Here is a 57,671-nt window from a genome sequence, read left to right on the forward strand (position 1 = left end):
ATCTCTGCACTGAAAATTAATGGCCAACCCATCCCCGTCGTTGATCTCAGCTCCCTGAAAAATAAGTTCCAGGGAGACCTGTTGTTTATCGCCTCTGGCCCATCCGTTAATGAAACTGATTTTTCACAATTATCGGCAATACCTGCCATGGGAGTTAATGGTTCAATATCTATACGGGAAAATATCAATTTTTTATTTTATGTTATTATTGATATGACTTTTATTGATCAACGTCCGTTGATTATTCAAGAGATTATTTCCCGGGAAGATTTTTATTTCTTTACCACTATGCATGGCATTTTAAAAATAACAAATGAATTTGGCCATCATAAAATAAAATGCAAAATATGTCTGATTGAGGATGCGTGCTATAAAATATATCAATCTTGTCTGTCTGATAAAAATACGAAAGAACAGTATCAGCAGTCCCCTACTATTATCTTTGATAAAAACAATGAGCATATTGCTTTTAACAAAGATATCAGAACAGGGATTTTTGATTCTGGGACTGTTGCCTATTGGGCATTACAGATTATTTTCTTTTTAGGCTTCGAAAGGATTATCATGGCCGGACTTGATATGAATAACTTCAATAAACCTCGATTTTATGAAAGCACTACCGAGATATCACCATCATTTCTTGAGAGTAAGTTACATACATCAATTATTCCATCCTTCCGTCTTGCCAGCTGTATTTTTAAAGAAAATGATATATCCGTAATTAATTTATCAAAAAATAGCGCCATAGACTCCTCCATTTTTCACAAGGGTAACGTTAGTGACATTTAATAAAAGAAACGCCTTATCATCTTTAATGTTATTGATGTTTTCACTGTTCATCTTTTTTTTGCCAATCTTTGGTGGTTTGACAAGAGTTAATAATTTATTTCACCTGTCATTATTATTATTTATTGGCATGGTCGTCGTCTGTCGACGTGAAATTTATACTACCGTTATTAAAGGCAATCATTACCAGCAGGATAGAAATGGTATTATTTTCATCGCGGCTTTTCTTTTCTATTATTCAATAAGTGGCTTGTGGAGTGAACCTGCTTTAAAAATATCATCAGAGCTAACACACAGTATTTATATCCTCTGCTTCCTCGTCATTTTTAAAGTCTCGGCATTACGTTTAAACCGGATACGTGTTTACAGTATTATCGTAACAGCCATTGTCTTGTTATGTATCCTTACGCTTATTTTTGCTGATAAAAGCCACATTTTTGTATCACGCCTTAATTATAGCTTTCCATGGGCACCAAATAATGTCATTGATCTAGGTGGGTATTTTTCTGTCGGTATCTTTCTGTTATTTATGATAATCCGCGATACAGGTAAAAAATGGCTCTATCTGCCTGCGCTACTATTATTTTCTGGTCTCCTCCTGACACAAAGCCGCAACCCCATATTTTCATTGATTATCGCCAGTCTGCCATTACTGTTACTTATCAAGAAAAATAATTTTCAGCATGTTGTTGCAATCATGGCCATATTGGTTCTGGTTGGCATCATCATTTTTTTCACCAAGTATGATCATAACTTACTCGTACGGATTGGAAAAAGTTACAACGAAAGCTTTATCCGCTTTGGAATTTGGCAAAATGCCTTTGATTTATTTTTACAAAAACCAATTTTAGGGTGGGGTTTTGGCAAAGAATTAAACTTCATAAACAGTGTAAATCAACATATTCATACGACTCATAGTCTCTATTTAGCCGTATTATTAAAAGGGGGGGTTATCGGTATGATCACCTTTTTATTGATGATCGGTTACGGCATGAAAATAGCCTTTCATGCTTTCTGCAAAGGCTACGGAATTGAGAGCTGTTTGTTTATATTTTCACTGCTGTTTTATGCAACTCAGGGAATGTTTGTCATTGAAAATCCGAATACATCATGGATTTTGTTCTGGTTACCAATGGCTGTACTCTACAGTACAACAGGGAAACTCAGTAAGTTAGAGTGACTGTAAATTCATTGGCCAAGAGTAAAACGGGGAGAGGGTTGCATTAACCCTCCCCCCGTTTTATCTTTTCCGCGAAGCGGTAAATAGCCATTAGCCTGCCTGAACAGACCCTTTTTTCATTTGGTAATATTCCGCCAGCGTCATACCTGTAACTCTGGGTTGTAACCAGGAAAATAACATTTCAAGATCCTGATACAACTGCTCAATATCCTGCTCAGTCTTGAACGTTGGGCTACCGCCTGGCATATATTCTGATGAATGCAGCATGTATTCAACATAATCGCTCCCCTCTGCCAGCGTTTTTTCAACAACCTGCTGCATGGTCTCTACATTCCCGTTCATAGGACGTAACCAGTTCACGGAGGGTGAACGCACTTTGCCCCTCAATTTATCGTAACCCGTTTTAATCGAGTTCAAAAAAGCTGAGTGCTTATACTGAATACTCATAGGAACTTCCAGTAGGGAGGAATTTCCTTCCTGAGCGATATTATTCGTATCCATAAAATAGGCGTGAGTGGGAAAACGGCTATAGTCTGTACCCCCGTTACCGCCAGGATTACCCTTCGCACCACACCAGTTGACTTTGGGTGTCACCGAGCAGTCCACCAGGTAGCCATGCTCGATAAGCAATGCCGCGTAGCGCTCGTCAAAGGCCCAACGACCAGCACGGTGACTGACCATTTTTATCTGAAAAGTATCTTCTAATAGTTTGGTTATAAAACTGACTTTCTGTTTCATAACATCATCAGAATACTCGATAAGGTAGGGCTTATAACGCCAGTCATCATCAGTTAATGCTGTTAATGGCGGGCTATTCCATGCATGCAAATGCATGCCAATTTCAGCAGTATTACGTGCGATAACATCCCGGGCAAATTCGATATAAAATGGGTCAATAGCCATTTCATAATTGGTCAGATAAACAGGCTTAAAGCCATACTTTTCACATAATGCCTGAAATCTGGGAAGGTAACGCGCATTTTCCGTTGTCAGATCACTGGTCTTTTGCCAAAGGTTATCACCTTCGGTATCGATGGTTATCAAAAATGCAGGCTTTGCCATCAGAAATTATCCCTGTCCTTATATCTCATGCCATATTAGAGCAAGACAATGCTTCTCTCAATGCATCCCATCACCTAAAATCAGTGGTTAACTCTCCAGTGGTAAATAGACTATGACCTCAACCATGCCCTCTCTGACACCGGTGAAACCGTCCCGTATTTTGGTGATAAAATTACGCCATCATGGAGATATGTTATTGATAAGTCCTGTTATTTCAGCATTAAAGCTGTATTCGCCACAGGCAGAAATCGATGTCCTACTCTACGAAGAAACACGAGATATGCTGGCTGCAAACTCAGAAATCTCACAGATTCATGGCATCGATCGCCACTGGAAAAAACAGGGAAAGCGCCACCAATTACAGCAAGAATGGCAATTATTGCGGACGTTACGCCACCGCCATTATGACATAGTGATAAATCTTGCCGATCAGTGGCGCAGTGCGCTTATCACCGCCTTCACGGGGGCTCCCGTACGTATTGGTTTCGATTTTCCGAAACGACGTCATCCATTCTGGCGATGGTGCCATACCCAACTGGCCTCCACAGCGACTCACCAAAAACAGCATACCGTTGAACAGAATCTTTCAATCCTGGCGCCACTGGGAGTGAATACACAGGATATCCCGGTGACCATGGGTTACACGCAGGAAGACTGGCAAGCCTGCCAGCAGTTACTGCCTGCTGAGGTTCTGGGAAACTATGTGGTAATTCAGCCTACTTCACGCTGGTTTTTCAAATGCTGGCGTGAAGAAAACATGAGTCAGGTGGTGAATCAACTCTCCCAAATGGGCAAACATGTCATTCTCACCTCTGGCCCGGAGGCAAAAGAGATTAAAATGACAGAGAATATTCTCGCGGGCTGCCCCACAGCCCAGGTGACCTCTTTAGCAGGGAAAATAACGCTCAGACAACTTGCCGCTTTAATTGACCATGCACAACTCTTTATCGGTGTCGACTCCGTCCCTATGCACATGGCTGCAGCACTAAAAACACCACTGATTGCCTTATTTGGCCCATCAAAACTGGTATTCTGGCGGCCCTGGCAAGCACAAGGAGAAGTATTATGGGCTGGAGATTACGGCTCGTTACCTGACCCGGATGATATCGATACCCATACCCAGGAACGTTACCTGGATTTAATTCCTGTTGAAAACGTCATTGCCGCAGCGAAAAGGCTACTTCCATGAAAAAATACCGTTTAGCGCTTGTCAGGCAAAAATATCGCCCTGATGGCGGTGCCGAACGCTTTGTCTCACGCGCTCTCGAAGCCCTGGATGAACATGATATTGAATTGAATGTCATTACACGGGAATGGCAGGGGGCTTCCAAACCAGAATGGCATATCCATATCTGTGACCCTTTCAAATGGGGCAGGATTAGCCGCGAACGAGGCTTCGCCGACGCAGCCAGAGCCTTATGGCAAGCGCAAAAATTTGATTTAGTCCAAAGCCATGAGCGTATCGCCGGATGCGATATTTACCGTGCAGGGGATGGTGTTCATCAGTGCTGGTTAGAACAACGTCAGCGTATCTTGCCCTCCTGGAAAGGGAGCCTATTATTTAAAGACCCTTATCATCGTTATGTTATGGGTGCCGAGCGGGAGATGTACACATCCCCCGCATTAAAAGGGGTTATCTGTAATGCCGAAATGGTCAAACAGGAGATAATCGACACGTTTTCCTATCCTGCCGACAAAATAACGGTTATCTATAATGCAGTAGATCAACAGCGTTTTACTCCCCCTTCTGATCAGGAACTGGCGGCTCTGCGCCAAAAATGGCAGCTTCCCCTGCATGCAACCTGCCTTGTTTTTGTAGGTTCAGGCTTTGAGCGCAAAGGCCTGGCTCAGGCTATTCGGGCAATAGCCCCCACAGACCGTCACTTAATCGTGGTAGGTAAAGATAAAGAGAGCTCCCGTTATCAATCGCTTGCCAGGAGTCTGGGCTGTGAAGATCGTGTCCATCTTTTCGGCATGCAACACGAAACACTGCCTTTTTATCAAATGGCAGATGGTTTACTGTTGCCGACACTTTATGACCCTTTCCCTAATGTCATCCTTGAAGCTATGGCCTGTGGGTTGCCCGTGATCACGTCCACCCGCTGTGGCGGTGCAGAGTTTATTACTCAAGGCCAAAATGGTTACGTTTGCGATGCGCTGGATATCACTTCATTGCAAGAAGCCGTGATGGCGCTCCCTGCTCGTGCCCTGGGATCTCAGCAAGGCTCTCTCGCCCGGGAAAGGATCCTGCCTTGCACTTCAAAACATTTGTCATCTCAACTCATTGAGCTTTATCAAAAAGTGATGGGGACAGTATGAATATTCTCTTTATTATCGATGGACTCCCAGGCGGAGGCGCGGAGAAGGTGGTATTAACCCTCGCCGAAAATTTCATCCATGAAGGGGATAAGGTTTCGTTATTCTCACTGCGGGATGTTTGTGAGTACCCTATTCCCGAAGGGGTGAATTACAGGGTAATCAAGGATACGGACAGGTCTCCCTGGCGCAAACTGACTGAACTGTCACGGCGAGCACGCTTGCTGGACAATGCGCTGGCACAAGCCGAAAACCGGGGGAAATTCGATCTGGTTATCTCTAACTTACATAAAACCGATCGCATTACATCCCGCAGTAAAATTCTGAAATCTCGATCACTTTGGTTTTGCCTGCACGGTGTCTTTTCAACATCATATTTAGGGCACCGTACCGGTTTTAGCCGCTGGCTAAAAAAACAAAAAATCAAACAGGTTTATCAGAACCGCTGCGTCATTACCGTCTCAAATGCAGTCGGTAAGGATTTAACAGAAAATTGCGGAGTCACTCCGGCACAACTACGCACAATTTATAACCCTTTTGATATCGAAGCCATCAGAACACTCGCACAGCAACCCTGCCTCATTCCAGAACAGGATTATGTGATTCATGTTGGACGCTTCCACCCAGGAAAACGTCATGATCGCCTGCTGGAAGCCTACGCCCAAAGCCAGATTGCCGCGCCTCTGGTACTCCTGGGCCAAGGTAATACAGAACAAGAGGCCCGAATTAAAGGGCTTGCTCAAACACTGGGAATTAGCGACAGGGTTATTTTTAAAGGTTTTCAGGCTAATCCCTTGCCCTGGATTAAGTCCGCCAGGCTATTAGTGTGCAGCTCTGACAGCGAGGGATTTGGCAATGTTTTAGTCGAAGCCCTAATTCTGGACACCCCCGTTGTCAGTACCCGTTGCCCCGGTGGGCCAGCTGAAATACTGACCGGTGAGCTATCTCGTGGGCTGAGTGAGCTAAATAGCGCTTCACTGGCAAGAACAATGAAAGATATTTACGACAATCCCCCCGCGGCAGGACACAGCACGCTACAGCGCTTCAGCGTGCAAACTATCTGTGAAGAGTATCGCAATCTTGTACGATAAGTGACGAACAACGTTAATGACTCTCGGGAAACCACCCCAGGGCTCGACAGGGTCCTGGCTCGGCAAAACAACCGTTCTCACTTCTCATGCAAGCTTACCTGCCGAGGTTATCACTGTTGTTTCAGCCGGCTGCAGGTACTGAGAGCGGAGCCGGGTATGTCCAGATATTAAACGACATATATCGTGGTATCTGTACAATCCCCGCATGATAGTTGAAGACCTCAACATAACAGCTTATCCTGCTAATCAACTCAACCTACTCTCTGAGTTTGGCGTCGAGAGAGCAAAATAATAGATTTACAGAAGATGAATGCTTAGAATTCGTGCGCCGATAATAAAAAACGGATAACTCGCTTGGAATTACTGTATACCACCCTACTTTACCTTATTCAGCCTTTTGTCTGGATACGGTTGCTATTGCGTAGCCGTAAAGCACCCGCTTATCGTAAGCGTTGGTTAGAACGTTATGGCTTCTGTCGCGGTAAAGTCGCGCCGGATGGCATCCTGCTGCATTCAGTATCAGTCGGAGAAACACTGACGGCGATACCTTTAGTACGAGCCCTGAGACATCGTTATCCCAATCTACCAATCACCGTCACAACAATGACACCTACGGGGTCGGAACGGGCACAATCCGCGTTCGGAAAAAATGTACATCATGTCTATTTACCCTATGATTTACCCGGGGCAATGAACCGCTTTTTCGATACCACTCGTCCTAAGCTGGTGATTGTCATGGAGACTGAATTATGGCCAAACATGATAACCATTCTCCATAAAAGAAAGATCCCCCTGGTCATTGCTAATGCACGGCTTTCTGAACGTTCAGCCAGAGGTTATAAAAAACTCGGTCATTTTATCCAGCGTCTGATGAGTCGCATCACGCTAATCGCGGTTCAAAATGAAGAAGATGGGCAACGATTTGCCAACTTAGGAGTGAAACGTAATCAGCTAACGGTTACAGGAAGCCTGAAATTTGATATTTCCGTCACACCAGAGCTGGCAGCAAGGGCAATCACCCTCAGAAGCCAGTGGGCTCCACATCGTAAAGTGTGGATTGCCGCCAGTACTCATGACGGAGAAGAACGAATTATCCTTGACGCTCATCGCAAGCTGCTAGAATCCTTTCCTGATTTATTGTTGATTCTTGTACCACGACACCCGGAGCGCTTTGCTGATGCTCAAACACTGATAAGAAAAGCAGGTTTTAACTATATCCTGCGCAGTAGTAATGAGATCCCTTCCAGCAGCACGCAAGTTGTGATTGGCGATAGCATGGGTGAACTGATGTTACTCTATGGTATTGCCGATATCGCTTTCGTTGGTGGCAGTCTGGTTGAACGAGGTGGCCATAACCCACTGGAGCCAGCCGCACATGCGATCCCCGTACTGATGGGAGCACATACGTTCAACTTCAAAGATATTTGCGCAAAGTTGAAACAAGCTGGCGGTTTAATTACGGTGACAGACGCGGAGTCGATTGTTAAAGAGGTTTCCACCTTACTGACTGATGAAGACTACCGCTTGTATACCGGCCGTCATGCTGTCGAGTTTCTCCATCAGAATCAGGGAGCTCTCCAGCGACTGTTGCAAATACTCCAGCCTTATCTGCCACAACGGAGCCACTAGTGACTTGCCGCCTTTCCGTTGTAATGATCGCTAAAAACGCCGCAGACTTGCTTCCGGACTGTCTTGCTTCAGTGGCCTTTGCAGACGAAATAATCTTGCTCGACTCCGGTAGCCATGATGCTACCGTTAAAATTGCACAAGCAGCAGGGGCAAAGGTATTTGTGAACCCGCAATGGCAAGGCTACGGCTATCAACGACAGCTTGCCCAGGGTTATGCCAGCGGTGATTATATTTTAATGATAGATACTGATGAACGAGTCACACCTGAGCTGGAACAGGAGATTAAGGACGTTCTTGCCCACCCTCAGAAACAGACCGTTTACAGTCTGGCTCGCCGTAACCTGTTTCTGGGGCGTTTTATGCGCCACAGTGGCTGGTACCCGGATCGGGTCACCCGTCTGTATCCACGCACAGAATATCAATATAACGCTAATCAAGTTCATGAATCACTGGACAGTGCAGGGGCAACGAAAGTTCTGCTGAAAGGCGACCTGCTACACCTGACTTGCCGTGATTTTTCTGCTTTTCAGCGTAAACAGCTCAATTACGCCACAACCTGGGCACATGAGCGTCATCAGCAAGGTAAAAAGGTCTCTCTCGCCGCTATTTTTAGCCACACCGTTGGTGCATTCTGTAAGACACTGATACTCAGAGCCGGTTTTCTCGACGGCAAACAAGGCCTGTTGCTTGCTGTCGTCAACGCACAATATACCTTTAATAAATACACTGAGCTCTGGGCATTAAATCACCAACACACAGAAAAAGGGCCTCTATGAATACCCGAGCTATCTACCCAGGTACCTTTGATCCGATAACTCACGGCCACTTGGATATTGTACAGCGTGCTGCTTTGATGTTTGATACGGTGATCCTCTCCGTCGCCAATAGTCCGCATAAAAAAACACTCTTTAGTCTGGACGAACGCGTAGCATTTGCCAAAGCGGTTACGGCACATATTCCAAACGTAGAAGTCGTGGGTTTTAGTGACCTTATGGCCAATTTTGCGCGAACCAGGCAGGCGAATATTTTAATTCGCGGTTTACGTACTGCCGGTGACTTTGAATACGAAATGCAGCTGGCCTCAATGAATCGCCATCTGATGCCTGATCTGGAAAGTGTGTTTTTGATGCCATCAAAAGAGTGGTCATTTGTCTCGTCAACCCTGGTCAAGGAAGTCGCTCGCCACCAGGGTGATGTTTCACACTTCTTACCACCATTGGTCCATCAGGCACTGCTTGAGCGCCTGCGGTAATTAACGCTGGCAACGGCGGCAGTAATAAGTACTACGCTGCCCGTGCTTGCTGGCACTGATTGCTGTGCCACACAGACGGCAGGCCTCGCCCTCCCTGCCATACACTTGTAGTTCCTGTGCAAAGTATCCCGGTTTCCCATCCGACTGCAAAAAATCTTTCAGAGTAGTTCCACCTTGTTCAATAGAACGCGTCAGCACTGTTTTAATCGCCTGCACCAGGCATCTGTACTCGGCCTCTGATAATGAGTTTGCCAGCCTGTCTGGGTGAATCCCCGCAGCAAACAGAGACTCACTGGCGTAAATATTACCCACACCGACGACCAGCTTGTTATCCATCAGCCAGGGTTTAATAGCGATTTTCTTACGTGCTGACTTCTGTTGCAGATAGTCGGCATTAAATTCATCATGCAGAGGTTCAGGCCCGAGATGGGACAACACACTGCTCTCTTCCAGGGACCGCGTCCAAAGCCATGCGCCAAAGCGGCGAGGATCGGTGTAACGCAAGACTTTACCGTTATCCATCACTAAGTCTACATGGTCATGTTTTTCGGGTGGCTGCTCTTCCGGCAGAATACGCAAGCTTCCCGACATCCCCAGATGAATAATGACCCAGCCTTCCATCAGCTCCAGTAACAGATACTTTGCACGTCGCTGGACACTGATCACACGTTTATCACTGAGGGCATGAATTTCATCGGACACAGGCCATCGCAAGCGGCCGTTACGTACTACCGCATGCAAAATTGTGGCCCCCACTAAATGGGGTTCAATACCACGGCGACTGGTTTCTACCTCAGGTAATTCCGGCATGGCTCCTCCAACGAACAGATTGAGTTACAGGGTACAAAAAGATGGCGTGACAGTAACGTTATCCTGGACCGCAATACAGAACAACGTAACAAATTCAGGGTGGCAACAAGATGGGTAACCAGAATTCAGGATATAAAAAAACCCGGCAAAGCCGGGTTTTTCAACAAAGTGACTAAAATTACTTAATTTTAGCTTCTTTGTAGAGAACGTGCTGACGTACTACTGGATCAAACTTTTTCAGTTCCAGTTTTTCCGGTTTAGTACGCTTGTTCTTCGTAGTGGTATAGAAGTGACCAGTACCAGCAGAAGAAACCAGCTTGATTTTCTCACGAATACCTTTAGCCATGATTTATTTCCTCTAAGTACTTAGTACTTTTCGCCACGGGCACGCAGTTCGGAAAGAACTGTATCAATGCCTTTTTTATCGATTACACGCATACCTTTAGCAGATACACGCAGTGTGACAAAACGCTTCTCGCTCTCAACCCAAAAACGGTGAGAGTGCAGGTTAGGCAGGAAACGGCGCTTGGTCGCGTTCATTGCGTGGGAACGGTTATTACCGGTCACCGGACGCTTGCCAGTTACTTGGCAGACTCGGGACATGTCTATTCTCCAAAAATCAAATTAGCTCGAGCTTCGTATAGGGTTATGGCGCCTCGTCAGGCCGCAAGCCTGGTCCCTGGCGGTTCAATGCGAACCACAGTGCCAGGCGCATAATGCCAAAACCCGAGATTCTCAAAGGTGGCGTAGTATACGCTGAGTCAGGCACGTGCTCAAGTCCCGAACAGACAAAGATCCCTATGGATCGTGTGAATTGTTCTAAATCCACCCTCTTTCGGCAAAAGAAACGTACTCTCCTTGACCAATTACCAGATGATCAAGCACCCGAATATCCATAAACAAGCAAGCTTTGACAATACGGGACGTTATCATACGGTCAGCTTTACTCGGCTCAGCAATACCCGAAGGGTGATTGTGTGCCAGTATAACCGCCGCCGCGTTAGATTTCATCGCTTCTCGAATAATTTCTCTTGGATGAACTTCAACATGCCCCAGTGTGCCTGTAAACATCCGCTCGCATTTAATGACATGATTCTTATTATTGAGAAATAAAACTAAAAAAATTTCCCTCTCTTCGGAAATCAGTTGGCTCTGGATATATTCTCTGACCTGATGTGGGCTATTAAATGATAATGCCTGAACACCACGAGAGCGATAGTACCGCCTCGCCAGTTCAGCAATCGCATGAAGCTGCGCATATTTTGCTTTTCCAATACCACGTACTGCTTTGAAGCTGGCATAGTCAGCGGACAGTAATCGATGCAGTGAACCAAACTCATGTAGCAAGCTCTGTGCAAACGCCAGCACATGCATATCTTTGTAGCCAGTATGCAGAAACAGCGCAAGCAACTCAGCATCACTTAACGAACCAACACCATGGTGTAAAAGCTTCTCACGTGGTAACAATGGGGGATCTTGCTCCATATTTATTTTATTCCCTTAATCACCTGACAGCATCCTGGCGCATTATTCATTGTGACGCGATGACCTGCTTCCCGTCTTGAGCAGTAGCTCGACAATGGAAAAAAGGCGCGTTAGCAGGATTGTGATAAAATGGCTCATTAACTAAATTCTTCAACGGAAAAAAACATGACTGGGCTTTCCGGTAAGAAAATTGTCCTCGGTATCAGCGGCGGTATCGCAGCTTATAAAACGCCAGAACTTGTACGACGCCTGCGTGATCGCGGTGCGGATGTACGTGTAGTTGTTACTGAGGCCGCTAAAGCTTTTGTAACACCACTGAGTTTACAAGCGGTATCCGGTTACCCGGTTTCAGACAGCCTGCTTGACCCAGCCGCTGAAGCGGCAATGGGCCATATCGAGCTTGGTAAATGGGCCGACTTAGTGCTCCTTGCCCCTGCAACAGCGGATCTTATCGCTCGTGTTACCGCAGGCATAGCGAACGATTTGCTAAGTACTATTTGTCTCGCTACACCAGCACCGATTGCCGTCGCCCCAGCGATGAATCAGCAAATGTATCGCGCGACGGTGACCCAACAGAATCTTGCGACTCTTGCCGCACGCGGGGCCCTTATTTGGGGGCCTGACAGTGGGAGTCAGGCTTGTGGAGATATTGGCCCCGGTCGCATGCCTGACCCGTTAACACTGGTTGATATGGCGCTGGAACATTTTTCCGCTATAGATGATCTGCAACACCTGAACATAATGGTTACGGCTGGCCCGACCCGCGAACGCCTTGATCCTGTTCGTTACATCACTAACGACAGCTCAGGTAAGATGGGCTACGCCATCGCGGCGGCGGCGGCGGCACGTGGGGCCAATGTCACCCTGGTTTCAGGGCCAGTAACGTTATCCACCCCACCGGGTGTAAAACGGCTGAATGTCACGACAGCGCAAGAAATGCATGATACTGTCCAGGCAAATGTCACCGGACAGCATATATTTATTGGTTGTGCCGCTGTTGCTGATTATCGTGCAGCCACGATTGCTGACACGAAAATCAAAAAACAAGGTGATGAAATTACAATAAAAATGGTTAAAAACCCGGATATCGTGGCCAGTGTTGCAACACGTTCCACGCATCGTCCTTATGTTGTAGGGTTTGCCGCCGAAACAAATAATGTGGAAGAATACGCCAGACAAAAACGGGCGAGTAAACAGCTCGACTTAATTTGTGCCAATGATGTCTCTCATCCCGAGAGTGGCTTTAACAGCGACAATAACTCATTGCACCTTTTCTGGGAGGAAGGCGATAAAGTCTTGCCTTTCGCGCCTAAGGCGCGCCTTGGACACCTTTTATTGGACGAGATCGTTATCCGCTATGATGAAAAAAATCGACGTTAAAATTTTAGACCCACGTGTCGGCCGCGAATTTCCGCTGCCGGCTTATGCGACCAGTGGATCTGCAGGTTTGGATCTGCGCGCTTGTTTAGACAGTGCTGTCGAACTACCCGCTGGTGCGACGACTCTGCTGCCAACTGGGCTAGCCGTTCATATTGCCGACGCGTCACTTGCCGCAGTGATTCTGCCCCGCTCAGGTCTGGGTCATAAACATGGGGTCGTACTGGGTAATCTGGTAGGCCTGATTGATTCTGACTATCAAGGACAGTTAATGGTTTCGGTCTGGAACCGCGGCCATGAAAGTTTCACCATCCAGCCTGGTGAACGTATTGCCCAGATGGTTTTTGTACCCGTGGTACAGGCCGAGTTTAATCTGGTTGAAGAATTTGATGCCAGCATCCGCGGTGAAGGTGGCTTTGGGCATTCCGGCCGCCAGTAATGTGACTGACTCATAATACTATAACCCGTAATTAACGCTAAAACAGTCTGCATACAACCCAGTAAGCTAAGGGGTTGTATGCCTGTCCTGACAAGATGATTTTCAGGGGTATTCTAGAACATGGCAGAAAAACAGGCAGCGAGAAGGAATCGTCGCGAAGAAATACTTCAGTCTTTAGCACAAATGCTCGAGTCCAGTGATGGCAGCCAGCGGATTACTACCGCTAAACTTGCTGCGTCGGTAGGTGTTTCAGAAGCCGCATTATATCGACATTTTCCCAGCAAGATGAAAATGTTCGATAGCCTGATCGAGTTTATCGAAGACAGTCTGATTACCCGTATTAATTTGATACTTAAAGACGAAAAAGACACTCAGAACCGTCTGAGATTGATTGTTCTTTTAGTTCTTGGCTTTGGTGAAAAGAATCCCGGACTGACACGTATTTTGACCGGGCATGCACTTATGTTTGAACAGGACCGATTACAGGATCGTATTAATCAACTGTTTGAACGTATTGAAGCTCAACTGCGCCAGGTACTGCGCGAGAAAAAAATGCGCGACGGTGAAGGGTTCGTTAATGATGAATCATTACTGGCCAGTCAGCTACTGGCCTACTGTGAAGGCATGCTCTCGCGCTTTGTTCGTAGCCATTTCCGTTATCTGCCAACAAATGACTTTGAAAATCGCTGGCCACTGATTGCTGCCCAGCTTTATTAATAACAGGGCATTGGTTGCCCCCGGAGAAGGCGATATTTTTCGCTTTCTCCGGGGTAAACAGAAAGACTAAACGCCGTACTCTTCTCTGTACTGGCGAACCTTCGCCAGACTATCGGCCATCTCCGGTTTTTCTTCCAGATAACTGATTAAATCTTTCAGCGTAATGATAGACGTGACTTTACATTGATAGTCGCGCTCAACTTCCTGAATAGCCGAAATATCTGCACGACCACGCTCCTGACGATCAAGAGAAATAAGTACCCCCGCCAGACTCGCCCCCTGAGCCGAGATAATTTCCATTGACTCACGGATTGCGGTTCCCGCAGTAATCACATCATCAACCAGCATAACGCGTCCCTGAAGTGGACTTCCGACTAAACTTCCACCTTCCCCATGATCTTTAGCTTCTTTACGGTTAAAGCAGTAAGGAACATCCCGATCATGGTGTTCAGCCAGTGCTACCGCGGTGGTGGTGGCAATAGGAATACCTTTATAGGCGGGGCCAAACAGTAGATCAAACTCAATCCCGGAATCCATGAGCGCCGCCGCATAAAATCGCCCCAACAGAGCCAGACAACTGCCCGTGTTAAAGAGCCCGGCATTAAAGAAATAGGGGCTGGTACGTCCTGACTTCAGCGTAAACTCGCCAAACTTGAGTACCTGTTTATTAAGCGCAAATTCAATAAACTGACGCTGATACGGTTTCATCGACTGACTCCTAATATGATTACACGGACATAAAAAAAGCGACTATTCAGTCGCCTTTCTTTAAAAATTACTCTGCTAATGCTGCTTTTTGGGTGGCAATAATTGAGTCAATTCCCCCCCTGGCCAATGCCAGTAGAGTCAGCAACTCTTCATGGGAGAACGGTTCACCCTCAGCGGTGCCTTGCACCTCAATCATGCGACCATCTTCCATCATCACAACATTCATATCAGTTTCTGCAGCAGAGTCCTCAACATACTCCAAATCGCAAAGGGCTTCACCGTTTACAATACCGACAGAAACAGCAGCAACCATACCTTTCATTGGGTTGCTCTTTAATTTTCCACTGGCAACCAGTGCATTCAACGCATCAGCCAGGGCAACACAAGCCCCCGTAATAGAAGCCGTTCGAGTGCCGCCATCTGCCTGTAAAACGTCACAGTCGAGAGTAATGGTAAATTCTCCCAGGGCTTTTAAATCCACAGCAGCGCGCAGCGAACGTGCAATAAGGCGCTGAATCTCCAGAGTCCTTCCCCCCTGCTTGCCTTTTGCTGCTTCACGCGCATTACGGCTATGGGTAGCCCGTGGCAACATACCGTACTCGGCAGTTATCCACCCTTTTCCCTGACCTTTAAGGAACCGGGGTACGCCCTCTTCCAGGGTTGCGGTGCAAAGCACTTTGGTATCGCCAAACTCAACCAATACAGAGCCTTCGGCATGCTTAGTGTAATGGCGGGTTAAGGTAACAGGGCGCACTTGCTCGGCGCGACGGTCTGATGGACGCATGGGGTCATCTCCGGCTAAAACGAATGTGGCTGCGCATTATACGGCCTTAAGATGCTTATTCCTATCCTGACAGGCTTAGCACCGCTATAATCAAAAGATACATTAGGTTAAAACGGGTACGTACTATGATTCGCAGCATGACAGCCTACGCACGGCGTGAAATAAAAGGGGAATGGGGCTCTGCTTCCTGGGAGTTACGTTCGGTAAACCAGCGTTATCTCGAAACGTATATTCGCATGCCGGAACAATTCCGTAGCCTTGAACCCGTCGCGCGTGAACGCATCCGCACCCGTCTGACACGTGGTAAAATTGAATGTAATTTGCGTTTCGATCCCGACAACAGTGCCCAAACCTCTTTACTTCTCAATGAAAAACTAGCAAAACAGCTGGTAGAGGCAGCCCAGTGGGTCAAAGTCCAGAGCGATGAAGGGGAAATCAATCCCGTTGATATTCTACGCTGGCCTGGCGTTATGTCTGCCCAGGAGCAGGACCTCGACACCATTGCAGCCGAAATCATCATGGCGCTGGACGGTGCACTGGACGACTTTATAGTGGCCCGTGAAACCGAAGGTCAGGCCTTAAAAACGCTTATTGAGCAACGCCTGGAAGGCGTTAGCGCAGAAGTCACCAAAGTTCGGTCACACATGCCAGAAGTACTGAATTGGCAACGTGAACGCCTGGTCAGCAAACTTGAAGACGCAGATATTCAGCTGGAAAATTCACGTCTGGAGCAAGAGCTGTTACTAATGGCACAACGCATTGATGTTGCCGAAGAATTGGATCGCCTTGAAGCCCATATTAAAGAAACCTATAACATCCTGAAGAAGAAAGAGGCCGTTGGTCGACGTCTCGACTTTATGATGCAAGAGTTTAATCGGGAATCAAATACACTGGCCTCTAAGTCTATCAACTCGGAAATCACTAACTCCGCGATTGAGCTAAAAGTACTGATTGAACAAATGCGTGAGCAAATCCAGAATATTGAGTAACCTGTCAAAGTCGTTTACTCAGATGCAAAAATCACGTTAAGCCCGCCTATGGCGGGCTTCCATTATTGAAATCTATCATCACAGTACAACCCATTGCAGGGTCGCTCTTGCAATATATCTACAGGGCCCTATTCAATGTTCCTGTATATACAAATAGCACATGTTACTGGCTGGCAGATCTGCATCTGGATAAAGCAAGGGACAAAAAAATATATTTAAGATGAGAATAAAGCTATCGCCCCGATAAACGGATAGCATTAATCATATAAAGCGGGGGTAATAATAAACGGGCGAATTTAATAGCCAACCCACCCGTTTAATATAATAAAAATCATTCTAATGATGATGGATGATTTTCAAATAACTTTTCAGCCTCTTTGAAATCATCTTTAGCTTCTTTCAAGTCTTTTACAACTTCATCTTTGATTTGTTTAACTTCTTCTTTTATAGATACTTTTTCTTCTTTAGCGTTACCCATATACACCTCGACTCTATACGTGATTTATTATTTATAGCTGAAATAACCTAATAGTAAAAGGAAGTTCATCACTTTTTATCACTACAGACAGGCTAAAAATCCACTGTTCCCGGATAAATAATCCGTTCAGTGATGATTTTTCTGGTTTTATCTCCTGAATTACATCAACCATGACAGAAGAAAATCTTTACCACATTATTATTTTTTTGAATTGCTTCTCCAGTGATATTCTGTGGCGACAGGTATACCGGGCGATCATCGGGGTAAAGAGCACACATACAGATACTGCTGCGCATGGTGCATATTATGCTAAACACTGCTAAGTGCATCATCAGCCAACTGACATTACTAACTTACTGTTATATTAGAAAAAAACATATAGAATTAACTTTTTTAGTGATCATAAATTTAAGGGGTGGGTTGTTATGAATTTGAAGTCAATGGTTGTTCTGTCTGTACTGATGCTGAATGGGTGTGCCTACTATGCACATCAGCTTGGAATCGATGACCATTCAAAGTTTTGCTCTAATCTGGAAAGTAACGAACTTAAAGACAATAAATTTTATATTAGTGATACTAAGTTTTTCTATCTCACTAAAGAAGGAGATTACTATTCTGAGGTTGAGTTTAATCAGTTAACATCAACATCAATAGTTAACGTCAACTATGGTGGAACAACCGCCAAAGAGTTAAAAGATACCTCTAAAAAAGTATTTATAACCAAATTTACCAGCGTCGATACTAATAAAAATCTATGCTCACCGACACTAGTGAGTTCAGACTCATATCAGAAAAACTATGCCGATGCTATTTTGGGAAGAAAATTACTTATCTCGACTGAAAAGAACAGTGGTTCATCCGGTAAAGAACTCTATAATAATGAGAAAAGAAGTGGTTTAAATGTTACGTTCATATAAAAAACCAGTTTAAAAACTGAACATAACCAGGATAATCGCTACAATAACAGAACACAGGCCATTAATGAACCTGTGTTCTGTAAAAGGTTAGAAACTATACGTTATACCAACCATAAAATCATTAGATGCTGATTTTGATTCTGTATGATATTCAGTAAATTCCCCATCCTCAGTACCTGAAAATGATGCTTTAGCCTTGCCTGCATTGATGTATTTATAACTGGCATCTACTGAAATATTACTTGTTAATAAATACTTAGCACCCAGACCTACACCCCAGGCAAAATTATTTGAAGAGCCAGAAACAACATCCTCACCATTGAGGTTATTTTGCAGTTTTAGGTGGGCAATACCCATACCTACACTAACATAGGGTACAAAATCAGTACTGTTATGAAAATCATAATAGCCATTGATCATATACGTCGTAGTACGGACTTTATTTTTAACATCAATGTCAAAAGGCATATTTTCTATAGTAACGTTTTGGTTACCACTGGCTTCGCCTTGGCCTCGGAATGTTAAATCTAACTCAACACGCACAGGTAATTGATATTGTTCATTGAAATCATAACCTAAAGCTGCACCACCACCAAACACACCTTTGGTATGACTTGAGATCTTAGAGTTACCATTAGTGATATCATCACCATTAAGATCTGATTTATTACCATAATTATTAAGAACAGATGTACCTAATTTTCCGGTAATATATATACCATCCTTCGCGGATGCTATTGATGTATAAGAAAGCAAGACGGATAATGTTGATAATAATATGATTTTTTTCATTTTTTACCCTTTGATTAAATGCAGGCTAACCAAAACTTATTGTAGCAAATGCATACGCTATCATAATATCTAAAAAACGAAAATATTTTTTTGATATAACTCTATGGATTCAAATACCTGAAAGAATTAGCATCATCAACATTATAATTAAATACTTCATAAACGATTATATTCATCTAATGACAGCTTAAGACCGAATGCATAAGCCACTATATAATAAATAAAAATGGGCTTTCCCCTGAAAGCTACTTAGTGAAAAATACCTCCATAACTATCTGAAAAAAAGAAAGTTATGGAGTGTACGGAGTGATAATTTACTAAATTAGTATTTTTCCCACAGGGACAGGGTTACACCATCTCTGTTTATACTCACCAGACATCATGCCAAATGAGTAGACTGATGGAGCGTGATGATCAGCCGAAAGAGACTCCACTATTTGCAAGTTTCGCCACATGATCAGCGTACCTAAGGAATGTTTTTTGATTTTTGTGTCATAACCTATATTAATAAAATCAACAAACAGCCCATAATTAGACAATGATTTTATATTTAGCTGAAAGGCAACTGGCTCATCATTTATTAAAGCTATATCGCCAACAATTTGGCTTTTAAATTCAGAAATAAAATCTTTACCAACTGGGGATAAAGCCGCCGCACCTGAACGTCGGTCAGAATATAAATGGCTGTAGATATCATATAACTCATTTTCTGAATATTCTGCTGCACTTTTAAAACTACCACCATCAGAAATGAATTTTCTAATTTCTCTGTTTCTTGTAGAAACAGTTTTAGCCGAGAAATCAGTTGATGCTTTTGCGATCGCGACCTTTCTTTTAGAGAAAAATTTATATGATGCATTCAGTATATGCGCGGATTCCAATGCAAAGCATTTAGACTTGAATGGCATTAAACAACGAATATTTTTAAGGAATGGCGGCATTATTGAATATTTAGGCAATGGGAGATCGTTCGTCTGACTCTTTGGATTTTTTATATCATTACAAAGCCAGCCGTTATCAACGCAACATGCCCCAACATCAACCCCATTCTTCCTTAAAATAAAGAAATCGAATACGGCTCCATTATTCATAGCGAACTCTATAAAAAATGGAGAGGTTTCATTATTAAAACCATATTTTATGGCCAGTTTTTTGTAATCTGAGAAATCACACTTATCCCAGCCAGAATATTTAATTATTATCACTTGAACACTTCTTCATTGTTGTCTTTATGCGTTACAAATCCTGAAAGCCTCAGAAACCTCTATAATATCCAATGCCATCCCATTGATTTCAATGCATAATATGTATTTCCTGTTAAAAATCGTTACACCGGAAATCTTTATCTTAACGTACTGAAATTCAGACAGACCCAATACCCTGACACTTCAGCTGAACGTATGTGCATGAAAAAACACGGGTCCAACTGACTGTAACTTCACTCAGTTGGCTCAAAATTGGGAACCAGCCCTTTTTAAACCTAACCTGAACCAGCAAAACAATCCAGCCATCCGCGAACGGACTCCCTACACGTTTGCAATACACTCACGCTGCGTCTATCACATCTAACAAAAAAAGCATGGAAACACTTTGAAAAAGTGTAAATCTCTTTTACCGGATACGAATGATGCATCATATATATCACAAAAAAATACAATTAACCAGATGATTAATATGAGGTTTATATATTTATGTGGATGTAACAAAAAAACAACAACTTAAATATATCCACATCAGTATGTGTTGTGATTATCCGTACTATTTGCTCTCATTTTTTAAAAACAATGATAATAGTAAGGGTGGGGATCTAATTTATATGAAATACAACAGGAGAAGACAGGAGATACAACAAAGAGGACTGTTATTATATTCTGAAAAGAAAATCAGCATGTCGCTTTACATATCATATGCATAGCAGGCCTGCCCCCTATCAGGCACAGGCCTGCCACTCATTCAACGATATGCAGGGGAAGCAACAGAAAATCTACCAGAACCGAGCAGCATAATAGCGAGACAACCAATGACATAGAAGGCGTCTGTTTCGAGAGCCCAGGCTCCGACCTTAGTCACTTCCATAGCATGGCCGAAAGCATTAACCATTAACATCGCAACAATCATATTGATAAGAATAACCAAAGCAGCAGGGGCCGTTAAAATTCCCAGAATAACCATTGCTGGTGCAAGAATTTCACCAATAAAGACCCCATAGGCTACAAAAGTAGGAAGCCCTTTTGCTGCCAAGTCTGTTGCTATCCAGTCAATACCATGGCTTACCTTGGCAACGCCGTGAAAAAGCATCAACCCTGCAACAAGAATACGTAACAACAGCCGACCTGCGTCAGGATGATAAGTTAAAGAAGAAAATACACTGTTCAGTTTTGCGATCATCTTAACTTCCTCGTCAAAATAGCTAGCTGATAAGCGAGACAGAGCCCGGGTAAGGTACCAAAATAGTCAACCTAATCTGACAGAACCATGACTTAGCGCATCTATTTCATTAATAAGAAAAAAATGACATATCTACCAGAAAAAACTAACCGACTGTTAATTAATTGAATTTTCTTAGTGGAGATACTTACATGTAGAAAAAAACAATTACATTTATCGGAACCAGGATATCCCAAAAAGCCATTATCCGCTACTGAAGTATTTACGTTATTTCATATGATTAGCATGTTTGTTCCGATAGTTTCTGCTATCGTAGCACGCCTGTGTTTTGGTGTTATGCCTGGCAAGCTGGCAACAAAAAACCATTAATAGAATATGTATAATAACATTTGTTGAGATAACCGTAATGAAATTGTTAATTCGGTCAAGAGTACATAGAGTTTATTCAGCACTTAAAAAAAGCCCCAAATGTTGGGTATACTGCTTAATACTTACCCTGGCAGCATTAATTATTGTCTCAGGGAACTCCCCACGAGAGATCTATCCCGTGATTGCTGCCTTTAGTGTTTATTTATTCAGTATTGGCGCGATTGTTTTTTTGACCGGGAGAGTTATTTTAGCATTATCAATAAGTAGTCTCTTAGTTATTTTGCTACAATTAACTAATCAGCTTAAAATACATTTTTATAAAGATGTATTAATGTTTCCTGATATTTTTCTAATGGTTGATCCAGCTAATGCCGAAACTCTATTACATTATCCTCTTGCCGGATTAGCCGCTTTAGGCATGCTACTGCTGCTTGCCATCACCGTCGTAGCATCCTGGCGTGCTCAACCTCGAACTCAGGGATATCGCCCATTCATCTATGGTATCGCTGTGATGCTGCTTTCTGCAGTAAGTCTGGTTTCATGTTTCAGCATTTACCAAAAGCCCTGGGCTTCGATGTTACCAAAAGGTACAGGAGTACTATCAAACTTGGTGATGTCATCAACCCAGATTGAATACCAGTCACCACAATTTAGTAAAGAATCAGCTGCCTACTTCAAAGAAAAGGCTACAGCACTCAATCAGCAATCATCTAAAGCAGGTGGTACAACAACTCACCCGGATATCATTGTGCTATTGCAAGAATCGACTGTTGACCCCCACCTGTATCACCTAACGGGAAGCCAAAAATTACCTGACCTCAAGATGTTTGAACAAACGGGTAATGTAAAGGCACACACGCCAATGCGAGTACAAACTTTTGGCGGCGGCACTTGGCTTTCTGAGTTTGCACTGCTAACAGGCTTACGCAGTGATGACTTTGGAGCAATGAAAAACTCAGTTTTCTACTCTGCGGTCGATCATCTCAATGACAGTCTGTTTAAACAGATGAAGGCGAATGGTTACTACACTGTCGTGCTAACACCTTTTAATAAATCTGCTTATAACGCCGGACATGCTTATAAACAAATGGGAGTTGATAAAATTATTCAGCCTCAGGAGTTAGGTTACCCTGGCGATCTTTCGGAGAACCTTTGGCATATAAAAACTGCCGATATCCTTGATGATGTGAAGAAAATCCTTTCCACTGAAACAGATAAACCACTATTTATTTATGCGCTTACCATGTATGAGCATGGTCCTTATGATTCAGATCACCATGATGATTATGCACCATCATCAGGTGCATTCAGCCATTACGTTGAGAAAATCAGTACTTCGGACCCAGCGATGGAAGATTTCTTTAACTTTGTTGATACCAGAAAAAAACCAACCATTTTCCTCCATTTCGGTGATCATCAGCCCGGGATTAACTGGAATAAAGGCTATAGTACTGAGCTACCAGACCCTATGTATTTAACCCAATTCAGCTTGCGTGATAATTCAGGTTCTGGCCCTGTAAGCGATTTAGGCAGACTGACAGATATTGCATTTTTAGGGGGTATGATACTGGAACAAGCTGGATTAGATAGGTCTGCTTTTTACCAGGCAAATATTGATATGCGTCATTTGTGTAAAGGCGAACTCAATGATTGTGAAGATAAAAAATTAGTAGAGAGCTACAAAAATTATATTTATGATAATTTGAACATCGCCTCGAAGCCCTAATCACAGGTGAAACTCGCTCATGTTTTAATCTCATACTGATTTTCGTAACGCTTTAATCAGTATGAGATATCATGATAATAACGCGTTTACCGCATCGCACTATAAAATGACAGCCGATGGCTGTCATTTTATATACATAGGGTGAATTTTTCAGAAACGATAAGAAATGCCAAACAGCATATCACGGGTTCTGGTCTTAATTTTTGGCACAGGTAACACCACCCGGTCATTATCCTGTACAAATGAGGCACCTGCATTTAGGTATTGATATCCAGAAAAATATTTTCATTTACAGCATATTACCCGCCACCCCCCAGGCTCCATACTAAATTATTGCCGATCTTTGACGTTGATTTTGAACTGTAGCCAGAATCTCGATAATGATCGGAACGACGCATTTCTCGGCGTTCACTGGTAGACTTATGTTTAATGTTTGCCACGCCAAAACCAAAACTTATATAAGGTGTAAAGACAGAGGTGCGCCTGAATCCATAATAGCTATTGATCATAAAAATATTAATTACCACTTCATCTCTAATACTTTCCATCGCTATAGAACCATGGGAGCCAGATAGTCTAAGTTGAGATTGCCTCATATTATAATGGGGTTCCACTCTTTCCCTCGTTATAATTTCAAACTCAGACCTTAATGAGTAATAATAGTCATGATAAAAATCATAACCTATTACAACACCTCCGTTAAAAGCATTTCTTGAGCTTGAGCCACCACAATATATAGCTCGCCTTTCACTAAGTAAATCAGTGTCATCAATAGTCTGTTTGGAAATACTTACAAATGATGCCCCTAACTTGCCCGGTACGTAAAGTGAGTTTTTAGATGCACTCGCATATTGACTCAATGTAATAGAGTAAATGACAATACTGAATATTAATTTAACGTATGGCTTCATTTTCTTCCCTAATAATGCAACCTGGCTCACTTAATAATTTCATAAGTTTTGCTATCAAGAGAAAGTCTAACGTAGAGTTTTTTTAATAAAGCATTAAAAAACGACAACCGTAGTTATAAAATGGCAGGCCTTTTTTATTTGTATTTAATTATTAAGCTTTAATTGAACTAATAATAATTATTCAAATATACCTCACTCTCTATCGGTACTGTGTTAGTACAATTACATATCCCCTACTGACTGCATTTCTCTTCCATATTGCGCATACTGATCCATACCTGCAGGGCAGATAAAGAACACACGACAACCTCATTTTTCGCCCAACAAGTGGATTAGATTTTTTAATGCATAAGAATGGGGTGAAGAACTCTAAGTCTATTGTATATGAAGAATAATTCTAAACTTCAATAAGAAAAAATAACTCATTAGGTTTCAACTAAGAAAATCTCAATCGTGATGATTTTCAAAAAATAGTACTCTGACATCTCTTCTGGAGAGGTGCTGTTTTATGTTACTTCATATTCTTTATATTGTCGGTATCACGGCAGAAGCAATGACAGGCGCGCTGGCAGCGGGTCGACGTCGTATGGATACCTTCGGCGTAATTATCATTGCAACCGCAACGGCTCTCGGCGGTGGCTCAGTACGAGATATTTTACTTGGCCACTACCCGCTGACTTGGGTAAAACATCCTGAATATGTTGTTATTGTTGCTGTGGCTGCGGTAATCACAACCATGATGGCACCGCTTATGCCTCATTTACGCAAACTCTTCTTAGTACTGGATGCTTTGGGCTTAGTTGTCTTTTCCATTATTGGTACCCAGGTCGCTCTGGATATGGGGGAAGGCCCAATCGTGGCTGTTATTTCCGCAGTGATTACCGGTGTTTTCGGTGGCGTACTTCGGGATATGTTCTGTAAAAGAATTCCCCTGGTGTTCCAAAAAGAGCTCTATGCCGGTATCGCTTTTGCTGCCGCAGTGCTTTACCTCATACTCCAGCACTATGTCACCAATCAGGATGTCGTCGTGATTGCCACGTTGTTATTTGGTTTCACTGCACGTTTACTGGCACTACGCCTACGCCTGGGGTTACCGATTTTTTATTATAAACATACTGAACATTGAGCTGCTGCACATTAAACGGCCAGTAGCGTAAAAGCCGTATGGTAACTGCAGATACTGATGACCCAGTAAATAAAATCAGGATCTGCCGTTAACGAAAAACGATGCCATAACAAAGCTGGGGGCTTCCCACTACTGAAGCTTACCCCACTGATAAAGTGGCTTTCTGCTGTTTTCTCAGCCCATGGGCCGGGTTTTAGTCGGGTTGCTGTGGCATATTGCGGCAACTGATTATCGCTGGTTTGCTTTACTCCCTGAGAGTTAAGAATAACAACAGAGCCAGCATTATTTGGCGCAGAGACAAGCCCCGTGCTCAATAATATTGCTGCAATAAAATACTGAACGCACTCTTTCATGCTTCCTCCCTGAATACTATTCATACTGGTATATCCAAAGAGCCGGGGTGGTTCGAGTAACAGATTTTGTTAATTCGGGGTTGCCCCCTAAAAATCACGGTTGTTGCAGTGCATACGACATAGAATCAAGGGATAACGTACAATCCACAACAAAAAATAGCGTAATTGATGACAAAACCTACGCCCATGGTCAGGGTGTGTGTATACTACGAGAATAGAAGTACTTCCTTTTAAGCATACCAATTAAGTTTAAATCCATGGTTCAAGGCACGCTTTATATTGTTTCGGCTCCAAGTGGGGCAGGAAAATCCAGCCTTATTCAGGCTTTGTTAAAGACACAACCGTTGTATGACACCCAGGTTTCTATTTCTCACACAACTCGAGATAAACGTCCTGGAGAAAATCACGGGGAACATTACTACTTCGTCGGTAAACCCGAATTTGAGCAAATGATTGCCGAACAGGCATTTCTGGAACACGCAGAAGTGTTTGGTAATTATTACGGCACCTCTCGTCATGCGATTGAGCAGGTTCTGGCTACAGGCGTCGATGTTTTCCTGGATATCGACTGGCAAGGCGCTAAACAAATTCGGCAGAGAATGCCTCATGCCCGAAGTATTTTTATTCTGCCGCCTTCGCAAGAAGAGTTAGATCGTCGACTTCGTGGTCGGGGTCAGGATAGCGAACAGGTTATCAAAAAGCGCATGGCACAGGCTGTCGCAGAAATGAGCCACTATGCGGAGTATGATTATCTTATTGTGAATGATAATTTTGACTCTGCCCTGTCTGATCTCAAAATAATCATCCGTGCTGAGCGTTTACGCATGAGTCGCCAAAAAATGCGACATGACGCTTTAATCAGCAAACTATTGGCAGACTGACATCAGTTTCAGTATCATGCCCAGTCATTTCTTCATCTGTGGAGCATTTTAATTATGGCACGCGTAACCGTTCAGGACGCTGTAGAGAAAATTGGTAACCGTTTTGACTTGGTACTGGTCGCCGCACGTCGCGCTCGTCAGATGCAGACCGGCGGTAAAGATCCGCTCGTACCGGAAGAAAACGATAAGACAACCGTGATTGCCTTGCGTGAAATCGAAGAAGGATTGATCAATAATAAAATCCTTGATGTTCGTGATCGCCAGGAACAGCAAGAGCAGGAAGCGGCTGAATTGCAAGCTGTTACTGCCATTGCTGAAGGCCGTCGTTAATTAAATCTGCGGGTAACCCTTGTATCTGTTTGAAAGCCTGAATCAGCTAATCCAACATTACTTGCCAGAGGAGCAAATCAAGCGACTCCGGCAGGCATATTTAGTTGCACGTGACGCTCACGAGGGACAAACACGCTCAAGCGGTGAGCCCTATATCACGCACCCTGTCGCCGTTGCCTGTATTCTGGCCGAAATGAAACTCGACCATGAAACATTAATGGCGGCATTGCTGCATGATGTGATTGAAGATACCCCGGCTACCTACCAGGATATGGAACAGCTTTTTGGTAAAAGCGTTGCAGAACTGGTTGAAGGCGTATCGAAACTCGACAAGCTTAAATTTCGCGACAAGAAAGAAGCGCAAGCTGAAAACTTTCGTAAGATGATCATGGCAATGGTGCAGGATATTCGGGTAGTTTTAATCAAGCTAGCCGACCGCACACACAATATGCGTACTCTTGGCTCTCTACGCCCGGATAAGCGCCGCCGTATCGCTCGTGAAACGCTTGAAATATACAGCCCTCTTGCCCATCGGCTGGGTATTCACCATTTAAAAACAGAACTCGAAGAGCTCGGCTTTGAAGCTCTGTATCCGAACCGCTACCGTGTCATTAAAGAAGTGGTGAAAGCCGCTCGTGGTAACCGTAAAGAGATGATTCAAAAAATCCTTGCGGAAATAGACGGGCGACTTCAGGAGGCAGGCATTTCATGTCGTGTGAGTGGGCGTGAAAAACACCTCTACTCTATTTACTGCAAGATGACCCTCAAAGAGCAGCGGTTCCATTCCATCATGGATATTTACGCTTTTCGCGTTATCGTTCGTGACGTTGATACCTGTTACCGCGTACTTGGTCAAATGCACAGTCTGTATAAACCTCGTCCCGGCAGAGTCAAAGACTATATCGCTATCCCGAAAGCTAACGGCTACCAGTCACTGCATACGTCAATGATTGGCCCACATGGTGTGCCGGTCGAAGTGCAGATTCGTACTGAAGATATGGATCAAATGGCTGAAATGGGGGTTGCTGCACACTGGACCTATAAAGAACAAGGTGAAAGCAGTACCACAGCCCAAATCCGTGCCCGCCGTTGGATGCAAAGCTTGCTTGAATTGCAGCAAAGCGCCGGTAGCTCTTTTGAATTTATCGAAAGCGTAAAATCTGATCTATTCCCTGATGAAATTTATGTTTTCACACCAGAAGGCCGTATTGTTGAACTTCCTGCGGGTTCAACACCTGTAGATTTTGCCTACGCAGTACATACTGACATAGGCCACGCTTGCGTGGGGGCACGCGTAGACAGACAGCCTTATCCGCTGTCACAGTCGTTAGCCAGCGGACAGACCATTGAAATCATCACCGCTCCAGGAGCCCGTCCTAATGCTGCCTGGCTTAATTTTGTCGTCAGCTCAAAAGCACGTGCCAAAATTCGTCAGATGCTTAAAAATCTGAAACGTGATGATTCTGTCAGCCTGGGGCGTCGTTTATTAAATCATGCCTTGGGCGGCAGCCGTAAACTGGCAGAGATCCCACCAGAAAATATTCAGCGTGAGCTGGATCGCATGAAGCTGACATCTCTGGATGACCTGCTCGCAGAAATTGGTCTCGGCAATACCATGAGTGTTGTTATCGCCAAGCATCTGCAAGGTGAAGTCACCGCGACATTACCCAGCACAACCGCAGTACAAAGCACGCATACTCATCTGCCAATTAAAGGCGCTGATGGTGTTCTGATTACCTTTGCAAAATGCTGTCGACCTATCCCGGGAGATCCGATTATTGCTCATATCAGCCCAGGTAAAGGACTGGTTATTCACCATGAATCCTGTCGTAATATTCGAGGCTACCAAAAAGAGCTCGAGAAGTTTATGGCCGTGGAATGGGATAAAGAAATAGAGCAAGAATTTATCACTGAGATTAAGGTTGATATGTTCAATCATCAGGGTGCTCTGGCGAACTTAACTGCGGCGATCAACACAGCTGCTTCGAATATTCAAAGCCTGAATACCGAAGAAAAAGATGGCAGAGTCTATAGTGCATTTATTCGACTGACTGCCCGGGATCGTATCCAGCTGGCCAATATCATGCGTAAAATCCGTGTGATGCCTGACGTGATCAAAGTAACCCGTAACCGAAACTAGTGCTATGAATCCGCAACGTTATGCCCGTATTTGCGAAATGCTCGCAAGACGTCAACCTGACCTGACTGTATGTATGGAGCAGGTACATAAGCCCCATAACGTTTCTGCGATTATTCGTACTGCAGACGCTGTTGGCGTGCACGAAGTCCATGCTGTGTGGCCAGGAAGCCGCATGCGTACCATGGCTTCTGCTGCTGCCGGCAGTAATTCATGGGTAGAAGTAAAAACACACCAAACCATCAGTGAAGCCATCAGCAAGTTGAAAGGCTCCGGTATGCAGATCCTGGCAACCCATCTTTCAGGAAAGGCTGTTGATTTTCGTGAAATTGATTATACCCGTCCAACTTGTATCTTAATGGGGCAGGAAAAAACCGGTATCACTCAGGAAGCACTGGCACTTGCAGACCAGGATATTATTATTCCCATGATTGGTATGGTGCAGTCACTTAATGTCTCAGTTGCTTCTGCCCTGATCCTCTACGAAGCACAGCGTCAGCGACAGAATGCAGGAATGTATCAGCGTGAAAACAGTATGTTACCAGACGCTGAACAGCAACGATTACTCTTTGAAGGTGGTTATCCCGTACTGGCCAATGTCTCTCGCCGTAAGGGGCTTCCTTACCCCTATGTGAATCAGCAAGGTGAAATAGACGCTGATGCCGCATGGTGGGCCGCTATGCAGTCTGCAGGATAAGCCGTGAAAGGCCAGCTCCTTGACGCGATCCCATTAAGTGCCCTTGCTGGTGTGGGTGCCAGTCAGAGCAGTAAGCTTGCTAAAATAGGTCTATATACTCTTCAGGATCTCCTGTTACATCTCCCTTCACGCTATGAAGATCGTACTCAGCTTTGTGCCATTGGCCAGCTGCTGCCCGCCATTCATACAACGGTAGAAGGCGAGGTGATGAATACTAATATCTCCTTTAGCGGTCGTCGTATGATGACCTGCCAAATAAGTGATGGCACCGGTATTCTGACGTTGCGTTTCTTTAATTTTAATGCAGCGATGAAAAATAGCCTCTCTACGGGAAAGCGGGTGCTGGCTTATGGTGAAGTAAAACGTGGTAAATATGGGGCGGAAATGATCCACCCAGAATACCGTATTCAGAGTGATTTAAGCACACCTGACCTGCAGGACACACTCACTCCCGTTTATCCAACGACGGAGGGTATTCGCCAGGCGACGTTGCGTAAACTCACGGATCAAGCTCTGGAGCTACTGGATACCTGTGCCATCACGGAGCTACTCCCTCCTGAACTTAGCCAGGGCATGATGAGCCTGCCAGAGGCGCTGCATATACTTCATCGTCCGCCACCCGACGTGCAGCTGAGTGAACTGGAATTGGGTAAACATCCCGCACAACGCCGGCTAATTCTTGAAGAGTTACTGGCACATAACCTCAGTATGCTGGCATTACGGGCTGGAGCCCAACGCTACCACGCTTTGTCCCTCGGCCATGATGATGTGTTAAAGCAGAACTTCCTTGCTGCTTTACCTTTCCGACCAACGCTTGCACAACAACGCGTAGTGGCTGAAATCGAACAGGACATGACCAAAGATGTACCAATGATGCGTCTGGTTCAGGGTGATGTAGGTTCAGGAAAGACTCTGGTTGCAGCCCTGGCTGCGTTGCGTGCAATTGCTCACGGCTATCAGGTGGCTCTGATGGCACCCACGGAACTACTTGCAGAGCAACATGCCAATAATTTTCGTCACTGGTTTGCCCCACTGGGTATCGAAGTGGGCTGGCTCGCGGGCAAGCAGAAAGGGAAGGCACGTATTGCACAACAGGAAGCCATCGCCAATGGTCAAGTCTCAATGGTGGTGGGTACCCATGCTATTTTCCAGGAGCAGATACAGTTTGCCAGGCTGGCTCTGGTTATCATTGATGAACAACACCGGTTTGGTGTCCACCAGCGTCTGGCCTTATGGGAAAAAGGACAAGCTCAGGGCTTTCATCCTCACCAGCTGATTATGACGGCAACACCGATCCCGCGCACACTGGCTATGACGGCATATGCTGACCTTGATACCTCTGTTATTGATGAATTACCTCCCGGAAGAACACCGGTGACAACAGTCGCCATTGCGGATACCCGTCGTAACGAAATTATCGAGCGGGTACGCCATGCCTGTGAGGATGAAGGGCGCCAGGCCTATTGGGTTTGTACCTTGATTGAAGAGTCAGAATTACTTGAAGCACAGGCTGCAGAGGTCACTTGGGAAGAGCTCAAAGGTCAGCTCTCTGCATTAAATGTCGGGCTGGTGCATGGTCGCATGAAGTCACAAGAAAAACAGGCGGTCATGCAAGCCTTTAAACAAGGGGAGTTACAGCTGCTGGTTGCTACCACCGTGATTGAAGTTGGCGTTGATGTGCCGAATGCTAGCTTAATGATCATTGAAAACCCCGAGCGGCTTGGCCTGGCACAACTGCATCAGTTACGTGGGCGTGTGGGGCGTGGCGCGGTGGCATCACATTGCGTCCTGCTGTATAAGTCACCATTATCAAAAACAGCCCAACGCCGTTTACAGGTACTGCGTGACAGTAACGACGGGTTCGTTATTGCCCAGCAAGATTTAGAAATTCGTGGTCCTGGTGAATTGCTGGGGACACGTCAAACAGGAACGGCTGAATTTAAAGTCGCAGACTTACTCCGGGACCAGGGAATGATCCCTGAGGTTCAACGATTAGCTCGCCATATTCATGAACGCTATCCGATACAAGCCGGGGCATTAATTGAACGCTGGATGCCAGAGACTGAACGTTACTCAAATGCTTAAAAAGGAAGTGATTCGGTATCATTTCTCCGTGGTATGACTCCCCCCTGGCACAATCAAAAAACCAGCATTAACTGCTCAGTCAGGCTCATATTAAAGCCACCGCCCCTTCCTGGGGCAGTTTTTCAGTATCCACAAGGCGATGGCGACAAAATTTAATTCGATAACGTTAATCGGCCATTAATATGATCATTTTCATACCGTTTTATGATGTGTATGATTTACTGGCAAACGTTTGCTTTTGAGCCCTGGTCAGTTAAAATTGCCTACTTTCCCACAATGAGATAACCCTGAATGTCCGCGAATGCTGCAGATCAAGATAAAACGCAATCGATTACACCCAGTTATTCTGACGAATTGATCTATCGTCTTGACGATCGTCCCCCGCTGCCGCAAACGCTTTTTGCCGCTTGCCAGCACTTGCTGGCGATGTTCGTTGCGGTTATTACACCTGCGTTACTGATTTGCCAGGCTTTAGGTTTGCCTGCATCGGACACGCAGCACATTATCAGCATGTCTCTTTTCGCGTCAGGCGTCGCCTCGGTTATTCAAATTAAAGCCTGGGGGCCGGTAGGCTCAGGGTTGCTGTCTATTCAGGGCACCAGTTTTAACTTTGTTTCACCTCTGATTATGGGGGGGATGGCACTAAAAAATGGCGGTGTTGATATCCAGGGAATGATGGCAGCTCTCTTTGGTACCCTGATGCTGGCCAGTTGTACCGAAATGATCATTTCCCGTTTCTTACACCTGACGCGTCGAATCATCACTCCGCTGGTGTCAGGAACAGTGGTGATGATCATTGGATTATCACTGATTCAGGTTGGGCTGACTTCCGCTGGAGGAGGGTACGGGGCTCTCGCGAATAATACCTTTGGCGCACCTAAGAATTTACTGCTTGCCGCTTCAGTCTTGGTGGTCATTATTCTGCTTAACCGCCAGCGCAACCCGTACCTGCGTGTGGCTTCATTAGTCATTGCAATGGCTGTGGGCTATATACTGGCCTGGATGATGGGGATGCTGCCAGAGAGTACAGCACCCACAAATACCGATTTAATCACTATCCCAACCCCGCTCTATTATGGGTTAGGTATCGACTGGGGCTTACTGATCCCATTGATGCTGGTATTTATGGTAACTTCACTGGAAACCATTGGTGATATTACTGCAACTTCTGATGTTTCCGAGCAACCGGTCTCCGGGCCACTCTACATGAAACGCCTGAAGGGTGGTGTATTAGCGAATGGCCTCAACTCCTGTGTTTCCGCTATTTTCAATACCTTCCCTAACTCCTGCTTTGGGCAAAACAACGGGGTTATCCAGCTCACCGGTGTCGCCAGCCGCTATGTTGGCTTCGTGGTCGCACTGATGCTTATTGTCTTGGGTCTGTTCCCTGCCGTGAGTGGTTTTGTGCAACACATTCCAGAACCTGTTCTGGGGGGCGCGACGTTGGTGATGTTTGGTACTATTGCGGCGTCAGGGATCCGTATTGTTTCTCGTGAGTCACTCAATCGACGGGCGATTATGATTATCGGCCTGTCGCTCGCTGTAGGGCTAGGTGTTTCACAACAGCCGTTAATTTTACAGTTTGCACCTGAGTGGATTAAAACACTGTTATCTTCTGGTATTGCTGCTGGCGGCATTACTGCCATCATCCTGAATTTAATTTTTCCACCTGAAAAAGCCTAACATTCTGGCGTATCGCGAGTTTTAAACTCGTGATGCGCCTTTACCATTGCTTATCCTCCCCTTGAGCTATAACAACAAATGGTGCATAAATTCCTTATCGGAATGTCACAGGATGGAAGACAATGAAATTGATAGGAAGGCTGATAGTTATCGTGTCAGGCATTGTAGTGCTTATGCTTGTTGCCCTCTATATAGTGCTACAAACACAATGGGGTGCCCGGCAACTCAGCCAATGGATCAGTAATAATACCAACTATCGTTTAACCCTGAGTCATATAAGCCATCACTGGTCCACGCCAGACCACTTGATTTTTCAAGATATTACCCTGGGTTATGCTGACCAGCCGACAGTCATTGCTGTGAAGCATCTCGATATTGGCTTAAGTCTGCGGCAATTTTCAGACCCGCTGGATGTTGATACGATCTTGCTCCAGCAAGGCTCAGTGACGCTTCACAATAATACCCTTCCTTTACCACTGAAGGCCTCTCGTCTCCTGCTACAGGATATTACTATTGATAACAGTGATGGAGCATGGCCATTGCACGCTGAACGGGCAAATGGAGGTGTTATTCCCTGGTATCCTACGTCGGATAGCCTCTTCGGCAAAACCGCAAGTATTGAATTCAGCGCTGACTCGCTGACCTTAAAAGGGATTCCTGCCAGACATGTTCTGGCTCAGGGTTCGCTCAACAATGGCAACCTTGAGTTATCGACCCTTGGTGCGGATATCGAGCGTGGAACATTAACCGGTAATGTGAGCCGTACCAGCGATGGTGCATGGAAAATAGGCAACTTGCGACTGAATGATATCCGTTTCCAGACGGAACAATCCCTCACCGACTTTCTTGCCCCGTTGACTGATGCACCCTCATTACAAATTGATCGCCTCGATATTACGGGTGCCCGGCTGGAAGGCCCGGCCTGGGCAATCAGTGATTTAGATCTTAGCCTACGAGGTATCACCTTCAGCAAAGGTGACTGGCACAGCGATGAAGGCACGCTCTCCGCTAATGCACGAGAATTTATCTGGCATTCCATCCACTTCCAGGAACCGATAATCAATGCTGATTTAATCCCGCAGGGAATACTATTACGTCAGTTTAGCTCACGTTGGGAAGGTGGTTTAGTCCGTGCTAATGGGCAGTGGCTCCGGGACGGCGACAGTGCCCTGATGAACGAAGTCGTATTCACCGGACTGGAGTATACTCTGCCCGAAGACTGGAAAGCACTCTGGGCACAGCCGTTACCCCACTGGCTGGCAGAGATGACAATCAAGAAACTTTCCGCAAGCCGTAACCTGATTATTGATATTAATCCTGACTGGCCTTTCCAGTTTACCGCTCTGGATGCCAGCGCGAGTAATCTGGTGATTGCCCGGGACCATCAGTGGGGGCTATGGGATGGGCGGCTCTCATTAAACGCAGCCAATGCCACCTTTAACCGGGTTGATGTTCGTCGCCCATCACTCCTGTTAAGTGCAAACCCACAGCAGATAACCTTATCTGATCTCAGTGCATTTACTGAAAAAGGGCTACTGGAAGCGACGGCCACCATTAGCCAGATGCCACAGCGAGTCACACAGGTAGAATTAAAAGGTCAGAATGTTCCCACGAATATTCTCCACCCCTGGGGATGGCCGGTTAATCAACTGGAAGGAGATGCAAACCTCACCCTTTCAGCCTCTGGGCAACTGGCGGCTCAGACACCGTTGCGACCAACGGTAAATGGAACGTTACATATCACCGATAGTCATGGACAACAAATTCAGCAAGTGGTGAAACAAGGTGAACTGTTAGCGCCCTGACGTCACGTTCTGTCGGTTATTCTTCTTCATTTCCCCCTTCTTCAAGGGGGCCAAAAGGTTTCGCTGGCAGGACCATATAAACCCCCTCAAACATTGCCCCTTGAGTATTGTCACTATAAAGACTCACTTGTAATGTCACTCGCGCCTTGCGTCCCCGCGCAAGGCGATCTAAATCCCCGCTTAAGGAACCCATATCCGCAGATGCCATCGGCTTACCGACAATTGGGCTACTGTAGCGAATATGGGCATCAACCAGAATAATAGTGCCCCCCAAATGGCGTTCACGCAGCATTAACCAAATCAGCCCCCATCCAGTCAGCGTCGCCAGGGAAAACAGGCTACCTGCAAATAAGGTATGGTGTGGGTTTTGATTACCGGTTTCTGGCATGGTGGTAATAAATTTATGCCCTGTATATTGCTGAATACGCACCCCCATCTTTTCACTGAGAGGGATATGCTGATGCCAGGCCTGCTGCAACTGCCCACACCAGTCAGGACGGTGCAGAATATCATCCAGCGAAGCGATGGGTTTAATCATCATAAAATGACGGATAGGTGTCGTTTGTGGTGCGGTAATCTCACCCTGATTAACAAAATCAAGTTTGGCAAAAAACTCTACCGCATCTTCACGAGCACTACAGGTCACACGCTTGACCCCTTCCTGACGCGCGACAGACTCCAGTGCCATCGCGATTAACGTCCCTAAACCTTTGCCTTGCACCGCTGGGGCAACGGCCATAAAACGGATAGCAGCCTCATTATCAGCATTAATATATAAGCGCCCCACTGCAACAATCTTACCTTGTTCGTCCACAACCATTTGGTGATGAGCCGTCGCATCCCAGGCATCTCGCTCGGAACCTTGGGGCTGATGTAATGGCTTGCGCAACATTTCCCAGCGAAAATGGAAGTAATGTTCAAGTTCCTCTGGTGTTTCCGGGACAAGAAGATGATACATAAGCTGCTCTCTTATTTAATGCCATCGCAGATAAGACGCTATTCTACGGGTAGAACCTAAGACGGGGATACGTTAGACCTGTAGCCAGAAGGTCACAGGGCCATCATTAACTAGCGAAACTTCCATATCAGCTGCAAATCGTCCTGTCCGGGTAACCGTACCTTGTTGCTGACATTTTGCGACAAAATAGTCGTACAGTGCCTCAGCATGTTCCGGTGCCGCCCCACCAGAAAACCCTGGCCGCATTCCTTTCTCGGTATCCGCGGCGAGGGTAAATTGCGATACCACCAGAACACTCCCCCCCGCCTGCTGTACACTCAGGTTCATTTTTCCATTTTCGTCACCAAAAATACGATACCCCAGCACGCGCTGACATAAGCGATCGGCTTTCTGTCGGGTGTCTTCTTTTTCTACCCCCAAAAATACCAAAAGCCCGGGGCCAATTTCACCTGTGACGTCATTGCCAACTTTGACACTGGCACGGGTTACACGCTGAATTAATGCAATCATCATTGTTCCGGTTTGTTTTCTTCTGCTGGCTGCTTGAGCCGACGATAGTCTCCGAAGGTAGCGGTAATTTCAGCACCCAGCAAGACAATACACCAAGTCCAGTAAATCCAAATAAACAGCAAGGGGATCACAGCTAAAACACCATAAACCAGCTGGTAAGATGGAAACATCGTAATGTAGAGGGTGAAAATTTTCTTACCCAGCTCAAATAATGCGGCCGCAATTATCGCCCCAACTGCAGCGTCTTTTACCGGTACACGAATAGTCGGCACCAAGTTATACAGTAGCCAGAATGAGAGCCACGAGAGTAACAGGGGAAAGATCCGCAAAATGTCGTCCATCACACTATGCAGCTCTGATGCCCAGCGTAAGGAGAGTAAATATGAGCTGATAGCCACACTCCCCCCCACCAGCAAAGGCCCAAGGGTCAAAATCATCCAGTAGACTGCAAATGAGTAAAGCCGAGGGCGAACCCGGGTGCTGCGCCATATAGTATTCAGAGCACTGTCAATGGCATACATCAGTAACAAAGATGTAACCACCAGCCCAGCTGCGCCCACTGCCGTCATCCGACTGGCATTGGCAATAAATTGATCGATATAACGTTCAATAACATCACCCGTTGCGGGCATGAAGTTAGTAAAAATAAACTGCCGTAGCTGAACACTAATATCAGCAAATATCGGAAAAACAGCAAAAAGTGCAAAGATAACGGCCACCAGTGGCACCAGGGAAAGTAATGAAACATAAGCCAGGTTACCGGCCAGCGTCATCATATTGTCCTGGTCAATTCTCTGGTATAGCAATTTCCCCCAGGTTATTGCCGATCTCACCGTGTATTTTGTCTTATGCCCGATATTGTTTAGCATCTGTTTTTTGCAAACCACTCAGGGATAGTTTGTTTCCCGGTCACCATAATTGCCTCGATCCCGAGTTGTTGAGCACTCTTAATATTATCTTCGTTATCATCAAAAAAGAGCGCGTCATCTGCACTGAATCCCTCCTCTTCGAGGAGTTTAAGATAAATTTCCGTATCCGGTTTCCTCATGCCCATCTGCTGAGAAAGATAGATTTTATCCGTTGACTGCGCCACTTCCGGGTAAGCTTCTGGCCAGAATTCGCAATGCAGTTGATTCGTGTTGGAAAGCACCACTACTCGGTGCCCTTGTTGACGCAATGCCTGCATCACATCGATGGTTTCTTTACGCAAACCAACGAATATGGCTTGCCAGCCATCAGCAAACTGCTCGTAGCTCAAGGCCATATCCAGTTGATGCCCCATCCGTTGGGCAAACGCCTGATCACTGATATGCCCCCGTTCATGCAAGTGGAATGCTTCACCTATAGTAAAATTCTTTTGCAAACTGGCTAGCGGTACTCGGCTGTGATCACTCCAGACACCAAGCACTCGATTAAAATCGATATCAACGATGACATTGCCTAAATCAAAGATATACAGCATGGGTATCTCCTTGTTGATCTGGGAAATCCACTTTAGCGGTAAATGAAAGTTTTGACTATGAAGAAAAACAGGGCAAACGAGCATCGTGATCATTTTTTGGTGAGTAACAAAAAATATTGATATATCTCAACTACTAACCACTGTGAAAAACAGTTCTGAAAATCCACGTGACGTATTAAATAAATTAACAGCTTATAATATATTACGTCATTCATGGCCATTATCATTACGTCATTGATATTATCAATACCGGATTCACTTTATTTAACATACCGAATGATAACGCTCATAATTAATTTTTAACGTTGAACCCGGTTTATTTAAAAAATAAAAACCAGCCTTATGGAAAGATCACCACCAGAAATAAAACCACCTTTGACGCTTCATACCATTTGAAATTCCCCGGTATAATTAAAAAGCAAACAGTAAATCACGAAATATTAATCAGTCACTGCGATCCGGCTAACATATTAAAAAAACAATAGTTTATTTAAGGTATTTCTTATATTGCATCATGCTCAAGACCTGTACACTTAGCCGCAGAACATGCAAACATAAATATGTTTTATGTTCATTAGTAACCACGAAAAAAAGTGGGAATTCAAGTCTTGCATACCGCCGAATCATACAGAAAAAATTTCGATAATTAAGCAAGAGATGAGAATACAGGCACGACCTGTATCCAGTATCGCCCATTTACATCGCTTCAATGTCAACCCAACACTTACGTGGCGATACCAGTATCAGAAGGCCATGGCTGTTGCAACCATCGGAAAAATGTTGCTCCTCGCTTCAGGCGATGAAGCACTGCATCAAAAAGTATGGATGGAAACGATGAAACTAATAAAAAAATCATGACGTATAACTATATGAAAAGGATAATAATTACCCCGCTGTCCCAGCAAACCATTGACACAGCGATTTAAAGCTATCTCAAACAGCCGTCAATTAATTGATATATATAAAACAAAGGTGTTTTTTAATGATCATAGTCTGTGACAAGTCCGGTAACCACATCAAATGACATACATCGTTATGAATAAAATACATCGGTATTGTGTCAGCATCCTTCCGGACCCTATATCTATATGAAGAACACCCTCTGGTGCTCTCGTAAAATACCGTAAAAGTTTTAACACGATCATTCTATAAAACGTAAATATACCGATTGCGACGAAAGTATTAACACGACTGGCTAAACAGAGCATCAACTTAACTCAGAGAATATGGATAACAAGATAATCCGTATATTAATTTTATGTCAAAAACAAAAAACATCCCCCTTCAGGGGTCTTCTTATCAGGCGCCTCAGCTATCCAATACGTTATTGCTTCTGTTTGCTATTTCACTGTCGTGCATTATCATTGCCACCTCTTTTTTTTACATTTACTACTACGTAAACAATACCATTTCGGATTATCGCCGTCAGATGAATGCTGCAGCCTATAATGCACAAGATTTTTTTGATGATCGTGAAGCTGGGCTGAAAGCGCTGACTGATGCAATCATAAGTCTGCCCATGAATGTTGATATATTCACACCATTGATTCCTGATGTAGCGCCGGATGTGTCTGTCTATCCGCTCGGTGAAGATAAATACGAGCCAAAGTACGGCATTATCATGACCCAAAAAGACAGAGCTGAAATCACTCGAAATAAACTACAACTTGTCTATACATCCAGTGAAACGGGAAAAACAACCATCCTGACACCTGATCCTGAAAAAGCTTCACAGCTATCTGCTGAAAGTGAAAATCAAATAGCGACATTTTTGTCTAATCAGAAATGGCCAGAAAAGGAAGAGGGTTCTTTATTTATCTCATGGTTTAATACTATTGAAGATAAAGAAAAGCGGCTTTACCTTTATACTCCGGTCGATATCAATAACCCGGCTTCAGGCTGGTTAGGTATCAAGATTAATAATGTGGCACTCAATATCGCGCTCTCTACTCTCAACATGGGAAATTACGATCTTGTCGACCCTCAAGGTCGCTCAGTATTACACAGTGATATCTCAGCGTCTCATGACTATTGGGTTGGTCGTTTCATTACCGATACTTTCGGTCTCACCGGAGATACATTCCTTCCGGAGTATCTGGTATTGCGTAAATCTGTCGGTCGCGGTGACTGGAGCCTTGTGTACTCTTTGCCTGTTCCGCAATTGATTAAAAAACACTTATTATTCTTTCTTGTCGTAACAGTTATAACAGTGACTCTTATTATATTTGTTGTGCTAAGTATTCTATATCTGTCCCGTAGAGTACTCAAACCGGCAATTATCCAGTATTCAGCACTAACCGACAGTGAAGCACTGAATCGTAAACTCGTCGAGACAGTCTCTGTAGGGCTGGTGCTGGTACGCATAAAAGACGCAAAGTTACTGTTTTGCAATGAACTGGCCCAGAGCTGGGTACAGAGTGACACGGAGTGGTATTCGCGTATTTCAGTCGTCAACTATCCCCCCGTCTCGCATGAACTCACATTGCACGATGGCAGAACAATACAGCTCAGTTACACAGCAACATCCTGGGGTGGAGATATCGCCATACTCTGCGTGCTCAATGATATTTCCAGGTTAAAAGATATTGAGCACTCTCTTGTAGAAGCCAAAAGTATGGCTGAGTCCGCAAACCAAGCGAAGACACTATTCCTCACAACAATGAGCCATGAAATTCGTACCCCACTCTATGGCATTCTCGGGACGCTTGAGCTCTTCGCACTCAGTCAATTAAGCAGACAACAGAAAGAGTACTTGAAGACATTATTACAATCCTCCTCGAGTTTACTACGCATCGTTGACGATAGCCTTGACCTGTCGAGTATTGAAGCGGGTCAACTCAGGCTGACAATAGCCCCATTTTCCCCTATGGAGCTCGCTGAACTGGTGGTGTCAACTTATGCCGCTAAGGCAGAAAACAAAGGCCTGCAACTCTATGCTATCTCTGATGTTAACCTCCCGCATTTATTACTGGGGGATACAATGCGGATACGTCAGATACTGGATAATCTGGTTAATAACGCGATCAAATTCACACACTATGGCCATGTGGTATTGAGACTTAGTGTTGAACAACAAGATGATGATACCGTCAGGCTTATCATTAAGATTGTTGATACCGGTATGGGGATAAACTCTGAGCATCTGCTCCATCTCTTCGAGCCTTACTTTCGCTCAACAAATAATCTTACAGAATCGATTCCAGGCTCCGGGCTTGGGTTATCCATTTGTTCCCGCCTGACACAGGCAATGGGAGGGGCGCTGCACGTCGTCAGTCAGCAAGGACTCGGTAGCCAGTTTACTTTCGAAGCGAATCTGCCCATTGCCAGAGATGCCCATGCAACACCCCAGCCCTATCTCCTGCCGGAACCTATCTACGTTGATGGCGCAATCCCTGAGATAGTCAATAATACATGTGAATGGTTACGTCATTGGGGCGCACAGGCTTTCCCTCTGCGCCATAAAGCACAAGGGGATAAAACACGGGGAATCATGATTCAGACCTGGCCACCGTCACAGAATACAATAAACTGGCCAGGCAGGCTGATTATTGCCTTGCCCCCCTCGTTATGCCATGAACAAAACAGTCAGCATAATGCTGTCATAACCGGTGCCTATAGCATTGTTGAGATAGGGCATAGCGTGCAAGCGATGCAACAACAGAGAGCATCCGTACCCTCAGAGACATCCGCTTTTACTGTCATCACAGAGCGCTTTGATTTGTGTGTATTGATCATTGATGACAGCCCAGTGAGTCGGACTATTTTATGTGAGCAGCTGGAGCTATTTGGATGTAATGTGGTACAGGCGACGAACGGCCTTGAGGCAATGAAAATCTTTTCTCTTTATGCTTTTGATGCCGTAATGACAGACTTATATATGCCTGATATGAATGGGCTCGAGGTCACTACTGCACTCCGTGAACAAGGATATAAAGGAAGAATTATCGGCCTTACGGGTAACGCTTATCAGAAAGAGAGAAACCTGGGGCTTAAGGCGGGCATGGATAGTATGCTGCATAAACCTTTGTCGTTAATTCAGTTGCGATCTGTTTTACGAAAGATCCTTAAAAGCAAGAGCTGATACTTGGCGATCGTCCCATTAGACGGGACGTTTTTTTTCTTACCGACGTGTTTACATGAAGAGATGGAAACAAGCTATGCCGTTAATTTTCCAGGCCGGCTCGCACCCAAATTGTTAATATGCTCCCCACTATCAATACACGTCCATTATACTCAGCAGATTCATCCACGAAATAGGTGTCTACTGTTCATGACAAAAACGCCATTTACTACAATTACTTACAGCACACGCTGGCAACATTGGATGTTTTTCATATTAATACCAGTCGGCATCCTGTTATCAGTGGGGATGTACTGGGGGATCCATCGTGCGATTGAACAGGAACAACGTCGATTCACACTGGATTTTTTAACACTCGTTGACTACATCGATGAACAGGAAAGTTTCCTGAAGCAATTGAGGGATAAAAACGAAAAACTGGTGAAATTGCCTTTTCAGCGCACAGAAATTTTTCATAAGGTTACCGCGCCACTGAGTGGAGAAAATCAGCTGTTCGAGGCACAAGAATCGACGGTAACGCTCCCATTTTCGCTGATTTGCGAAACACAAACTCAGTGTTTTGGCCCACAAAATACGCTGTCTATGCTCGGTAGCTACCTGTCTGATTTTTACTCTTCATTCTGGGCCTCCTCCACTTATCCGGCTTCAACTGTTTTCTTTTTTAATAAAGAAGATGACGTCAGTATCAGCATACCCGCCGTGAATACAAACACGGGTATTGACCCGATCACCATGCCTGCCTACCAAGGCATTATTGGGGAATTGCGTAAAAGAATACCAGAAAAGTCTCCCAAAGATTGCCAGCTTTCTGAGGGAGGTGATGATGTCGTCTGGTTCAGCACAACAACGCTACCCAAACGACTTGTTGGCTTTATTCCCGCTGGCTTATCCCCTCGAATTCTGGACAGTTCTTCCCGCCAGCACAGCTGTATTTACGCGGCAACGTTAATGAATCGTTCACAACCGGATACCCTGACGGAGGATATACATCCCGCCCCTAAATACCTATTCTGGTTACAGTATCGAGAAAGCTCCTGGCTAACACATCAAAAACACGGATTGTTAATTGGAGAAGGGGAGCTGCCGGAAGAAGAACCAGGGCTGCATTACACCCTGGATGGGTTAGTACTGAAAGTTACTGATAAAACAGGGAACTGGACTGGTGTTTATCGGATAAGTTACTCCAGCTTTTTTATCGATAATATCTGGTTATTATCAACCACCATCTTTCTATTACTGTTCAGTATTGCTGCCTGTCTTCTTTATATGCGCTGGTATAACCTCCGGGTGCTTTTACCGGCACAGAAGGCGCAGCATGAAATACTCGAAAGCGATGCATTTAACCGGACGCTGCTGCAGACCGCACCTATCGCACTCTGTCTCATCGCTCGCGATGATGGTCGTGTCATCTTTGCCAATGATCTCGCACTTGAGTGGCTGGGTGCAGATATCGAACAGCAGCTACCAGACTCTGATGCAATGAGACAACTGCTGAGTAAGGTGCAATATGCTGTAGAAGACGGCACGATTGAACAGCTTGAGATTAATGATCAGCGCACACTCTATGTTGCTTACGCCCCGACACGTTACCTGCAACAAAATATTACCCTGTGTGCTTTTACTGATGTCAGCTCTTATGCCGAAATAGAACGCAATCTGACCAATGCAAGAGAAGCCGCAGATGAAGCTAACGAAGCAAAATCCACGTTTCTGGCAACCATGAGTCATGAGATCCGCACGCCATTATATGGAGTGCTGGGTACTATGGAGCTACTTTCTTTAACGGCACTGGATGACCAGCAGCGTCAATACTTTAATCGCATTGAAGATGCTTCCCTGATGCTGCAAAAAATCATCAGTGATATTCTGGATTTCAGTAAAATTGAAGCCGGTCAGCTTCAGCTGGATATGACGCCATTCAGCCTGATGGAGTTAGTTCAAAATGTAACTGGAACCTATGCCGGCATGGCGAATAACAAAGGGTTATTGTTATTTTCTCTTGTGTCTACCGATATACCGAAAAGGGTAGTGGGCGACCCGGCGAGAATACGTCAGATTCTGAGTAATCTCATCAGTAATGCTATTAAGTTTACTGATTCTGGTCACGTGATTATACGTCTTAGCCAGATAACGCGATCATCCGCAAAAACCCGTCTACGGATAGAAATATGTGATAGCGGTATTGGTATCAGCCTTGCCAAACAGGCTAAACTTTTTACACCCTTTTATATTACTAACACTGAACGTAATACCGCCGGCGGTACCGGATTGGGGTTATCAATATGCGCACATCTCGCTGAGTTAATGAACACAAAAATTCAGATCCAGAGTGAATCAATGATGGGGAGCATATTCTTTTTTGAACTGGATCTTGATATCGCTCCCGATACACCAGAACCGGCCTTAGACCTCACCAACGCGACCATTTTGGTACGAACACCACATCCTGAACTGACCACCAATATTTGTGACTGGCTGAAATTCTGGGGTGCACAAGCTTACCCCGTTGGCGAAGCGTCAGTACCAATGGATAATTCTGCTATTTTTGTGGAAATAACACGAGGCCCGTCAAATGCACCGGCTGACTGGCATGGGCAATATATAGGGCTTTCACTTTCAGGAGAGACCAGTACATCCAGTATTGATGCTTATCGTATTAACAGTATTGGATTTGGAATTAACCAACTAATACACAACATATCAATCGTTCCTTCTAACGAAACGTTACTGCCACGCTTTAAGTTACGAATCCTGATAGCCGAGGATAATCCGCTTAATCAGATTACGCTACGGGAGCAACTCAAACAGTTAGAATGTGAAGTGGACGTTGCGGATAATGGTGAAGAAGCACTGGCACTGTGGGACATCAGTCCATATGACATTATATTGACCGATGTAAATATGCCCTACCTTAATGGTTATGAACTGTCCCGTAAACTCAGATCTGAGGGGGTTACTCAACCTATTATTGGCGTAACAGCAAACGCTATGCGTGATGAAGAGCAACGTTGCTTTGAAGCCGGGATGAACGCATGGCTGGTGAAACCGATAAAATTGCGTAAACTGGCAGAGCTATTAAGCCAGCACGCTTCTCCGGACCAAATTAACGTTCAGGGTAACGTAGAATATCATTCTCATTTAGAGCCTGATGTCCTTCACAGACACCGCGATATATTTTTGCAAACCATGTGGGAAGACTGGCATAAATTACATGATGGAATCATGCAGAAAAATGCCGATATGATAGACATGACCCTGCATCGCATGCGCGGCGCCTTAGTGTTGGCGAAACAGATCGATCTATCATCACGAATCGAAATGGTTGAACACAACATGCGTCTTTTGGGATTAGATGAGATTATTTTGGCTGATGTTGTTGAGATAGAGCACGAAATTCACCTGTTGTTAACAAACATTGAAACAGAATCGATATCAGGAACAACACTATGAAAATGCTACGTATAGTTCTTCTGGATGATCACCAAGTTGTCTTGGCCGGAATGAAAGATTTTCTGGATCAAATACCCAATGTTCGTGTCGAAAAAACGTTTTCTATATCAACAGACTTGATCTCTTACCTGCGTGAGAATAAGCCTGATATTGTTATAACAGATTATAATATGCCAAGGGATGATACTTATCAGGATGGTCTTAAGTTCGTCGACTTTTTATTGCGTTCTTTTCCTGGTATGAAACTGTTGGTATTGACGATGATCTCAAACCCAATGATTGTTTCTGCTTTGTATGATGCAGGTGTCGCGGGTGTTATCTTTAAGCAAGATCCACTCAGTGAAGTACAAGCAGCACTGCGTATCGTAAGTAATAATAATAAATACTATCCGCCTTCATTTACAAAAAACACACGTCGAGATAAAAATGAAATGTCCTTACAGGACAGAGTTAATAAATTATCGCCTCGTGAATATGAAGTCCTGCGTTATTTTATTGCAGGAGAGTCAATCACCCAGATAGCCGAAAAACTTAACCGCAGCACAAAAACGGTAAGTTTACAGAAGAACTCTGCAATGAATAAATTAAATGTGGAGTCAAACCAGGATCTAATACGATTCTGTGTTGATAACAATATATTTGATTAACCCGTTATTAATATATTTTTCTGGTAATTGAAGGGATGTGAGTAAATACCATAGCGTATTACTCACATCACAAACCATGCCTTACTCTGCTTCCTGGCCTGGCTCCAGTAAAATCCCGGTATTGCATTATAATTACCAAAGAAAAACACCCTGTCAGCGTGACGCTCACAGGGTGGGAATAACCATCGAATAACGGCACCCGACTACGTTAGAATCTAACGGTTAAGGTGCAGTTTCACAACAGGACGAATTATACGTCTTTGCTGCCGCGTGAAGCGCGTTTACGATCGTTTTCGGTCAGGTGACGTTTACGAATACGAACAGAAATCGGTGTCACTTCTACCAGTTCGTCATCATCGATGAATTCCAGAGCCTGCTCCAGAGACATTTTGATGGCCGGAACCAGGGTAGTCGCTTCATCCGTACCTGATGCACGCATGTTAGTCAGTTTTTTACCCGTCAGGCAGTTTACTGTCAGGTCATTAGAACGACTATGGATACCAATAATTTGCCCTTCATAAACTTCAGCACCATGACCGAGGAACAATTTACCACGATCTTGTAAGCTAAACAGTGCGAAGGCAACGGCTTTACCCTGACCATTAGAGATCAACACGCCATTCTGACGCTGACCAATATCACCAGGACGAACATCATCGTAGTGACTGAAAGTAGAATAAAGCAAACCGGTACCTGATGTCATCGTCATGAACTCAGTACGGAAGCCAATCAAACCACGTGCAGGGATCAGGTAATCAAGACGAATACGACCTTTGCCGTCAGGGATCATATCCTTAACGTCGCCTTTACGCTCACCCATGGCTTGCATGATAGAGCCCTGATGCTGTTCTTCGATATCCAGCGTCACGTTTTCGAACGGCTCTTGCATACGGCCGTCAATCATACGGTTGATAACTTTCGGGCGGGATACTGCCAGCTCGAAGCCTTCACGACGCATGTTTTCGATAAGAACAGACAAGTGCAGCTCACCACGACCAGAAACACGGAACGCATCAGCATCTTCAGTCTCTTCAACGCGCAGAGCTACGTTGTGTACCAACTCTTTGTTCAGGCGATCAAGGATCTGACGAGAGGTAACATATTTACCCTCTTTACCGCAGAACGGAGAGGTATTGACGTTAAAGAACATGCTGACCGTCGGTTCATCAACTGACAGTGCAGGCAGAGCTTCAACATTCTGCGTATCACACAGTGTGTCAGAGATGTTCAGTTCGCCCAGACCGGTAATTGCGATAATATCGCCCGCTTCAGCTTCGGTGGCCTCAATACGCTCCAGACCAAGGTGGCCCAGTACTTTACCCACTTTACCGTTACGTGTTTTACCTTCGCTATCAATAATGGTGATCTGCTGGTTAGGTTTAACCTTACCGCGCTTGATACGACCAATACCGATAACACCTACGTAGTTGTTGTAATCCAGCTGAGAGATCTGCATCTGGAATGGACCATCAACATCAACACTGGGTGCTGGAACATGGTCGATAATCGCCTGATACAGCGGGGTCATATCAGCCGCCATATCACTATGGTCGTTACCAGCGATCCCATTCAGTGCTGATGCATAAATGATTGGGAAATCAAGCTGGTCGTCTGTGGCGTCAAGGTTAACGAACAGATCAAATACTTGGTCAACTACCCAGTCAGGACGAGCGCCTGGACGGTCAACTTTATTGATAACAACGATAGGTTTTAAACCATGGTCAAACGCTTTCTTGGTGACGAAACGCGTTTGTGGCATAGGACCATCCATTGCATCAACAACCAGCAATACAGAGTCAACCATAGACATTACGCGTTCAACTTCACCACCGAAATCGGCGTGTCCTGGGGTATCAACGATATTGATACGATAGCCATTCCAGTTGATAGCAGTATTTTTAGCGAGGATGGTAATCCCACGCTCTTTCTCCAGGTCATTGGAGTCCATCACACGTTCGGCGGCTTCAGCACGTTCGCTGAAAGTACCGGATTGTTGTAACAACTTGTCAACCAAAGTAGTTTTACCATGGTCAACGTGCGCGATGATGGCGATATTACGCAAATTTTCGATCACAGATTTGCCTCAGGCATTAGAAATAGCGCGTTATTGTACACGTATTAATCGAAGGACAGAACAGGATCACAAAGAACCTTTACAAACAACATGAGAAGTAAGGGTTTGTGATCGTTTTCACGAAGCTGAAAAAGGACGCTACAACGTAATTTGCACCAATATAGTGCCTCTGTTTCACAGCAAAGCACTATACTGGTGCAAATTATCGATTCTGATACGGCCCTTTGCACGTTGGTCTGCATAATAGCGCCTTTTTAGGGAAATTTAAAAGTTGGCACAGATTTCGCTTTAAAAAAGAGTGTAGGCTAAACGCCATATGAAAAGTGTTTGATTACCTCGTTACCAAACGAAATGAACCAATCCTGGAGAGTTTAAGTATGTCCGCTGAACACGTATTGACTATGCTGGATGAGCATGAAGTGAAATTTGTTGATTTGCGTTTTACCGATACCAAAGGTAAAGAGCAGCACATCACTATTCCGGCTCACCAAGTAAATGCAGACTTCTTTGAAGAAGGCAAAATGTTTGACGGCTCCTCGATTGGTGGCTGGAAAGGCATCAACGAATCAGACATGGTATTGATGCCAGATGCGTCCACTGCTGTTATCGACCCGTTCTTCGAAGATTCTACACTGATTATCCGTTGCGATATCCTGGAACCAGGTACCCTGCAAGGCTACGATCGTGACCCTCGTTCGATCTCCAAACGTGCTGAAGATTATCTGCGTGCCAGTGGTATTGCAGACACCGTACTGTTTGGACCAGAACCAGAGTTCTTCCTGTTTGACGACATCCGTTTTGGTAGCTCTATTTCCGGCTCTCATGTTGCTATCGACGATATCGAAGGCGCATGGAATACCGGAACTAAATACGAAGGTGGTAACAAAGGTCACCGTCCAGCAGTTAAAGGGGGATACTTCCCTGTCCCACCAGTAGACTCATCTCAGGATCTGCGTTCTGCAATGTGTCTGACCATGGAACAAATGGGGCTGGTCGTTGAAGCTCACCACCATGAAGTGGCAACGGCGGGTCAAAACGAAGTAGCAACACGTTTCAACTCCATGACCAAGAAAGCAGACGAAATTCAGATCTACAAATATGTGGTTCATAACGTCGCTCACGCTTTTGGTAAAACCGCTACCTTTATGCCAAAACCTATGTTTGGTGATAACGGCTCTGGTATGCACTGCCATATGTCCCTGTCTAAAAATGGTGTTAACCTGTTTGCGGGTGACAAGTATGCGGGTCTGTCAGAGCAAGCCTTATACTACATCGGCGGTATCATCAAACATGCTAAGGCACTGAATGCGCTGACTAACCCGACGACTAACTCCTATAAACGTCTGGTTCCAGGATACGAAGCTCCGGTTATGCTGGCTTATTCTGCCCGTAACCGTTCAGCATCTATTCGTATCCCTGTAGTAACGTCACCGAAAGCTCGTCGTATCGAAGTGCGTTTCCCTGACCCAGCAGCAAACCCATACCTGTGTTTTGCCGCCTTGTTGATGGCTGGCCTTGACGGTATTAAGAATAAAATCCATCCGGGTGAAGCGATGGACAAAAACCTCTATGACTTACCGCCAGAAGAAGCAAAAGAGATCCCACAGGTTGCAGGTTCATTAGAAGAAGCACTGAATGCACTGAACGAAGATCGTGAGTTCCTGACTGCAGGTGGTGTATTCACCAATGATGCTATCGATGCTTATATCGCCCTGCGTATTTCAGAAAATGATCGCGTGCGTATGACGCCGCACCCGGTAGAGTTTGAATTGTACTACAGCGTTTAATTGTTGTTTTTTTGCCGTGGAATATTTGGCCCATCTCCGGATGGGCTTTTTTCTCCACAAATATATTGTTACAGCGATGCTTTTTCGCCTCAGACCACTATAATGCACTAAAATAGTGCAAGGAGACGGCTGTATGGCAACTGGCACCCTGCCCGATGCTGGGCAGATCCTGAATTACTTGATCAACAGCGTACTGTTGGTTGACGACGACCTGGCAGTACATTATGCCAATCCCGCGGCCCAGCAGTTGCTGGCCCAGAGTGCCCGTAAACTCTACGACGGAACACCACTACCTAACTTGCTGGGCTATTTTTCACTGAATACAGACGTCATGAAAGAAAGCTTACAGGATGGCCAGGGCTTCACCGATAACGAAGTCACACTGGTTATCGATGGGCGCTCTCACGTTTTGTCGTTGACAGCTCAAAGGATCATGGAAGGCTACATTCTGATAGAAATGGCCCCGATGGATAATCAGCGTCGTTTAAGTCAGGAACAAATTCAGCATGCCCAACAGCTTGCTGCGCGTGATTTAGTTCGTGGGCTGGCGCATGAGATTAAAAACCCGCTGGGCGGGTTACGGGGTGCAGCTCAATTACTGAGCAAAGCACTGCCAGACCCTTCGCTCCATGAATACACTAACGTCATTATTGAACAAGCTGACAGACTAAGAAATCTGGTTGATCGCCTGTTAGGCCCACAGTTACCCGGGACGCATGTTAACGAGAGCATTCATAAAGTAGCTGAACGTGTTGTAAAGCTGGTATCACTAGAATTGCCGTCTAATGTGCAGCTGATTCGTGATTATGACCCCAGCCTGCCTGAGTTTATTCACGATCCTGACCAAATGGAGCAAATCTTACTGAATATTGTGAGAAATGCGCTACAGGCTCTGGGAACTGAAGGGGGAGAAATTATTCTCCGTACCCGTACAGCATTCCAGTTAACCCTTCATGGTGTACGTTATCGCTTACTCGCGAGAATAGATATTGAAGATAACGGGCCAGGCATCGCCGCCCACCTGCAAGACACACTGTTCTACCCGATGGTGAGTGGAAGAGAAGGGGGAAGCGGGCTAGGTCTGTCGATTGCCCGTAATCTTATCGATCAACATTCAGGGAAAATTGAATTCAACAGCTGGCCAGGTCATACCGAGTTTTCGGTTTACCTGCCTATTCGGAAGTAGAGGTCTATATGCAACGAGGCATAGTGTGGGTTGTTGACGACGATAGCTCCATCCGCTGGGTACTTGAACGTGCATTAACCGGTAGTGGGTTAAGTTGTATCGCCTTTGAAAATGGCAATGAAGTATTAGAAGCCCTTGCCACCAAAACCCCGGATGTTTTGATCTCTGATATCCGTATGCCCGGCATTGATGGTTTGGCCTTGTTGCAACAGATTAAGCAACGCCACCCAATGCTCCCGGTTATCATCATGACGGCACACTCAGATTTGGATGCGGCAGTCAGTGCCTATCAACAAGGGGCTTTTGACTATCTCCCGAAACCTTTTGATATTGATGAAGCAGTGGCACTGGTTGAACGCGCGATCAGCCACTACCAGGAACAACAGCAACCTCGTCATATTCAGGTAAATGGCCCGACAACCGATATCATTGGTGAGGCACCCGCGATGCAGGATGTGTTCCGCATTATTGGTCGCCTGTCACGCTCTTCAATCAGTGTCTTGATTAATGGTGAGTCCGGAACCGGTAAGGAGCTGGTTGCCCATGCCCTGCATCGTCATAGCCCACGGGTAAAATCCCCGTTTATTGCTCTGAATATGGCGGCAATCCCTAAAGACTTGATTGAGTCCGAGCTATTTGGGCACGAAAAAGGGGCTTTTACTGGTGCGAATCAGATTCGTCAGGGGCGTTTTGAACAAGCGGATGGTGGGACACTATTTCTTGATGAAATCGGTGACATGCCACTGGATGTTCAGACCAGGCTGCTGCGTGTACTGGCTGACGGGCAATTCTATCGGGTTGGTGGCTATGCCCCGGTGAAAGTGGATGTCCGTATTATTGCCGCCACGCACCAGAATCTCGAATTACGGGTACAGGAGGGGAAGTTCCGTGAGGATTTATTCCACCGTCTTAACGTCATTCGCATTCACTTACCCCCCCTGCGCGAACGTCGGGAGGATATACCTCGTCTGACACGACATTTCTTGCAAGTTGCGGCACGTGAATTAGGTGTGGAGGCAAAACAGCTGCACCCTGAGACGGATAACGCATTAACACGCCTGGCATGGCCTGGAAACGTACGTCAGCTGGAAAATATCTGTCGCTGGCTGACCGTAATGGCAGCCGGGCAAGAAGTATTAATTCAGGATCTGCCAACGGAATTATTTGAAACCACCATTACCGAAAATGGTACGTCGCAGATTGATCCTGATAACTGGGCGCTGCTCCTAAGCCAGTGGGCGGACAAAGCCTTACGATCCGGTCATCAGAATCTGTTAGCAGATGCACTTCCTGAAATGGAACGCGTGCTGCTCACAACAGCATTACGACATACCCAGGGCCACAAGCAGGAAGCTGCGCGCCTGTTAGGCTGGGGAAGAAACACACTGACTCGTAAGCTGAAAGAGTTGGGAATGGAATAACTGAGTTAGCCATACCATCGAATAGCCTGTAAACCTCTCTGCCCCCCGGTAACCACTAATCGCTGGTTAACCGGGGGATTGCTCAGATAACCCGGGAAAATTGCTGTAAGCGTGCTTTACGGCGCAAATAGATATCAAAGCACATACAGATATTACGGATCAGCAAACGACCTTTCCCCGTCACTGTAATCCCTTTCTCATTCAGAGTAACCAGCCCATCATTAACCAGCGGGGCCAGTAGCTGTAAATCTTCAGCAAAATAGTCCATCACGTTGATGGACCACTCGCGTTCAATATCAGCAAAATTTAGCTGAAAGTTACAAATCAGGGCTTTAATCACGTCCCGACGAATACAATCATCTGGGGTTAAAGCCAAACCGCGCCAGAGAGCACTACCCTGCTCATCGATCTGCTGGTAATAAAGTTTTAACACTTTCTGGTTCTGGGCATAGCAATCCCCAATCATACTGATGGCGGAAACCCCCATTCCCAACAAATCGCTATCTCCCTGAGTCGTGTAGCCCTGGAAATTACGGTGCAGCTGGCCTTTGCGTTGAGCTACAGCCAGTTCATTGTCCGGGCGTGCAAAGTGATCCATACCAATAAACTGATAACCCGCCCCGGTCAGCGAGCTGATGGTTTCCTGCAGAATATCCAGCCGTTGTTGAGCCGTGGGCAGATCGGTCTCTTTAATTTTGCGCTGGGCTGCAAACAATTCCGGTAAATGTGCATAATTGAAAACACTCAAACGATGTGGGTTCAGCTCCACGACTCGCTTTAGCGTGAAGGCAAAACTCTCTGGCGTCTGTTTTGGTAAACCGTAGATAAGGTCAATATTGGTTGAAGTGAATCCCAGATCCCGGGCTCGTTTGATAAGTGCAAAAATAAATGCTTCATCTTGCTCACGATTAACCAGTCGCTGAACTTCTTTATTGAAGTCCTGAACCCCCATACTCAGACGATTGAACCCTTCCTGACGCAGATGATCAAGCACATCAAGTTCAATTTCACGCGGATCAACCTCAATAGACAACTCGGCATCATCATTGAACTGAAAATGCTGCTTTAATAACCCCACCAGCCGGCTAATTTGAGCTTTATTAAGGTAGGTCGGTGTCCCGCCGCCCCAGTGCATTTGGCTGACATGACGCCCGGCAAATAATGGTGCTCGATGGATAATTTCCTGCTCCAGAGCATCGAGATACTGATCCGCTTTATGCTGCTGACGAGTAACAATTTTATTGCAACCGCAGAAGTAACAAAGCTTATGACAAAATGGAATATGAATGTAGAGAGAAAGCGGCCGCTCCGGGTAACGGGCAACGGCTTTTAGAAAATTCGCCTCACCAAAAGCTTGAGAAAACTCAAGCGCGGTAGGATAAGAGGTATAGCGTGGCCCTGAATAATTGTATTTCTGGATCAGAGCCAAATCCCAGTCAATTAACTGCTCAGACATAATCACTCCTTCCGATGATGTCGCTTAAACGCGGGTGTGGTTCTGCCACATCGCAACCAGGATTTACGCTGCAATGCGCGTTTCAAGCGTGACAACCGCCGTAGTTTAACGAATAACCCTGCCAGATAACACAGCAGGGGAATGATGATGATAAGAACAAATAATGTGGCGGGGTTAATCGTCAGTTACCCTTCAAAAGACGCATTAAATCGTCACTTTTTTCTTCTTCTTCCTCGTCATCTTCATATGTGATGCCCAGCTGTTCCATCAGGGTATCAATACGATCCAGAGTGGCATCAACCCAATCCTGTTCAGACTTGCTCAGTGTTTCGCCCTCTTCCAGACGCTCCAGTAATGCATCCAGACGGTCATCGTTTTCCAGCAACATCAGTTCAGCTTCAGGGGTCAGAGGGGCTTGCTTCTCCACTTTAACTTTGGCGGGGCGTGAAACTGGCTCACTCACCACGCCGAGCTGAATGGGTGTTTTACTCCCGATACGTGGATCGTTATTGGTATTGCCACCCTGTGAACCTTGCCCCACACCTTTATTAGCCGTACGGCTTCCTGCCGCATTACCACGGTGTTTTTTCTGACGTTTACGGTCACGAGCTTCGTTTTCTAACTCTTCGCGAGACTTACGACGGATTTTCGCGGGTTTCTTGCCTTGTGGTGCTGAATTTTTCTGCTTCATAATGAGTTTTCTTACATGGTTTCATTCAGTATAGAATTGCGGCGGAATCTAGCAGAAAGCAAGCAAAGAAAAAAGGCGACAGTATAATCTGTCGCCTTTTTTCTTTACTCAGGGCCATAAGAGCACCACAATCCATGTACATTTATGACAAACCCTGTCTAATCCTTTACTAACAACGTCAATGTCGTCTTCCGTTTCCATTTAATTCTTAAAGCCATGCCTCCTGGCGTATGAAGTTCGCCGTCTCCATGACGCTCCTGAACCGATGCTTTAAGTGATAATCCATTTTGGCTACCGTGCCAGTGCCGTTTACTCTATCAGTATTCTTTTTATAAACAATGACCTAAGAATGACATGAAAAGTCAAAAAAATTATGATTATGTATAACATTATGAAATTAATAATAAACATTTCATAATGATTACTTATTTCACCTCAATATCTCTCACCAACAATGGCAAATATCTCACAAATCCAATCCACTTTTTAGAAGTTTTATTGTATTGATGAGAAACGCCGTGTTTTCTGCTCATTCAGGTATAATCACAACAATTGCTTATCCTGACCAAGAGACAACCGTTTTGAAAAATTGGAATTATCAACAGACTACGTTCGTACTCAGTGCGCCGGATATTCGCCATCTTCCTTCTGATACGGGTATTGAAGTTGCTTTCGCGGGTCGTTCTAATGCCGGAAAATCAAGTGCGCTCAATACACTGACGAATCAAAAAAGTCTGGCTCGCACCAGTAAAACGCCTGGCCGTACCCAGCTGATTAACTTATTTGAAGTCGTTGAAGGTAAACGCCTGGTTGATCTACCTGGCTATGGTTACGCTGAAGTACCAGAAGAGATGAAGCTCAAATGGCAGCGCGCTTTGGGGGAATACTTGCAGAAACGGCAATGCCTCCAGGGTTTAGTCATCCTCATGGATATCCGCCATCCACTGAAAGACCTCGATCAGCAAATGATTAACTGGGCAGTGCAGAGTAATCTTTCCGTGATGGTATTACTGACTAAAGCCGACAAACTGGCCTCTGGGGCACGTAAAGCCCAGCTCAATAAAGTTCGTGAAGAAGTTCTGGCATTTAATGGTGATATTCAGGTTGAAGCCTTCTCTTCACTGAAAAAACTCGGTGTTGATAAGCTACGCCACAAGCTGGATACCTGGTATAACGATATCGAACCGATCGTTGAAGCTGCAGAAGCCGATACTGAATAATTTGTGCCACATGCGAGTAAAAAAATATCGCCCCGGGAACCGCTACAATGGCGGTTTTCAGGCAACGAAAATAAATATAACACGCTAATTTATAAGATATATTCAACCCGACATGCGCTGGAATTATTTTCTTTAACGCATAAAAAACGCCCCAGCCATTTCTGACTGGGGCGGCTAAACTATTCAGCCAAATCCGATTACGTGAAGTAAAAGGTCTGAAAGATAGAACATCTTACCTCTGTACCCTACGCCAATAACTCTACTCTTTTTTTTTCGCCTGAAAAAGCATTTTTTGTGGTTTTTTTACAGTTTTTGCATTTCGTTATTTTACTGCCATCACAAAATACGATTACTGGTGTTGATTAGTTGCAAAAAAAGAGAGTCAAAATTGAAGCTTAGTGGGCTTCATCCCAGTTTTTGCCACTACCGATTTCCACCAGCAAAGGTACATCAAGCTTCATGCTGTTTTCCATCAGCTCGTGAATTTTCTGCGAAACCACTGCAATATCATCCTGGTGAACTTCAAATACCAGTTCATCATGAACTTGCATGATCATTTTAACCCGTGGTTTTTCCTGCACAAGCCAGGCATCTACCGCAATCATGGCACGTTTAATAATATCCGCAGCCGTTCCCTGCATCGGAGCATTGATGGCTGCACGCTCTGCACCCGCACGTCTGGCCCCATTACTGGCATTAATTTCTGGCAGATACAAACGACGCCCGTCGAGAGTTTCTACATAACCCTGATCTTTGGCCTGGGCCCGAGTACGTTGCATATATTCAAGCACGCCAGGATAGCGTTCAAAGTAGAGATCCATGTATTTTTGCGATTCATGACGGGGAATATTGAGCTGACGTGACAAACCAAAAGCGCTCATCCCATAAATCAGGCCAAAGTTAATCGCTTTAGCACTGCGCCGTTGTTCAGACGTCACACTGTCCAGTGGAACACCAAATACCTCTGCTGCTGTAGCGCGGTGAATATCTTTACCCTCAGCAAAAGCACTTAACAACCCTTTATCTTGAGAAAGATGCGCCATGATGCGTAACTCAATCTGTGAGTAGTCCGCAGAGACTATCAGGCAATCCTCAGGCGCAATAAACGCTTGCCTGATACGCCGCCCTTCTTCATTACGTACCGGAATATTTTGCAAGTTCGGGTCGCTGGATGACAAACGACCAGTCGCGGTTACAGCCTGATGGTAAGACGTATGAACGCGCCCTGTTTTCGTGTTAATCATCAGTGGCAGCTTGTCAGTATAGGTCGACTTAAGCTTCGCCAGACCACGGTACTCAAGGATGACCTTCGGTAAAGGGTAATCCAGAGCAAGCTCTTCCAGAACTTCTTCCGAAGTGGATGGCGCACCACCAGGTGTCTTTTTAAGTGGTTTAATGCCCTGTTTTTCAAACAAAATCGTCTGT

At 45.1% G+C, this 57,671-nt stretch carries 50 protein-coding genes (2 of these 50 cut by a window edge); 29 read left to right on the forward strand and 21 right to left on the reverse strand.

Annotated elements, in window-relative coordinates:
* Both JK154_RS15370 and JK154_RS17850 read left to right on the forward strand, forming a co-directional pair.
* Positions 1-789, forward strand: partial view of a sugar glycosyltransferase gene (locus tag JK154_RS15370; RefSeq protein WP_211993441.1) — the 3' portion only. The gene continues 108 nt to the left of window position 1, outside the view; 789 of the gene's 897 nt are visible here — the last part of the coding sequence; its start codon lies off the left edge, out of view; the stop codon is at positions 787-789.
* Entirely contained in the window at positions 779-1,966 is a 1,188-nt protein-coding gene (locus JK154_RS17850) for an O-antigen ligase family protein (protein WP_211993442.1), read from the forward strand. Before JK154_RS15370 ends, JK154_RS17850 begins: the two co-directional genes overlap by 11 nt.
* Before the next feature lie 90 nt (positions 1,967-2,056).
* Here the strand turns inward: JK154_RS17850 and JK154_RS15380 are convergent, their stop codons facing one another.
* Positions 2,057-3,028, reverse strand: coding sequence for a polysaccharide deacetylase family protein (locus tag JK154_RS15380; protein WP_211993443.1), 972 nt, complete (start codon positions 3,026-3,028; stop codon positions 2,057-2,059).
* Positions 3,029-3,140: 112 nt separating this feature from the next.
* Here JK154_RS15380 and rfaQ point away from each other — a divergent pair, with 112 nt between their 5' ends.
* The 6 genes from rfaQ (at position 3,141) to coaD (ending at position 9,316) form a co-directional block, all read left to right on the forward strand.
* Positions 3,141-4,217 (forward strand): putative lipopolysaccharide heptosyltransferase III, encoded by a 1,077-nt coding sequence (gene rfaQ / locus JK154_RS15385; protein ID WP_211993444.1) that lies wholly within the window; start codon positions 3,141-3,143, stop codon positions 4,215-4,217.
* A complete protein-coding gene (locus tag JK154_RS15390; protein WP_211993445.1) occupies positions 4,214-5,347 on the forward strand; it encodes a glycosyltransferase family 4 protein in 1,134 nt (377 codons plus the stop codon). Before rfaQ ends, JK154_RS15390 begins: the two co-directional genes overlap by 4 nt.
* Positions 5,344-6,435, forward strand: a complete 1,092-nt coding sequence (locus tag JK154_RS15395; RefSeq protein WP_211993446.1) for a glycosyltransferase — start codon at positions 5,344-5,346, stop codon at positions 6,433-6,435. Before JK154_RS15390 ends, JK154_RS15395 begins: the two co-directional genes overlap by 4 nt.
* Before the next feature lie 354 nt (positions 6,436-6,789).
* Entirely contained in the window at positions 6,790-8,064 is a 1,275-nt protein-coding gene (waaA, locus tag JK154_RS15400; RefSeq protein ID WP_211993447.1) for a lipid IV(A) 3-deoxy-D-manno-octulosonic acid transferase, read from the forward strand.
* Positions 8,064-8,840 (forward strand): glycosyltransferase family 2 protein, encoded by a 777-nt coding sequence (locus JK154_RS15405; RefSeq protein ID WP_211993448.1) that lies wholly within the window; start codon positions 8,064-8,066, stop codon positions 8,838-8,840. The genes waaA and JK154_RS15405 overlap by 1 nt, the downstream gene beginning before the upstream one ends.
* Positions 8,837-9,316 carry a pantetheine-phosphate adenylyltransferase gene (coaD, locus tag JK154_RS15410; RefSeq protein WP_211993449.1) on the forward strand — a complete coding sequence of 160 codons (480 nt, stop codon included), beginning with the start codon at positions 8,837-8,839 and terminating at the stop codon, positions 9,314-9,316. Before JK154_RS15405 ends, coaD begins: the two co-directional genes overlap by 4 nt.
* Here the strand turns inward: coaD and mutM are convergent, their stop codons facing one another.
* The 4 genes from mutM to radC form a co-directional block, all read right to left on the reverse strand.
* Positions 9,317-10,126 carry a bifunctional DNA-formamidopyrimidine glycosylase/DNA-(apurinic or apyrimidinic site) lyase gene (gene mutM / locus JK154_RS15415; protein ID WP_211993450.1) on the reverse strand — a complete coding sequence of 270 codons (810 nt, stop codon included), beginning with the start codon at positions 10,124-10,126 and terminating at the stop codon, positions 9,317-9,319. It abuts the gene before it with no gap.
* 178 nt (positions 10,127-10,304) lie between these two features.
* Complete coding sequence (gene rpmG / locus JK154_RS15420) at positions 10,305-10,472, reverse strand: 50S ribosomal protein L33 (RefSeq protein WP_003024094.1); 168 nt, start codon at positions 10,470-10,472, stop codon at positions 10,305-10,307.
* 20 nt (positions 10,473-10,492) lie between these two features.
* Positions 10,493-10,729, reverse strand: coding sequence for a 50S ribosomal protein L28 (gene rpmB, locus JK154_RS15425; RefSeq protein ID WP_078004144.1), 237 nt, complete (start codon positions 10,727-10,729; stop codon positions 10,493-10,495).
* A 216-nt stretch (positions 10,730-10,945) separates the two neighbouring features.
* Positions 10,946-11,611 (reverse strand): DNA repair protein RadC, encoded by a 666-nt coding sequence (radC, locus tag JK154_RS15430; RefSeq protein ID WP_211993451.1) that lies wholly within the window; start codon positions 11,609-11,611, stop codon positions 10,946-10,948.
* 165 nt (positions 11,612-11,776) lie between these two features.
* On the opposite strand from radC, the gene coaBC reads away from it, so the two are divergent.
* The 3 genes from coaBC (at position 11,777) to slmA (ending at position 14,144) form a co-directional block, all read left to right on the forward strand.
* Positions 11,777-12,991: a bifunctional phosphopantothenoylcysteine decarboxylase/phosphopantothenate--cysteine ligase CoaBC gene (gene coaBC / locus JK154_RS15435; RefSeq protein WP_211993452.1), complete on the forward strand. Its 1,215-nt coding sequence runs from the start codon at positions 11,777-11,779 to the stop codon at positions 12,989-12,991.
* Positions 12,969-13,427: a dUTP diphosphatase gene (dut, locus tag JK154_RS15440; RefSeq protein WP_211993453.1), complete on the forward strand. Its 459-nt coding sequence runs from the start codon at positions 12,969-12,971 to the stop codon at positions 13,425-13,427. The genes coaBC and dut overlap by 23 nt, the downstream gene beginning before the upstream one ends.
* A gap of 120 nt (positions 13,428-13,547) precedes the next feature.
* On the forward strand, positions 13,548-14,144 hold the full coding sequence (gene slmA, locus JK154_RS15445; protein ID WP_211993454.1) for a nucleoid occlusion factor SlmA: 597 nt from the start codon (positions 13,548-13,550) through the stop codon (positions 14,142-14,144).
* 66 nt (positions 14,145-14,210) lie between these two features.
* Here the strand turns inward: slmA and pyrE are convergent, their stop codons facing one another.
* Together pyrE and rph are read right to left on the reverse strand one after the other, a co-directional pair.
* The gene (pyrE, locus tag JK154_RS15450; protein WP_211993455.1) at positions 14,211-14,852 is read right to left on the reverse strand and encodes an orotate phosphoribosyltransferase; all 642 of its coding nucleotides are present in this window, start codon (positions 14,850-14,852) and stop codon (positions 14,211-14,213) included.
* A gap of 67 nt (positions 14,853-14,919) precedes the next feature.
* A complete protein-coding gene (gene rph / locus JK154_RS15455; RefSeq protein ID WP_211993456.1) occupies positions 14,920-15,636 on the reverse strand; it encodes a ribonuclease PH in 717 nt (238 codons plus the stop codon).
* 125 nt (positions 15,637-15,761) lie between these two features.
* Between rph and JK154_RS15460 the strand changes: the two genes are divergently transcribed.
* The gene (locus JK154_RS15460; RefSeq protein WP_211993457.1) at positions 15,762-16,625 is read left to right on the forward strand and encodes a YicC/YloC family endoribonuclease; all 864 of its coding nucleotides are present in this window, start codon (positions 15,762-15,764) and stop codon (positions 16,623-16,625) included.
* 331 nt (positions 16,626-16,956) lie between these two features.
* Here JK154_RS15460 and JK154_RS15465 read toward each other — a convergent pair whose 3' ends face one another.
* Positions 16,957-17,103 carry a hypothetical protein gene (locus JK154_RS15465; RefSeq protein WP_211993458.1) on the reverse strand — a complete coding sequence of 49 codons (147 nt, stop codon included), beginning with the start codon at positions 17,101-17,103 and terminating at the stop codon, positions 16,957-16,959.
* A 425-nt stretch (positions 17,104-17,528) separates the two neighbouring features.
* Between JK154_RS15465 and JK154_RS15470 the strand changes: the two genes are divergently transcribed.
* A complete protein-coding gene (locus JK154_RS15470; protein ID WP_211993459.1) occupies positions 17,529-18,020 on the forward strand; it encodes a hypothetical protein in 492 nt (163 codons plus the stop codon).
* Positions 18,021-18,107: 87 nt separating this feature from the next.
* On the opposite strand, the gene JK154_RS15475 is transcribed toward JK154_RS15470, so the two are convergent.
* The 3 genes from JK154_RS15475 to JK154_RS15485 all read right to left on the reverse strand — a co-directional run bounded on the left by JK154_RS15475 (position 18,108) and on the right by JK154_RS15485 (position 21,200).
* On the reverse strand, positions 18,108-18,812 hold the full coding sequence (locus JK154_RS15475; RefSeq protein ID WP_211993460.1) for an outer membrane beta-barrel protein: 705 nt from the start codon (positions 18,810-18,812) through the stop codon (positions 18,108-18,110).
* A 317-nt stretch (positions 18,813-19,129) separates the two neighbouring features.
* Positions 19,130-20,017 carry a transcriptional regulator gene (locus JK154_RS15480; RefSeq protein WP_349291113.1) on the reverse strand — a complete coding sequence of 296 codons (888 nt, stop codon included), beginning with the start codon at positions 20,015-20,017 and terminating at the stop codon, positions 19,130-19,132.
* A 748-nt stretch (positions 20,018-20,765) separates the two neighbouring features.
* Positions 20,766-21,200 carry a DoxX family protein gene (locus JK154_RS15485; RefSeq protein WP_211993461.1) on the reverse strand — a complete coding sequence of 145 codons (435 nt, stop codon included), beginning with the start codon at positions 21,198-21,200 and terminating at the stop codon, positions 20,766-20,768.
* 406 nt (positions 21,201-21,606) lie between these two features.
* Here JK154_RS15485 and JK154_RS15490 point away from each other — a divergent pair, with 406 nt between their 5' ends.
* Positions 21,607-23,295 carry an LTA synthase family protein gene (locus JK154_RS15490; RefSeq protein WP_211993462.1) on the forward strand — a complete coding sequence of 563 codons (1,689 nt, stop codon included), beginning with the start codon at positions 21,607-21,609 and terminating at the stop codon, positions 23,293-23,295.
* A gap of 299 nt (positions 23,296-23,594) precedes the next feature.
* On the opposite strand, the gene JK154_RS15495 is transcribed toward JK154_RS15490, so the two are convergent.
* Complete coding sequence (locus JK154_RS15495; protein ID WP_211993463.1) at positions 23,595-24,236, reverse strand: hypothetical protein; 642 nt, start codon at positions 24,234-24,236, stop codon at positions 23,595-23,597.
* Positions 24,237-24,714: 478 nt separating this feature from the next.
* Here JK154_RS15495 and JK154_RS15500 point away from each other — a divergent pair, with 478 nt between their 5' ends.
* Entirely contained in the window at positions 24,715-25,332 is a 618-nt protein-coding gene (locus tag JK154_RS15500; protein ID WP_211993464.1) for a trimeric intracellular cation channel family protein, read from the forward strand.
* 11 nt (positions 25,333-25,343) lie between these two features.
* On the opposite strand, the gene JK154_RS15505 is transcribed toward JK154_RS15500, so the two are convergent.
* Positions 25,344-25,709 (reverse strand): hypothetical protein, encoded by a 366-nt coding sequence (locus JK154_RS15505; protein ID WP_211993465.1) that lies wholly within the window; start codon positions 25,707-25,709, stop codon positions 25,344-25,346.
* A 233-nt stretch (positions 25,710-25,942) separates the two neighbouring features.
* Here JK154_RS15505 and gmk point away from each other — a divergent pair, with 233 nt between their 5' ends.
* From gmk to JK154_RS15540, 7 genes are all read left to right on the forward strand, one after another.
* Positions 25,943-26,566, forward strand: coding sequence for a guanylate kinase (gmk, locus tag JK154_RS15510; RefSeq protein WP_211993466.1), 624 nt, complete (start codon positions 25,943-25,945; stop codon positions 26,564-26,566).
* 54 nt (positions 26,567-26,620) lie between these two features.
* A complete protein-coding gene (gene rpoZ / locus JK154_RS15515; protein ID WP_211993467.1) occupies positions 26,621-26,896 on the forward strand; it encodes a DNA-directed RNA polymerase subunit omega in 276 nt (91 codons plus the stop codon).
* Positions 26,897-26,915: 19 nt separating this feature from the next.
* Positions 26,916-29,036, forward strand: coding sequence for a bifunctional GTP diphosphokinase/guanosine-3',5'-bis pyrophosphate 3'-pyrophosphohydrolase (gene spoT, locus JK154_RS15520; protein WP_211993468.1), 2,121 nt, complete (start codon positions 26,916-26,918; stop codon positions 29,034-29,036).
* 4 nt (positions 29,037-29,040) lie between these two features.
* Positions 29,041-29,730, forward strand: coding sequence for a tRNA (guanosine(18)-2'-O)-methyltransferase TrmH (trmH, locus tag JK154_RS15525; RefSeq protein WP_211993469.1), 690 nt, complete (start codon positions 29,041-29,043; stop codon positions 29,728-29,730).
* Positions 29,731-29,733: 3 nt separating this feature from the next.
* Positions 29,734-31,815, forward strand: a complete 2,082-nt coding sequence (gene recG / locus JK154_RS15530) for an ATP-dependent DNA helicase RecG (protein WP_211993470.1) — start codon at positions 29,734-29,736, stop codon at positions 31,813-31,815.
* A 291-nt stretch (positions 31,816-32,106) separates the two neighbouring features.
* Complete coding sequence (locus JK154_RS15535; protein ID WP_211993471.1) at positions 32,107-33,498, forward strand: uracil-xanthine permease family protein; 1,392 nt, start codon at positions 32,107-32,109, stop codon at positions 33,496-33,498.
* Positions 33,499-33,620: 122 nt separating this feature from the next.
* Positions 33,621-35,303, forward strand: coding sequence for an AsmA family protein (locus tag JK154_RS15540; protein ID WP_211993472.1), 1,683 nt, complete (start codon positions 33,621-33,623; stop codon positions 35,301-35,303).
* A 16-nt stretch (positions 35,304-35,319) separates the two neighbouring features.
* On the opposite strand, the gene fabY is transcribed toward JK154_RS15540, so the two are convergent.
* The 4 genes from fabY to yihX all read right to left on the reverse strand — a co-directional run bounded on the left by fabY (position 35,320) and on the right by yihX (position 38,233).
* Positions 35,320-36,261, reverse strand: coding sequence for a fatty acid biosynthesis protein FabY (gene fabY, locus JK154_RS15545; RefSeq protein WP_211993473.1), 942 nt, complete (start codon positions 36,259-36,261; stop codon positions 35,320-35,322).
* A 72-nt stretch (positions 36,262-36,333) separates the two neighbouring features.
* Positions 36,334-36,771, reverse strand: coding sequence for a D-aminoacyl-tRNA deacylase (dtd, locus tag JK154_RS15550; protein WP_211993496.1), 438 nt, complete (start codon positions 36,769-36,771; stop codon positions 36,334-36,336).
* Positions 36,771-37,640, reverse strand: coding sequence for a virulence factor BrkB family protein (locus JK154_RS15555; protein WP_211993474.1), 870 nt, complete (start codon positions 37,638-37,640; stop codon positions 36,771-36,773). Before JK154_RS15555 ends, dtd begins: the two co-directional genes overlap by 1 nt.
* Positions 37,634-38,233, reverse strand: a complete 600-nt coding sequence (gene yihX, locus JK154_RS15560) for a glucose-1-phosphatase (RefSeq protein ID WP_211993475.1) — start codon at positions 38,231-38,233, stop codon at positions 37,634-37,636. Before yihX ends, JK154_RS15555 begins: the two co-directional genes overlap by 7 nt.
* Positions 38,234-39,491: 1,258 nt before the next feature.
* Here yihX and JK154_RS15565 point away from each other — a divergent pair.
* The 3 genes from JK154_RS15565 to JK154_RS15575 all read left to right on the forward strand — a co-directional run bounded on the left by JK154_RS15565 (position 39,492) and on the right by JK154_RS15575 (position 46,411).
* Positions 39,492-42,314, forward strand: a complete 2,823-nt coding sequence (locus tag JK154_RS15565) for an ATP-binding protein (RefSeq protein WP_211993476.1) — start codon at positions 39,492-39,494, stop codon at positions 42,312-42,314.
* Positions 42,315-42,557: 243 nt separating this feature from the next.
* Positions 42,558-45,764 (forward strand): response regulator, encoded by a 3,207-nt coding sequence (locus JK154_RS15570; protein ID WP_211993477.1) that lies wholly within the window; start codon positions 42,558-42,560, stop codon positions 45,762-45,764.
* On the forward strand, positions 45,761-46,411 hold the full coding sequence (locus JK154_RS15575) for a response regulator transcription factor (RefSeq protein ID WP_211993478.1): 651 nt from the start codon (positions 45,761-45,763) through the stop codon (positions 46,409-46,411). Before JK154_RS15570 ends, JK154_RS15575 begins: the two co-directional genes overlap by 4 nt.
* A 250-nt stretch (positions 46,412-46,661) precedes the next feature.
* Here JK154_RS15575 and typA read toward each other — a convergent pair whose 3' ends face one another.
* Positions 46,662-48,485 (reverse strand): ribosome-dependent GTPase TypA, encoded by a 1,824-nt coding sequence (typA, locus tag JK154_RS15580; RefSeq protein ID WP_211993479.1) that lies wholly within the window; start codon positions 48,483-48,485, stop codon positions 46,662-46,664.
* 377 nt (positions 48,486-48,862) lie between these two features.
* On the opposite strand from typA, the gene glnA reads away from it, so the two are divergent.
* The 3 genes from glnA to glnG all read left to right on the forward strand — a co-directional run bounded on the left by glnA (position 48,863) and on the right by glnG (position 52,879).
* Positions 48,863-50,272: a glutamate--ammonia ligase gene (glnA, locus tag JK154_RS15585; RefSeq protein ID WP_211993480.1), complete on the forward strand. Its 1,410-nt coding sequence runs from the start codon at positions 48,863-48,865 to the stop codon at positions 50,270-50,272.
* 133 nt (positions 50,273-50,405) lie between these two features.
* Positions 50,406-51,458 carry a nitrogen regulation protein NR(II) gene (glnL, locus tag JK154_RS15590; protein ID WP_211993481.1) on the forward strand — a complete coding sequence of 351 codons (1,053 nt, stop codon included), beginning with the start codon at positions 50,406-50,408 and terminating at the stop codon, positions 51,456-51,458.
* 8 nt (positions 51,459-51,466) lie between these two features.
* Entirely contained in the window at positions 51,467-52,879 is a 1,413-nt protein-coding gene (gene glnG, locus JK154_RS15595; protein ID WP_211993482.1) for a nitrogen regulation protein NR(I), read from the forward strand.
* A gap of 82 nt (positions 52,880-52,961) precedes the next feature.
* On the opposite strand, the gene hemN is transcribed toward glnG, so the two are convergent.
* Positions 52,962-54,335, reverse strand: coding sequence for an oxygen-independent coproporphyrinogen III oxidase (hemN, locus tag JK154_RS15600; protein WP_211993483.1), 1,374 nt, complete (start codon positions 54,333-54,335; stop codon positions 52,962-52,964).
* 181 nt (positions 54,336-54,516) lie between these two features.
* A complete protein-coding gene (gene yihI / locus JK154_RS15605) occupies positions 54,517-55,026 on the reverse strand; it encodes a Der GTPase-activating protein YihI (protein WP_211993484.1) in 510 nt (169 codons plus the stop codon).
* A gap of 581 nt (positions 55,027-55,607) precedes the next feature.
* Between yihI and yihA the strand changes: the two genes are divergently transcribed.
* Positions 55,608-56,246: a ribosome biogenesis GTP-binding protein YihA/YsxC gene (gene yihA, locus JK154_RS15610; protein ID WP_211993485.1), complete on the forward strand. Its 639-nt coding sequence runs from the start codon at positions 55,608-55,610 to the stop codon at positions 56,244-56,246.
* Between the two features lie 395 nt (positions 56,247-56,641).
* On the opposite strand, the gene polA is transcribed toward yihA, so the two are convergent.
* A protein-coding gene (gene polA / locus JK154_RS15615; RefSeq protein WP_211993486.1) for a DNA polymerase I crosses the window boundary here: on the reverse strand, positions 56,642-57,671 show its end. Its footprint extends 1,757 nt past the window's final position; only the last 1,030 of its 2,787 coding nucleotides appear in the window; its start codon lies beyond the right edge, outside the window; its stop codon occupies positions 56,642-56,644.

The sequence above is a fragment of the Citrobacter sp. JGM124 genome, from assembly GCF_018257795.1.
Lineage (GTDB): Bacteria > Pseudomonadota > Gammaproteobacteria > Enterobacterales > Enterobacteriaceae > JGM124.

What these genes read in the sequence shown, in the direction of transcription:
- JK154_RS15380 (WP_211993443.1), bottom strand. Translation starts at nt 3,028, where the DNA reads ATGGCAAAGCCTGCATTTTTGATAACCATCGATACCGAAGGTGATAAC.
- rfaQ (WP_211993444.1), top strand. Translation starts at nt 3,141, where the DNA reads ATGACCTCAACCATGCCCTCTCTGACACCGGTGAAACCGTCCCGTATT.
- JK154_RS15390 (WP_211993445.1), top strand. Translation starts at nt 4,214, where the DNA reads ATGAAAAAATACCGTTTAGCGCTTGTCAGGCAAAAATATCGCCCTGAT.
- JK154_RS15395 (WP_211993446.1), top strand. Translation starts at nt 5,344, where the DNA reads ATGAATATTCTCTTTATTATCGATGGACTCCCAGGCGGAGGCGCGGAG.
- coaD (WP_211993449.1), top strand. Translation starts at nt 8,837, where the DNA reads ATGAATACCCGAGCTATCTACCCAGGTACCTTTGATCCGATAACTCAC.
- mutM (WP_211993450.1), bottom strand. Translation starts at nt 10,126, where the DNA reads ATGCCGGAATTACCTGAGGTAGAAACCAGTCGCCGTGGTATTGAACCC.
- rpmG (WP_003024094.1), bottom strand. Translation starts at nt 10,472, where the DNA reads ATGGCTAAAGGTATTCGTGAGAAAATCAAGCTGGTTTCTTCTGCTGGT.
- rpmB (WP_078004144.1), bottom strand. Translation starts at nt 10,729, where the DNA reads ATGTCCCGAGTCTGCCAAGTAACTGGCAAGCGTCCGGTGACCGGTAAT.
- radC (WP_211993451.1), bottom strand. Translation starts at nt 11,611, where the DNA reads ATGGAGCAAGATCCCCCATTGTTACCACGTGAGAAGCTTTTACACCAT.
- coaBC (WP_211993452.1), top strand. Translation starts at nt 11,777, where the DNA reads ATGACTGGGCTTTCCGGTAAGAAAATTGTCCTCGGTATCAGCGGCGGT.
- dut (WP_211993453.1), top strand. Translation starts at nt 12,969, where the DNA reads ATGATGAAAAAAATCGACGTTAAAATTTTAGACCCACGTGTCGGCCGC.
- slmA (WP_211993454.1), top strand. Translation starts at nt 13,548, where the DNA reads ATGGCAGAAAAACAGGCAGCGAGAAGGAATCGTCGCGAAGAAATACTT.
- pyrE (WP_211993455.1), bottom strand. Translation starts at nt 14,852, where the DNA reads ATGAAACCGTATCAGCGTCAGTTTATTGAATTTGCGCTTAATAAACAG.
- rph (WP_211993456.1), bottom strand. Translation starts at nt 15,636, where the DNA reads ATGCGTCCATCAGACCGTCGCGCCGAGCAAGTGCGCCCTGTTACCTTA.
- JK154_RS15460 (WP_211993457.1), top strand. Translation starts at nt 15,762, where the DNA reads ATGATTCGCAGCATGACAGCCTACGCACGGCGTGAAATAAAAGGGGAA.
- JK154_RS15465 (WP_211993458.1), bottom strand. Translation starts at nt 17,103, where the DNA reads ATGGGTAACGCTAAAGAAGAAAAAGTATCTATAAAAGAAGAAGTTAAA.
- JK154_RS15470 (WP_211993459.1), top strand. Translation starts at nt 17,529, where the DNA reads ATGAATTTGAAGTCAATGGTTGTTCTGTCTGTACTGATGCTGAATGGG.
- JK154_RS15475 (WP_211993460.1), bottom strand. Translation starts at nt 18,812, where the DNA reads ATGAAAAAAATCATATTATTATCAACATTATCCGTCTTGCTTTCTTAT.
- JK154_RS15485 (WP_211993461.1), bottom strand. Translation starts at nt 21,200, where the DNA reads ATGATCGCAAAACTGAACAGTGTATTTTCTTCTTTAACTTATCATCCT.
- JK154_RS15490 (WP_211993462.1), top strand. Translation starts at nt 21,607, where the DNA reads ATGAAATTGTTAATTCGGTCAAGAGTACATAGAGTTTATTCAGCACTT.
- JK154_RS15500 (WP_211993464.1), top strand. Translation starts at nt 24,715, where the DNA reads ATGTTACTTCATATTCTTTATATTGTCGGTATCACGGCAGAAGCAATG.
- JK154_RS15505 (WP_211993465.1), bottom strand. Translation starts at nt 25,709, where the DNA reads ATGAATAGTATTCAGGGAGGAAGCATGAAAGAGTGCGTTCAGTATTTT.
- gmk (WP_211993466.1), top strand. Translation starts at nt 25,943, where the DNA reads ATGGTTCAAGGCACGCTTTATATTGTTTCGGCTCCAAGTGGGGCAGGA.
- rpoZ (WP_211993467.1), top strand. Translation starts at nt 26,621, where the DNA reads ATGGCACGCGTAACCGTTCAGGACGCTGTAGAGAAAATTGGTAACCGT.
- trmH (WP_211993469.1), top strand. Translation starts at nt 29,041, where the DNA reads ATGAATCCGCAACGTTATGCCCGTATTTGCGAAATGCTCGCAAGACGT.
- JK154_RS15535 (WP_211993471.1), top strand. Translation starts at nt 32,107, where the DNA reads ATGTCCGCGAATGCTGCAGATCAAGATAAAACGCAATCGATTACACCC.
- JK154_RS15540 (WP_211993472.1), top strand. Translation starts at nt 33,621, where the DNA reads ATGAAATTGATAGGAAGGCTGATAGTTATCGTGTCAGGCATTGTAGTG.
- fabY (WP_211993473.1), bottom strand. Translation starts at nt 36,261, where the DNA reads ATGTATCATCTTCTTGTCCCGGAAACACCAGAGGAACTTGAACATTAC.
- dtd (WP_211993496.1), bottom strand. Translation starts at nt 36,771, where the DNA reads ATGATTGCATTAATTCAGCGTGTAACCCGTGCCAGTGTCAAAGTTGGC.
- JK154_RS15555 (WP_211993474.1), bottom strand. Translation starts at nt 37,640, where the DNA reads ATGCTAAACAATATCGGGCATAAGACAAAATACACGGTGAGATCGGCA.
- yihX (WP_211993475.1), bottom strand. Translation starts at nt 38,233, where the DNA reads ATGCTGTATATCTTTGATTTAGGCAATGTCATCGTTGATATCGATTTT.
- JK154_RS15565 (WP_211993476.1), top strand. Translation starts at nt 39,492, where the DNA reads ATGTCAAAAACAAAAAACATCCCCCTTCAGGGGTCTTCTTATCAGGCG.
- JK154_RS15570 (WP_211993477.1), top strand. Translation starts at nt 42,558, where the DNA reads ATGTTTTTCATATTAATACCAGTCGGCATCCTGTTATCAGTGGGGATG.
- JK154_RS15575 (WP_211993478.1), top strand. Translation starts at nt 45,761, where the DNA reads ATGAAAATGCTACGTATAGTTCTTCTGGATGATCACCAAGTTGTCTTG.
- glnA (WP_211993480.1), top strand. Translation starts at nt 48,863, where the DNA reads ATGTCCGCTGAACACGTATTGACTATGCTGGATGAGCATGAAGTGAAA.
- glnL (WP_211993481.1), top strand. Translation starts at nt 50,406, where the DNA reads ATGGCAACTGGCACCCTGCCCGATGCTGGGCAGATCCTGAATTACTTG.
- glnG (WP_211993482.1), top strand. Translation starts at nt 51,467, where the DNA reads ATGCAACGAGGCATAGTGTGGGTTGTTGACGACGATAGCTCCATCCGC.
- hemN (WP_211993483.1), bottom strand. Translation starts at nt 54,335, where the DNA reads ATGTCTGAGCAGTTAATTGACTGGGATTTGGCTCTGATCCAGAAATAC.
- yihI (WP_211993484.1), bottom strand. Translation starts at nt 55,026, where the DNA reads ATGAAGCAGAAAAATTCAGCACCACAAGGCAAGAAACCCGCGAAAATC.